Consider the following 57,671-nt stretch of genomic DNA (forward strand, 5'->3'; position numbering starts at 1 on the left):
GTGCCTTTGGATAACAACTGGCTCGAGAACCGCATCCGCCCGGTGGCCTTGGGGCGCCGCAATTGGCTATTCGCCGGAAGTCTGCGTGCCGGTCAGCGCGCGGCTGCCATCATGAGCCTGATCCAGTCGGCGAAACTCAATGGTCACGACCCCTACGTCTATTTGAAAGACGTGCTCACGCGACTTCCGACGCAACCCGCCCATCGGATTCATGAACTTCTGCCGCATCGCTGGCAGCTTGAAACCACTCCCGCTTAGTTCCTCCAAGCGCGATCCGATTCCGGATTGCGTCAACATGGGATCGCCACGCGCTTACTGCGCTCTGGCACTGGAGCCGTCATTCTGTGGAGGCTTCTCCAGATTTCTTCACCTTCCCCCTGGCAGGGGTAAGGATGGGATGGGGGGGTACGACGCTGGGTCGAGGAAGCGGGGTCGATATTGACTGCGCCCATCAAGGTTCCACCCCCTATCCATGAGACGGGGTCGACGAGCATGTTTCAACGGATACTGCAGACGCAGCTTTTCTTTATGCCCAGCGACACCCATCCTAAGCCCGTGGAGCCGTAAATCAAACGCCCTCCCTCCGGCACAAAGGTCGTTTTCGGGGGGGAAGGCTGCTTGCCGCTGGCGCGATCTCATTGGGCGTCAATTTTGCCAGCGTTGCAGCGCTTCGTTTATAGTGCGCGGCTTCAACCGTGGAAGCCCAAATGGAACGATTCACTATCTCGCTCGATGAAGCACTGGCCAATGGTTTCGACCACCTGATCCGCGCACGGGGTTACACCAGCCGGTCGGAGGCAGTGCGCGATCTCATACGCAAGGAGATCGAAGGCGACCGCCTGTCTCAGGGCGAGGCGCCACATTGCGTGGCAACCTTGTCCTATGTCTACAACCACCACGAACGTCGGCTCGCAGAGCGACTGACCACCTCGCAGCACCATGCTCATGATATGGTGGTTTCATCGACGCATGTTCACTTGGATCACGAGCAGTGCCTGGAGACACTGTTTCTGAAGGGGGCGACGCATTTGGTGCGCGCGTTCGCTGAACAAACTTGCGCAGAGCGCGGAGTTCGGCATGGGGCCTTGAACTTAATACCGGTCGAATTGAACGAAGCAGAACATCAGCATGTACATGTCAGTCCACGCACCTGACAGTCCATCCCGTCGAAATTAAGACAAAAATTCACTTCTTCATACGGTTCGGTATAATCGTTTTGCCCTTCTTAGAGGGCGCACCATAACAACAAGGGGAGCCACCAGCCAACCGAACTGAATCGGCCGGTGGGGACAATAGTTTTCCCCAACCCACGAAGAGGTTTAAAGATGCGCGGCTACAGCCCAATGGGTGCGCTGCGCGATAAGTCATCTTTAAGCCAGGGTAACTTCATGAACCGCTCGGATCTATCGGACGCACTTAGCCGCAGAACTCGTGTCTATTTTCAACTAGTTTTTCCCTTCTCCGCGTGCCTGCTGGCAGCCAACGTACTGGCGCATCCGCAGCAGACGGAGGACACCGAAGCCGCACAAACTACCACTTTGGAGACGGTCAAGGTGGAAGGGCGTGCGTCCGATCTTTTGGGAATTGCCACGTCCGCGTCCCAAGGCGAGGTAGGTCAGCCGGAATTCAAATTCCGCCCACTATCCCGCGTCGGGGAACTGGTGGAAGTAGTGCCAGGCGCCATTGCAACGCAGCACAGTGGGTCGGGGAAGGCCAACCAGTACTTTCTGCGTGGCTTCAATCTTGACCATGGCACCGATTTTTCGGTCACCTTGGATGGCGTGCCCATGAATCTCCCCACCCACGCCCATGGCCAGGGCTACCTGGATCTCAACAGTGTCATTCCTGAACTGGTGGACAAGGTCGAATACGGCAAGGGGCCGTATTACGTCGACGCCGGCGATTTCTCTTCGGCCGGCTATGCGCGCATGCACACCTTCCATTCCCTGCCTGAGGGCTTCGTTAAGTTCACCGGTGGCGAGTACGACTTCTATCGCGGCGTAGCCGCCAACTCCAACCGCATCGGGCGTGGCGACCTGCTGTATGGCGCGGAAGTGAATTTCTTCAACGGCCCCTGGGTTCAGCCGGAGCATTCGGACAAGTACAACGGCATGCTGCGCTATACGGTGGACGAGGGGAATTGGGGGGGCTCGATCAACGGCAAGATCTATCACTCGCGCTGGACCGCCACCAATCAGATTCCGGAGGCCTTGGTGGAACAGGGCCGCCTGGACCTGTACGGCACCATGGACCCTACCGACGGAGGCAACACCAACCGCTACTCCCTCGCCAGCAATCTCTGGAGCAAGGGCGACAATTATAAGAGCGAGTTGAACATCTACGCCGCCTACTACGACGTGCAGTTGTATTCTAACTTTACCTATTTCCTCGATGATCCGATCCGTGGAGACCAGATCGAGCAGAAGGAGCGGCGCGTCATCGGCGGTGGCAATGGCGAAACGACCTTCTACAACAACTGGTTTGGCTTCGACGTGGATAATACCTTTGGCTTCCAAGTGCGTCACGACAGCATCAACGGCCTTGGACTCAATCACACGCAGAACCGCCAGTTGCTTGACCGCAAGTCGCTGAGCGATGTCGAAGAAACCAGTTACTCCTTCTATTACAAGAACCAGACTCACTGGCTGGAGAAGTTCCGCACCATCGCGGGATTGCGCACCGACACCTTCGTGATGGATGTGACCGATCGGCTCAACCCGGTCAATTCCGGCAACCGCACATCGACCTTCGTGAGTCCCAAGCTGAGCCTGATCTTCGGTCCCTGGTACGATACCGAATTCTTCATCAACCTGGGCTACGGCCTGCATTCGAACGATGCGCGCGGCACCACGACGCGGGTCGCCCCGGATGGAACATTCCAGAACAGGGTCTCGCCCATGGCCAAGCAGCGTGGCGCCGAGGGTGGCATCCGTACCCAGGCAGTCGAAGGCCTCACGTCTACCCTGGCGGTTTGGTACTTGCGCTCGGCCTCGGAACTGGTATTTGCCGGCGATGCCGGCACCACAGAACCCACGGGAGAAAGCGAGCGGGTTGGCGTGGAGTGGACCAATTATTACAAGCCCACCGACTGGCTGACCCTGGACGCGGATCTCGCATTTGCTTCAGCGGAGTACCTGGGCGTGCCGCGTTACGCCAACAATGTCCCGAATTCAGTGGGGCGCGTGATCAGTGCCGGCGCGGTGATTCAGTTCCCATACAACCTTTATGGCGTCGCTAGGCTGCGTCATTTCGGCCAGATGCCCTTGTCGGAAACCAATTACGACGCTTCAGGGAACAAGGCTTGGGGCGGCAGCACGACCCTGGTCACGTTGGGTGGCGGCTATCAATACCAGAACTACAAGGTCGAATTGGATATCTTCAATCTCTTCAACTCGAAGGCCAATGACATTGCCTACGACTACACCTACAACGACCAGCCCGGCGGCACACCCGGAGTGGGCGTGGATGGGATCCTCAAGCACCCGGTCATGCCGCGCATGGTACGCGTGACCGCATCGGTGAGTTTTTGAAATGGCCGCTTCTCCCGAAACAACCGCTTTCTCCGGCGCGCGAGCACGAGAATTGTGTACTTCGGCTTGCGCCGGGCACCTGGGAAATTCAGAAACGTAAACCAAGAGGCTGATGACGGACTGGAAATCCGAAGTCACTCGCCAGCGCAGCTTAAATCTGGATCGAGTCGTCTCCAATGATTGCCTGGTCCCAAACGCGGTTGGCTCGCCTATACTTCACCCTCCAAATACATTCCTTTCGGGGAAGGATCAGGAGGCAAATTCGACGGAGTGGCTTTCAGCGCCTATCGCAATCAAAAGAGGAAAGGCCGAGAAAATTACGAGACCATCCTGAAAGTTTTCTCGACAGACTTGGTTTTGTTCCCGTCATGCGGAGAAACGTTCTTATCCATTCCATCTCAGAACTCGGTCCGTCTCGCGATTATCCCGGCTTTCCTCTGAAAATTCCCGACGGTTCGAGAGGTTTTGTTGGTGGCAGTTGTTCAACACTCAAGTGTAAGGGCTTTAAGCCTCATCGTTGTTGAACTAAGCTGGATCAGGCAACTGCCGCGAGGGTCAATTTCACCTGGCACGCGCAGGCATTCAGGGCGTCGCGGCTAGCGCAGGAACTGGCAAAACTTGTTCGCTGCTTGAGGACTTCCTCGCAAACCGCTTGCTCAAACTGTCAAGGTGCTGGCTCAAAGAACCATCCTTGCCAGCTAATTTTGCCGTCTGATAGACAACTAGCGCCTGGGTGTAGGCATCACTGCCTGCGGCGAGGAAAGTATCTTCTATCGAACTTGCCAGTTGGCGGATAGCGCTCACCACAGACTCCATGTCCCGAACCAGAGACACATCACGGGAAAACCCGTTAAGATCAAAATTGCGCGGCAAAATGCCTTCATTCTGCTTCGCAAGAACCAAGGCATGGTCGACGAAGGCGCGACTCTTGTCTCCCATTTTCGGTAAGGCGCGGCGGTCAGCAGCATTTAGAACCACCAGGAATGGCAGTTGGGCCTTGATGTCTTCAATTGCCTTCAAAATGGATTGCTCCTGTTCCGGTTTGAGTTCGCCTTGTACAAGATCAGTATTCATGACCGTCTCCAAGCTATAGGACCGGTATTGCCGGCCAGATAAACTACAATAACCCGATATGGAACTTGATAGATGAATCGTCGTCCGTATCGCGAGGAATACTGTGCCGGAGACAAATGGATATTTCAGCGAAGCTTTCACATCGAAATTGCGATATATTATTTCTGTGAAATATCTAGCAATTCAATTATCTCTATACAACAAGAAACGAACCCAGAATGTTCACGGCATAACAAGATGCTGTCATTTAGCGGATCGTTTCATTAGTGCTGCGAAAAAAGTATACGTATTGAAATTCAAGGAACTGGAAGTCAAGCGTGTGAATGACGGCCAGAAAATTCTGGGCGTTGCCGAGGAGTCGGTGGCACGAACCTTTATGAGTGCAACACGGCTCCGGCGCCGCCTTTCCGCGAAATACTTTGATATAGTTAACACATCGACGGACGCACCCCATGTTTTGCCTGCACCGTCGTTAAAACTCCACTTGCGACAAAGCATCAGGGCCTGCGGCGGCGCAGGGACCGTCGAATTTCGCTTCGCTGCCGCTACTTTCTGTGCTCCTTCAGTGATGTTGGGTGAGTTGTGATCGCCCCAGCGCTCCAGCCAGCGGCAGCGCCTGTGGTAATTCTCCAGGTTTTTGGCGGCGACTCCGTGAAGCCGATCCATACACAGATTGAGTCGACTGTCATAGGCGTTGACATTTTCGATGTGAAAAACGCTGGTGATCACACGAATGCCCGCCGAGAGTTTAATGCTGTCACCGTGCTACGCTTGGTAGGCCTAGTCTTCCTGATTGTTTCTCCATGATCTCTGCCGCGCGGCATCATTTTTCCATTGTAAGCACTATGCCGACTGGTTATCGCGGCCGCAGTCTCGTGTCGCCTTGAACGCACTGCGCCATTTTGTGGCTTGGAGTCCCGGAAAGCTGGCCAAAGACACAGCCATCGTTACGGGTGGAATGGGGCTTCGAGCCGTTTCCCAAGCGTTGGTGTTTCTCATCACGGCCCGGGTTCTCGGTGTAGAAGGGTATGGCAGTTTCGTAGCGCTGCTGACGCTGGCCAGTGTCCTTTCCTATTTTTGTGGTTTGGGGGGGCATGTGTTGTTGGTTCGCGACGTCGCCCGCGATTCTGCAAGCTTTGCTGCCGGTTGGGGCTATGCCATTTCGTCGCTCCTGGTCGGGACCACTATGGTATTCCCCATCTATTTGCTTGCAAGTAACTGGCTCGTTCCTCAGTACATCGCCCTATCTGCGATCGCTCTTTTGGGAGTCGGCGAACTGATTTTCTGGCCATTGGCCAATTTGGCGAGTTTCGCTTACCAGGGCTACGAGCGCATGGGCCGTTCGTCCCATATGATGTTGGCTCCGGTGGTTTTTCGTTTGATGGCAGCGTTAACGCTGCTAGCGCTCAGCGTATGGGAAAAGCTTAAATTTCCTTTGTTGACTTGGTGTGCATTGTACGCGGTGGCGATGCTCGTCTCGGCTTGCTATGTGCATTACAGAGTTTTTCGAGACTTGGGCGCTCCTCGCTGGGGGAAAGCCGCTCATCTTCGGGAGCGCATAGAAGAGGGTATCGTTTTTTCCTTTTGGGGTATCGCCGAAAAGGTATATGTCGATGCCGACAAGCTGATGTTGGCGCGTTTGAATTCGCTTGAGGTGGTTGGACTCTATTCGGCGGGGTATCGGGTGGTAGATATCGTATTTCTACCGCTCTATGCATTATTGAGTTCAGCCGCACCCCGTTTCTTTCGCGCCGGTCATGTCGGTGTGGCCGGCGCCTGGCGATACGCGCGGCGGGTTGCGCCTATCGCGATCGGTTATGGTTCAGCGGTGGGATTGGCGCTGTTTTTTGCCGCTCCGTTGCTGACTTCTCTGCTTGGCGAGGCCTACGCGGATGCGGTTGAAGTCGTTAGGTGGCTGTGCTGGTTGCCATTGGTTTCGTCTCCTCGGCTACTGCTGCAATATGCGCTCGCCACAAGCGGTCGCCACAAAGTAGGAATGATGGCGGTCGCCATGGGCGGAAGTACTAACATTTTGATTAATATTGGATTGATCCCAACTCTTGGCTGGCAAGGCGCAGCGGTTGCGACGTATGCCGCTGAGATCCTGATGGCTGGGGCCATGGCATGTCCTGTGCTGCATCGACCTCGATCGATACGAAAAGAAGCACCGGTGAAGAGAAGATGAATTCTGATGGTTGGCAGCCCGGCGAGCTGGAGCATTTGGGGCGCTGTCCTTTGTGCGACATCGAACGGCGGAAAAAGAAATACTCAGACGTTGACGACTGGCATAGCGGCACCCCAGGAACGTGGGATTACTACCAATGCGAAACTTGCAAAGCTCTCTACCTGGATCCGCGACCCAATCGAGCAGCAATCGGGCGACTCTATGAACACTATTTCACCCATGCCGGAACCCCAAATCGTGAACGCGGTTTTTGGGGTCGGCACGCTTTGGGAACTCGCAACGATTACCTCAACTGGAAATACGGCTATCGTAACGAACCAGTTGTTTTGGGCGGTCGCGCGTTGATGTATCTGCTGCCGCCGTGGTTTCGCTGGGAGTGGGACCATGCCGCGCGCCACCTTCCAAAACCTGAACCAGGCAGGAATCGCCTGCTTGACGTTGGGTGCGGCAACGGCGAGTTTCTGGTGGCTGCGCGCAGTGCCGGCTGGCAAGTCTGTGGTGTCGATTTCGATGCCAAGGCGGTGGCCACGGCACGAAGTCAAGGGCTGGATGCTTATTGCGGTTCGCTGGAATCACAAAGCTTTGAGGCGGCCTTGTTCGATGCCATTACCTTGTCCCATGTCATCGAGCACGTCCATCGACCTGCCGCTGTCATTGCCGAATGTGCACGCCTTTTGAAGAAGGGCGGAATCCTGTGGCTCGCAACGCCCAATGTGGAGGCGATCATCCATCGTTGGTTCGGCAAGCATTGGTTCGATTTATCACCCCATCATCTCGTCCTTTTTTCCATTGCCAATCTGCGCGCCATTCTCGAAGCGCAAGGATTTCAGGTACGCTTTGAGCACCGCGGGGCCCACGTTCAATCGCACTGGAAGGCTTCGTTTGCGCGAAAACAAGGGGCAGATGGTGCGGAAAATGTCTGTCTGCCCGCTTTCCTTGGCGCCAAGAGCGACTTTCGCTATCAGTCCTTGGAATTGCTGACAGCACTGTTTCTGAGGTGGCAAGGTGATCTCGTCGTTTCCGCTTCCAAAGCCTGATGTTGCGCTGGTACTGCCCTCACTCGAAGGAGGAGGGGCCGAGCGCGTTTTCTTGCGGCTGGCGGAGTTGTTTTGTCAGAGGGGATTGGTGGTCGATGTGGTGGTTGCACGCCGTGAAGGGGCATTGATCTCGAGCGTTTCCGAATTTGTGCGCCTCGTTGATCTCCACTCGTCGCGCCCGAGTCGAGCGATCCCCGCGCTGGTCTGCTATCTAAGGCAGGCCCGTCCCAAAGCGGTTATGTCGGCCCTGACGCATACAAACATCGCATTAGCCATCGCGCATCGCTTAGCCAATGTCTCCAGTCGCTGTGTACTCAGCGAACGTGCTGATCTTAGAGTTTGCCTACACCAGGAGAAAGCGTTTTGGGATGAAAGCTGGAACCGTATTTTGGGAAAATTGGTTTATCCGTGGGCTGACCACGTAGTTGCAGTTTCTCGCGGTGTGGCACGAAGCGTCGTGGAGGTTATGGGAGTGTCAGAGCACCACGTCCAGGTCATCTATAACCCTATCGACCCGGAAAAAGTCAACCAACACTCCAGGCAACCGGTCGAGTTTCCCTGGCGCGACGATCTTCCCATCGTCATCGCCGTGGGGAGACTGGTCGCGCAAAAGGATTATCCCTGCCTACTACGGGCATTTGCCCGATTGATACAACATACCCCTTGTCATTTGGCGATTCTGGGAGAGGGAGAAGACCGCGAGTCTTTGGATCGCCTGATCAGTCAACTTGGCATCGCCCAACAGGTCTGGATGCCGGGATTTATTTGCAATCCTCTACCCTGGGTGGCCAAAGCCAAGGTCTTGGCGCTTTCTTCCCGTTGGGAAGGGTTGCCTGGAGTATTGCTGGAAGGATTGGCTTTAGGTGTGCCTATCGTAGCGACCGATTGTCCTTCTGGGCCAGCTGAAATTTTGGAACAAGGCCGGTTTGGTACGCTGATTCCGCCCGGAGATTCTGAAAAGCTTGCACGGGCCTTATCCAAAGTGTTGGCTGGTGAAAGCCCCGTTTTTTTAAGGGAAGAGGCGCTTGATAGGTTTCAGTCAGATCGGGTCGTCGAACAATATTTTGCTGTTTTGGGAATTGGATTATGAATCTAGAAGACACGCGGTTTGCTTTTGGTGAAAACTGGCAAAGGTTTCTTGCCATTCTCACGGATGAGCAAATCTCAGCAGCAGAGGCATCGCTGAAATCCATGTTGAATTGCAATTCGCTAGAAGGATTGCGATTGCTTGATGCAGGTTCTGGAAGCGGTTTGTTCTCCCTAGCGGCTCGCAGAGCTGGTGCCATCGTACATTCTTTTGATTTTGATCCAAACAGTGTGGCCTGTACCCAGCGATTAAGGGAAAAATATTTCCCTGATGATCCACACTGGACTATAGAGCAAGGCTCGGTTCTCGATAAAGATTACCTTTCAAGGCTTGGGCTATTTGATATTGTTTATTCTTGGGGTGTGCTACACCACACCGGACATATGTGGCAAGCTCTCGATAATATTATTCCTCTAGTCGAACCTGAAGGTAAGCTATTCATTGCAATTTATAACGATGCGGGAAAATCGAGTAAATATTGGTGGTTCATAAAAAGACTATATAACCGGAATCGATTCCTACGCCCATTTTTGATTGGCTATGCGCTTTTAACCACTCGATCAGGATGGATCATTCGCGGAGTCTTCAAAGGACGCCCACTAGAAAAATGGCGTCAGTATGGAAAGAAATCCAGAGGGATGTCGGCGTGGCACGACCTGATCGATTGGGTTGGCGGGTTTCCTTATGAATACGCAAAGCCGGAGGAGGTTTTTGATTGCGTGGTGGGAAGAGGCGGCAGATTGGTAAGGCTCCGAACAATGGCAGGCGGCACCGGATGTAACGAATTTGTTTTTGCCATGGATAGAAGCGGCAAGTGATGTGTGGTTTGGTCGGTGCTTTTTCTCCGGGTCAGGCGGTTGATGTTGCCCATTTAAGACGTCTGTCGTCTTTGATTCAGCACCGCGGACCGGATGACGAGGGTATCTATCTGGACCGTGAAGTTGGATTTTGTGTGGCGCACCAGCGGCTGGCCATTCTCGACCTCTCTCCTGCCGGGCATCAGCCGATGCAGTCGCGCTCCGGGCGTTATGTCATTACTTACAATGGAGAAATTTACAACCACTTGGGATTGCGTCAAACGCTGCTGGCTCAGGATTCGAATTTATCATTTCGCGGTAGTAGCGATACAGAAACCTTGCTCGCTGCCATCGAGCATTGGGGAGTAGAAAAAGCCCTCGAGTACTGCAACGGAATGTTTGTATTTGCTCTTTGGGATAAATCGACTCGGCGATTGTGCCTAGCGCGCGACCGGATGGGAGAAAAGCCTCTGTATGTGGGATGGCTAAACGGTACGATCGTTTTTTCTTCGGAACTCAAGCCAATCCTCTCCTGCTATCCGGTTAGCCTTGATTCCGAGGCGCTTGGATTGATGTTGGGATTGGGGTATGTGCCAGCGCCCTGGTCAATCGTCAATAACGTGTTCAAACTACCAGCGGCGCATTACCTCTGGTTGAGGGAGAGCGATGCTAACCGAGCGATGGACATTGAAGGTTTTCGCGCGGCAGTCAGAGCGTATTGGTCCTTGCCGGAGATTGCTGCTAATGCTCTGAGACCAAATGATTCAGCCAAGCCGGGAATCGAGGAAGCCGAAGTTCAATTGGAGTGCTTGCTGAAAGAGTCGGTGCGCGATCGCATGCTCTCTGATGTACCTTTGGGAGCGTGCCTTTCCGGCGGTATTGACTCAACGAGCATTGTCGCTTTGATGCAAGCTGTTTCAGATCGACCGATCAAAACATTCACTATCGGTTTCGAAGAATCGGGCTTCGATGAGGCTGTCTATGCCGGTAAGGTAGCCCAACATTTGGGGACAGCTCACACAGAAGCGCGCTTAAAGGCAACGGACGCACTGGATCTGATCCCAAAGTTGCCACAGGTCTATGACGAACCTTTTGCCGATTCTTCCCAGCTTCCCACCCTGCTTCTCACTTCACTCATCAGGCAGCACGTTAAGGTCGCATTGAGTGGCGATGGGGGGGACGAGTTGTTTTTTGGGTATGGGCGTTATTCCACAGCGCTACGGCTTTGGAGGAGTTACAGCAAACTTCCTCATTGTTGCCGACGTTGGTTGGATGGTAATAGCTCACCGTTGTTCTCTTACCGGCTTTGGCGACTCTTGCGGCGCTTGGCGGCGCCAAATTTCGATGCGTTTTACTTAGCCTTTTCGTCTCCCGTGCCTGACCCGGCGATTTTCTCGGATCGATCGCGTCCTTTGTGGGATGTCATGCAGCCTTTGCCCAAAGGTGTCGAAGAGTTGCCTGCTCGTATGATGTACCGCGATCAGACTTTGTATTTGCCTGATGACATCTTGGTCAAGGTCGATCGCGCGAGCATGGCTGTCGGCCTCGAAATGCGGGTGCCGTTGCTGGATCATCGCCTGGTGGAGTGGGCGTGGGGCTTGCCTTTTTCTTTCAAGTATCGAGATGGATCAGGGAAGTGGCTCCTCCGACAGGTTTTGTGTAAGTATGTGCCATCCGTATTATTTGAGCGTCCCAAGCAGGGGTTTGGCATTCCAATCGATGATTGGCTACGCGGGCCGCTGCGTGAATGGGCAGAAGAACTGCTATCACATCGTTCTTTAGCAATTTGCCCTCAATTGAATGCGAGCGCCGTCCAAGGGATTTGGCGTCAGCACTGCCAGGGAAGAATCAACGCCGGTTATGCATTGTGGAATGTGCTTATGTTAATGGCCTGGCTACAAGAGTGGCGCTTATGCGTATCCTAGTTTTGGGGGATGTGCCGCCATTCGTCATCGGGGGCGCCGAAATGCAAGCTTGGCGCCTGGCGAGACAATGGGTGGAACTTGGACATCGGGTTGATATTGCCGGTCACCGTATCCCCAACGCGACACACGAGGGAGTAAATCTTTTCCGCCTTTCGGTATTTCGGCAGGGTGGTCGATCGCTGCGCGGTGCCAGCTACTTTTTGTCAGTGGCAGCTTTTCTGCTTCGTCGTAGGCATCAGTACGATTTGATCTATTGCCGCTTTCTGGGGGAAGCGGCCCTCAGCGTGGCGTTTCTCAAACACGTTGCCTTGGTTGGTTTGCCCTTAATCGCGGTTCCTGCCTCTGCCGGCAGTGAGGATAAGGCCGATTTTGCGCTGCTCCGTTCCCTGCCCGCCACTGATAAGCTGGTGCTTTTGCTCAATCAGCAATGTGAATGCGTCAACTATATCGCGCCAGGCATTGAACAGAATTTGCGGAAAATTGGCGTACAGCCCAAAAGAACCGCTTATATCCCCAACGGCGTCTCTCTCAGCTCGCGTCGTGCCCAAGGCCCGAAAGGGAAAGTCGGTCGCTTGGTGTTTGTGGGCCGGTTGGTCTACCCCAAAGGTCTAGAATTGCTCTTTCCTTGCCTTTGTCGTTTGAAGCAAAAGGGTTTCACTTTCAAGCTGACTTTGGTCGGTGATGGCGATATGCGCCCTCATTTGGAGCATCTGGCGAGCACGCTGAACTTAGAAAATGACGTGGAGTTTTTGGGGGAACAATCGCATGAGGCGGTGGCCAATGAATTAGAAAAGGCTGAGCTTTTCATTCTGCCATCTCGTTTCGAAGGGCTATCCAATGCCGCTCTGGAAGCGCTTTCTTATGGTCTGCCCTGTTTGCTCAGCCGTTGTGGTGGGCTTGATACATTCTTGACGAAAGGCATGGGGTGGGTCTTCGATTCTGCCAACCCGGAGGAAGTAGAAGCTGCTTTGGCAGAAGCATTGAGTATCACGCCGGATCGGTGGCGCGCCATGTCGCAAGCCTGTCGGACGCTGGTTGAAACGCAGTTTTCCTTGGAATCAGTGGCACAACAATATATTGAGCTTTTTGAGTCGCTTTAACGCGTCACAGACTCTAAATCAACGATTGGTAGATATTTCGATAGCACGTAACCATTTCGTTTTCAGCAAAGTTTGTTGCCGCCCGCTCTCTTGCCAACTTGCCCATATTGCACCAGATGGCTGGGTTTGCGGCCAGCTTCTGGCAGTTTCGAACAAAGTCTTGTAGATTATCTTGCTCAAAAAGCCAACCCGTAACACCGTGTTCGATCACCTCAGGCAGCGATGTTGTTTTTGCGGCAATAACCGGTAGCCCGCAAGCCATGGCTTCGAGAGGCGTCAACGGCAATCCCTCCAGGCGGCTGGGGAAAAGCAAAGCATCGGCTTCGTGATACGCACTTACCAGTTTCTCCACCGATAATCGCCCAATATTGATGCAATTGCCGGGCAAAGGATATTGCTTGTGTTGTCCACCACGGTCTGCGGTGTATCGCAACTCAAAATACTGCCCCAATATTTTCATCAAAGGCGCGAGCAAATCCACTCCTTTCCGTGCCGACCAATTTCCGACGTAAAGTAGACGGAATGGGTGATGTGGTGCGGTTCTGAGTATCGGAGCGAATTGCACTGTATCGACGCCATTATGAATGATTTCGATGGGTCCAAAGCCAAATGCCATCTCAGCCTTGTTTGCCGTGTAATGGCTTACGGCGATGATACGTTGGGCGCGCTTGAGATTGGCGGCTTCTCTAGGATATATATAATACCTGTGATAAAGCGCCTGTATGAAACTCTTATATGGCTTCAAGATAGGGTCGTGCACACAAAAATGAAGCGTGACTACGATTGGTAAGGCGGGTGGTATGAATTGGGATGGAAGCCAGGAGTTGATATGAACAATATTGGCCCAAGATGGTGGTTGCGGCACTGGGAAAGTCCAAGGAGCAAACTCTGTCCGGTGCGGCAGCCAAGTTATTTCTGCACGGATACCAATCTGATTTAAAGCTGCGACCAACCGTTCTGTAAAACTATCCGCGCCACTGTGGCAGCGAACCGCGGGGAACCAAACAGCGGGCTGAAGGTTGGTCACGATTTCTCGATTCTGTAAATCAACGTCGGATTTATCCAGGCGAGCCTATCCAGAACCTCGCTCGGCACAAATGCTAACAGGTTTAAAATGCCAGAGTTTGTGCCCTCGATGCTCAACATTTCCCTAATCGCTTTGGTACTTAGGAACATAAATGAGAACCCGGTCGAATCCAGTAGTTCCTGTATCTTCCGAATTGTTAAAGGGTTGCAGTCGTAACGAACACCTCGTTTCATTAGTCGGAGATAAGGCGTTCTCAAGACGTCTGGAAGCCAGCTCAAAAAGGGCAGCCTGAAATGCGGCTCGATGAGCATCCAACGGTTTGGAACTGCTAGGTATCCAATTCCGGTCTTTTTGAGCACACGGTGTATTTCGTTTAGATGTATGATTTGGGCTTTGGTGTCACCCACATGCTCGATAACGTGGTTGCTCAATACGACATCAAAACTGGATGCGCGGAACGGCAGTCGCGTGTCCTGCACTGTAACGAACTGATAGCCATCCTTCACCAATCGCTGATCCATTACATCAACAGCTGTTACCTCGCAATTTAAACTGCGATGTTGCGCAAAGTAGTGCGCGATCCCGCCAGAACCTGTCCCGATTTCAAGCATTCTGATCGGCGATGGCAAGGTGGAAAGTTGCAGCAAACGATCGATCTTTAAGGCTTTCTTGTACCGAGATGGTAGATCGAGAACGGCGTGTGACTGGCGTTCTAACTTCGCTGCCGTCATTTGGATTGGCTTTGGATTTAGGCCGGAATCTGCCACGGACTCTGATTTATGCGGTTGCAGGCGTGAGATATTCGCATGCTTGAATCAGCCTCTCTCCGAAGAGAGACCATTCCTGCGTTCTGGCGAAGTTTCGACAGCTTTCCAAATTGAAAGCTTCACGACCTGACAAGGTTTCAATGATCTTTTCAGCCAATCCTAAATAGTCTCCCGGTTCGGCCAGTCGTCCAGATACGCCATCTTGAACTGCGTCTGGTACTCCCCCGACCGCAAATGCGATGGTCGGCAAGCCGTGGGCGGCGGCTTCCGCTGCAACCATTCCAAAGCCTTCAGGATTATCCGGAATTCCCAAGACTGGAAAAACATGGACGTCCGACCCCCAATAGACATCGGCTAGTTCTGTGTCGGAAGGAGAATTCACGAGCAGAACATTCTCAGACACACCGCAACTTTGGGCAGTTGCCAACACATTTTCCTTGCTGATGTTTGCTTTATGTAATGCAAAGAGCGGCGCGTCGCCCGCAATTAGTAGCAGGCAGTTGGGATAAGACTCGACAATTCTGGGCATGCATTCGCTGATGAATTCGAGTATTCCTTTTCGCTGCGTTAGACGCCCGACAGAGAGCAGTATTAGTCGATCGCCAAGGCCATAAGTCGTCCGGAATCGGCTTCGAGCGCTTGGATCTAAGTGGGGAATTGAAACTCCTGGGTTTAAAACCGTGATGCGTTCAGCGGGAATGCCCGCGAACTCTGCGAGGCGTGCCGTGGCACGGCTGTTAGCGATGATTCGGTCCATCCGGCGTATACAAGGAAGCCAGAGCTTACGGTACAACGTGTGGGCGACGGTAATGTCCAGACCGTGCAGATAGGCAAGGGGTCTGGCGCCTGTGACCCGTGCGGCCAGCCAGACGATAGGGGCTGTTAGTCCGCTGCCAGCCAATACAATACTTGGGCGAATACTTCTTGCGACACGGAAAGTTTGCCACGTCGCCTCAAGCAGGAATATGGGGACGGGCGAGAGCCTGACTTCGATAACTTCTACGTTTCCTGGTAAACCACAGTTCGCGGCACCATGGGGCGCAACGACAGTAACCTTGCTTCGCTTGGCTAATTCGTCGGCTATATGCCAATTCAGTTTTTCCATCCCGCCCAAGCGTGGTGGGAAGTTTCGCGTAACGAGAAGAATCGATTCGAAATTAGTTTTCGGCTTCATGTCCTAGTAAACCGAGAGTTGGCTTATTGCAGACCGTCACTGGAGGTTTTCCGTGTTTCTTTTCTGTCCGAGTCGCAGTAGATCAATTCCATACTTTCGAATTTGGGCGATAAGTTCTGGAGTGTCAAGCGTATGCATGAGTGTCATATCCACTTTCCATGGGAGTAACAGATCATCAATCTTCATCTCGTAGTTGCTTAGGTCAGACAAGTTGAGTTGCGGCGACTCAAGGCAAAGGTCGATGTCGGAACCCTCCCGCGCGCGCCCTTTCACGCGAGAACCGTAGAGCCAGACATGAAGAATTCGTGCATCGCCTTGGAATACGCTTGCGATTCTTTTAACGATCTCATTTGGCAAGCCGAAGGGCATATTTAATGGATGGCCTTCATTTTTTCCAAAAACATTTGAAATAGTGAGTGATACCGGGTGACGATCTGTTCCACAATACCCTCGGCGACGGCTTGATTATAGGTGTGGGATGTTTTGTTTCGACTGGCGACCATTTCCATCCAGCCTTCGCCGTCCATGATAAGGCCGTTTGCGAAAGCCTCTCGTGTTGCGTCGCGTGATCCGGTAATGCTGGAATTGCCTTGGTAAAAAAAGTAATCCTTCATGACGTTCCAGGCGAGCTCATGCGTAAACTCGAATGCCTGGATTACGCCTTGCTTCTCTAGGTCGGAGAGCGGTCGTTGTCTGGATAATTCAACCGCTGCTGATAGCGAGGTCAGGGCTCGCGAATAGTTTGCGAGGCGATTTTGCCAGCGAAATTCTGGTTGAGCGGTATCGTGCGACATAGGGCCTGAAATTTAATCCAATTGCATGAGCGTTCGCAATAATCTTCACGCTTGGTTACTAAGAACGCGGCACATGCCGTTGCTTGTCATTTTCCGTCAGAGTCTTCAATGCCACGATAGTGCAGGGAAGAGACCTGCTCCGAGACGATCCCGATCAAGAATGTAAACAGGGCGGACATGAAGAGCAACAGGCTCATGTTGGTGAAGCGTGCCTGCGTATAGTAGTTGTACGCGTAGAGCCCGGCCCCTGAACTGAACAGGAACGCACTAATCGGCAGGAAGAAGCGCATAGGGGAGAACAACGCGCCGATTTTCATGATGATCAAGAAGAACCGAGCACCGTCTCGCAGCAGCCTTATCTTGCTTTTGCCGGAACGCTTTCCTGCTGTAATTGGAACATAGGCCACTGGATAGCCCGCACGGAAGAAGGCCATGGTGCTGGTCGTCGGATAGGAAAAGCCGTTGGGGAGCAAATAAAGAAACTTCCGGAATTCCTTGGCCCGGACAGCTCGGAAGCCCGAGGTCAAGTCCAGTATCCGGTATCCCGTCATGATGCTGGCAAGGCGATTGTAGAAACCATTGGCGATTCTTCGGCCAAAGGAGGCGTGTGAACGCCCAGTACGAGCGCCGACCACCATGTAATAGCCTTCTGCTATTTTTTCTAGAAGGCGTGGTATATCGGCGGGGTCATGCTGGCCGTCTGCGTCCATGAACACAACGATTTCTCCTTTCGCATGCCTGGCACCGGTCTTGATGGCTGCACCATTACCTAGGCGACGTGGATGTCGAATCGACATGACGCCTTCATGTATTGCGACCTCGCTGGTCTTGTCACCGGAGCCGTCATCGACGACAACAATCTCGGCATCACGAAACTGCTGCTTCAGCCTCCGTAGAAGAATCGGCAAGTTGACTGCCTCATTATGAGCGGGAAGTACGATACTGAAGGTCGAGGTCATCGTCGCGAAACTCTCAGTGGCTCAGTAAGGGCACAATGCAAAGGATCCAGTTAGCGCTTGCCACAAACTGTCTGGCATAGAAAAAGCTTTGCCGGGCACGGCTAGCATTGTGGTCGAATATTCGGGGAAGTCGAAATAACCCTAATAGTCCGATTGACGCGAAAGTGAGTCTAGCCTATTTATCCAGACACGCCGCGTTATTGGATTATTAGGTGCCAAGGAACGATAGGACTTGACAAGGCTTTCTGCTTCTTTTTGTTTATCTGACCTGATTAACAATTCCAGCAATACCATTGCGGTTTCAAGATCAGGTCTTGCAGTCATGGCCTGTTGGAGGTGCTCAACTGCGGAATCGAGTTTACCTTCCTGAAGATACAAGCGTGCGTGATCATGATGGAGATTGAAAACTTGTAGAGGGATTTGACGAAAATTCGGATTTGCTAGCAAGATGTCAATCAGGCGGTGCAGTTGTGGTTGGGACAAGCCAATGCAGCCTCCTTCAAATTGTAAATTAGCCAGCTTCTCGATCGCGGCAATGGCTGAGTAGCTGGCTGAAGCTGTTTCAAGTAACGGAGCGATATGGTAGACATTGTAAGATACATCCCGTTTTGCATCGCACGCCATTTGGATAACTTGTAGAGCCAGACCAGCATTCGATGGATTATTCTCCGAAGCGGCTTTTATGATCTGAAAGGCCTTATCGTCCATGCTGCGCATGACGTATTGCTGGGCCAAATTTTGTTGTGCCCGTTCGGAGTTGGGATGGCTTTTAGCCCATAAAACTGCCGATACCCAAGGGTTTCCCCAGGTTGAAGTAACCTCGTAAAGCACGATCGCAAGCAAAAGAACATAACCAGCCAATAAGGCGTCAGTCCATCTGCGGTAGACCGTAGGCACTATCGACACCGACGCGCTGAGCCATGCAATAGGTCCTAGGCAAGGCAGGTAGTTGCGATGCTCAAAATACAATTCCAGATTAAATATAGAGGACTCTAGAGCATGGCCCAGTATATACCAAAGTGCAGCAAAGGCGAACCAGGGAAAGCGTTTTCGTAGTTGGACAGCTAAAGCTATAATGGCAATCCATATTGCCAACGCCATTAATGTTTCTAGTCCAGCATATGGAATAGTATAGTCATCATGATAAGGGCCAAACTCACTTGCCTTAGGCAGGAGGATAAGCTTTAGGTATTGCCATAAGATTGTGCCTTGGCTTAACAGTCGCTGTAACGGTGAGAACCCTCGCTGTGTTTGTTCTAACAAGCCTGGAATATGCCAGCAGGCGAAAGTCACCAAAGACGCGGGCGCAAGCCATAGCAGTTTCCTCCAATTACTGAAGGTTACCCTCGTTTTCGGATCAGGAAGTAGTGTGTATTCCAGTATCCAGACATATACAGGAAGCAGCGCCCCAGTTTCCTTCGTGAATACGGCAAGGCCTGTTCCGAGGGCGAGGCTCACTAACATTATCGGCCAGCCCAGACGCTCGCTGCGCAGAAGGCATTGTCTGCCTGAAAGGTACCCAATCAGCCCGACAAGCATGAAGGTGGTGGACAGCGTTACCATCCGCTGCACTACCATAAGAGAAGCTGAGGCGAGAATCGGCTGCAGCATCCAAATTGCAGTGAGTGTCAGCGCAAATTTAAATGTATGTCGCTGGAGTTCGCCGCTGTTTAGGGCGATGTGTATACCAACCCAGAAAACTAGCAGCCCGTTTATCAAGTGAATGAGGACGTTGGTATAAAAAAACTCTTCTGGCGCATAAGGCCATGCCGAAAACTGCAGGGCGAAGCTGGCCAATGCAATCGGGCGACCCAGTGGTCCGGCCGTGCCGCTGAATATGTAGCTGAGAAATGTCTGAAGGTCGACAATCTTGCGCAGCGGCGACAAATTAGGCCGGTCATCAAAACTGAAGCTTGCCCCAAAGGCGGCTGAGTAAATCAGATACGTAATGGCTGAGAGGCAAAGTAGACAAGAAAGATAGGCAATACTTTGCCATACATCATGGACTGTATTGTTCGACGCCTTATCCCCGCTCACTTTCCTAGCCTTGACTTCAAATTTGATTCGTCACGCAAATCATCCTCTAAAGCTCGGCGTAGGCGAGCCACTTCCGCTTGATAGTCTAAGTGTCCCCATCTGCTAATCGACTCACTGCTATTAACGACTAATCCAGTCAATGTGTTCAGTAATTTCAACGCTTCCTCATGCAATCCGTTGCTTGCTAGCAAGGAGACCTCCAGTAAGCCCGCGCTCGGATCGGGGCGATAAGTCAGTGACTGGTGAAATTCGTCAAGGGCTTCCGACCCCATCCGCTGTCTTGCGTACAAATAGCCATTGAGGTGATGTAGCTGACGTCGGGCTCCGGAATCGACAGCTTTGGGATTTTTAAACAGGGCTGTTACCAACTCGTGTAGTTCGGCGAAGCCAATTCCTCGGCAGTGTGAATCAGGCAAGACCGTAAAGAGACTGTTGAAAAACGGGTAACTCTTGAAATCGAAGGGAACCGAGCGGAAGGGGCCTAGGGTCTGCTGGAATTCGTTTGCGGTTATTCCAGAGGTGAAACATTTTTCCACGAGATAGTGTAAGCGCAGATGCAGGTCCTCCGGGCGCTTTTGAAGGGCACGAGACAAGATGTCCAGCGCGATATCTGGGCGACCATGCTTATCGAATGCGCTGGCAGCGACCGACTGCGCTCGGCCGGAGGTTGGATTCTTTATCGCCCAATACTGCGCCAAACGTAATTCATCAGACCAGATGAGCGACAAGTGACGTGTCGCTGAGGCGAGGGCGAGCACCAAGACCAGAGCAAAGACAGATGCGAGGCGATAGCGGGCGGGACTGTCAGCAATTGCGTTAGCGATGGGCAGGAACAGAAACATTGCCGGCAGGTAATTCCGGTGTTCGAAATAGATTTCCAGCGGGATGGTGGTCGATTCGATCAGATGGCCAGCCAGAAAGAATCCGAAACCAAAAGCCCAATTTGGGTGCCGAGACGCCTGAGTGATACTCCGGATTACCAGCAATGTTAGAAATGCGATGGCCGGTAGCGTTGTTTCGGGACTTAGTACTCCTTTTGATATCGGATAATCCTCGTTGAACAGCCCCTGAGTTGACGCCCAAGGATTAAACCAGTGGTACAGGTAATCGCAAAGTACTCGACTCTCCGTCAATAATCGTTCAGTGACGGTGAATGGCCGGCTGTAGTAATGGTCTTCATGCAGTCCGATCCAGGCGAGATAACTCAATAGGCCAATAGTTGGAAACCACAGAAAAAACAGTCGCCAGATGACAGAAGGTGCTGGCGAGACAGTTTTGCGTAGTGCCGTTAGCTCCAGTACGAGTATCAGAGCGGCGAGTGCTGCGCCATTTTCTTTACTGGCGGTTGCGAGTAGGCTGCCCAGACCGACCCCCGTAGTCATTAGCAAATAGCCTAAGATTGGGCGATCCGACAACCTGGTTCGGCCAACTATATAGAGCATTATTCCAAATAAAGAGAATAACGCGGACAAAATGGCCATACGCTGCACGACATAGAGCGTTGTGGACACATTATAAGGATGCAGAAGCCATACCGCGGCGACTAAAGAGGCAATGGCCCCGGCTTGGATGACTACACGTCCTTGAGCAAGGCATATCCGGTAAGTGGCCCAAAGCAACAAGAGACCTGTCAGCAGGTGTAGGAGCAGATTGTTGCGCTTGAAGCTAGAGGGATCTGAGGGCCAAGCGTTGTCGTCAATGAGGAAGCTAAGCAGGGATATCGGGCGCCCTGTTGGTCCTGCAATACCGCTTAATAGATATATACGGAGAGAGTCAAAGTCGTCAACTCCGCCAAACTCACCGAGTGCAGGTAGATTGGCAAAGTCATCGAATAGAAATGGCCCCGACAGACCAGGCCAATAGGCCGCTAGCGTTAATGTAATAAGTGACGCTAGCGCCGAGGCTTGTAGTAATGAAAGCGGCATTAATAAAAAGAGCCCACATGAAAGTGGGCTCCTTCGTTTAGGTTTTTGTATGAACTATCGGCAAGAGGATGGCAGATACTTGTCTGCGAGTGCCCCGACTTTCTTGCACGTCCATTTAATTGAGCCGGCGGCAGTGGTCGGGCTTAACTCAATTGCCGCGCTGGCGATCGCGGCAGCTACACCGCTGGCTCTCATTGTTGCCCTAATGACGCCTGCAGAGGTTGACCCTGTTGTACCAACTCCAACAGACAAGACATATTTCCCATTAATATCAGTGGCGCTTGTCGCTATACCCGCTGATGCGTTCGTACTTGGGAACGTCCCCTTGTCAGACCAATATTCCGCTACAGCCGCCTTCTGTCCATCGGCTAAATTGAAAGCCTCTGATATTTGAGCTCGCGCCGTATAATCCTGGTAAGCAGGTAATGCAATAGCCGCCAAAATACCAATGATCGCCACTACGATCATCAGTTCGATTAATGTAAAGCCTTGTTGAATACGGGGGTTCATGATGACGCACTCCTTCGTTGTCTGGGTTGGTAGAGCCGTGGGTAGGGTCCGCTCGTAATACTAGTTCATGGGGTATCAAAAAAAAAGCGAGCGCCGTCACAGAAACTGATCAGATGTAGGGAAAATCGGTAGAATGGTCTGTGCCGTTTCGGCTAAGTATAGACGCAACATCTTCAGTACTGTGTACTCTGGGAAGTTGGTTTGACTAAGGTCACAGTCATTGGTCGGCGCTCCAATGCGGCGCTTCCAGTGCGCGCCTTTGATTTGTTTCGTAAAATCAATATCGTATTGAGTTCTCAAATGACTGACTCATCATTGGCTGCTTTATTGAAGCAAGCTACAGTCCCTCTGCAGTTCGGCACCAGCGGAAGGCGCGGCTTGTTGGCTGACCTCAGCCAACTCGAAATTTACGTCAATGCCCTGGCCGAATTGGAATACCTGCAGTCTTTGCCTGCTTCGGAAGGTGGCATTCGACGGGGGCAGGAGCTTTATGTGGCTCATGACCTGAGGCCCAGTTCGACGGGGTTCGTAGACGGTGTGCCTAGGCGCGGCGAGTTGGCGCAAGCCATTGTGAGCGCAGCGGTGGACGCCGGCATGGTCCCGGTCGATCTGGGCGCAATCCCGACACCCGCCCTCACGTCATACGCGCTAGCTCGCGGTAGGGGGAGCATTATGGTGACGGGCAGTCACATCCCTTTTGACCGCAATGGGTATAAGGTCAATACGGGCATTGGGGAGCTGCTTAAGCATCATGAGGCACCCATCAATCGGAAGGTTGCGGAAGTGCGTGCCCGTGTCTATGGACAGGCATTTAGCGACTCGCTTTTTGATGAGGACGGGATGTTCAGGGCTGGTCACCAGGATTTGCCGGAATTGAGTCAAGCCGGGGCGCAAGACTATATGCGCCGGTATGTCGAATTCTTTGGTGCGGGCGCTTTGGCAGGGATCAGGTTGTTGATGTATCAACATTCGGCAGTCGGCCGTGACCTGATCGTTGAGATCCTTCGGGGCCTGGGTGCGGAGGTGGTCGTCGCGGGGCGCAGCGAGACCTTCGTCCCAATTGATACCGAGAACATTGGCCCGGAGCAACTGGCGACCATTCAGGCTTTGGTAGACGAGGCGGTGAGTGAGTTCGGAAACCTCGACGCTGTGGTCTCCACCGATGGCGACAGTGATCGGCCCTTGATTTTGGGGGTAGAGGCGGGGCCGCATCCGCGAGCACGTTTCTTTGGCGGCGATCTGGTTGGTATGGTGACGGCCGAGTTCCTGGGAGCAGACGCGGTGGTAGTGCCCATCAGCTGCAATGACGGGATTGATCGGGGTTCACTCAAGGACTTGCTGGAGCCCAAGACGCGGATCGGCTCACCCTTTGTTATAGCGGGTATGCAAGTGGCGCGTAAACGTGGGAAAAAGGCTGTATGCGGTTGGGAAGCGAACGGGGGATTTCTGACGGGATCGGATATTGTCCTCAACGGCAGGACCCTGACTGCCTTGCCAACGCGTGATGCCGTCTTGCCTATCGTTTCAGTGCTCTGCGCCGCGCGGGAACGCAAAGTGAGCCTGATTGAATTGTTCACTCAGTTACCGAAGCGGTTCAGCCGGGCTGCGTTGCTCAAGCAGTTCCCGAGGGCCAAAGGGCTGGAGATTGTCCGGAAGTTCTCGCCCGGAGATGAAAGCATTGCCCAGGTCGATTTTCAGACGACGGGTGTTACGGTTACGGGTCGGGATGGTCAGGAACGGGTGGCTGGGGCGGATGAGGCGGAGCAGTTCCGAAGCATAAGCGCTGAGCTTTCCATATTTTTCACCGAGGCTGACGGATTTGATGACATCAGGGCGCTGAATTTCATCGACGGCGTGCGTATTCTCTTCAGCAAAGGGGATGTGGCGCATCTTAGGCCTTCCGGGAATGCGGATGAGCTTCGGATTTATGCCGTGGCGGATACGCAGCAGCGCGCTGATGCTATTGCTGACGTGGGCGTCCGTGAGCCGGACGGTATTCTGCGGGAAATCGAGCGGTCGTTGAGCGCGTGAGGGGTGTTTCCTCGTTCCCACGCTCGGCGTGGGAATGGTGGGCGTGGGTCTCCGCGCCTGGGGTGGACGCAGAGCGTCCGGTGGGGGTTCCCACGCGGAGCGTGGGAACCAGGCGAAGCCAGACGTGCTGTTCTCGTTCCCATGCTCTGCGTGGGAACGGTGGTCCTGGCGCTCCGCGCCTGAGGTGGACGCGGAGCGTCCGGTTGGGGTTCCCACGCGGAGCGTGGGAACCAGACTTAGAGCGAAGCATGGGATCCAGCGAAATCAGAACCGGCCTGAACAACGCAGGGCTTGCGAAGGTGGCATCTGTCACGGTTTTTGGTCATCATGTTGACGACAGATGCTGGCTGAGAGCAGTAATCGATGATGCCCAAGATGATCAAGAAGATATTGATCGCGAACCGCGGCGAGATCGCCGTGCGCGTGATCCGTGCGTGCGCCGAGATGGATATACGCGCCGTAGCCATTTACTCAGAAGCCGACCGCTTTTCCCTGCACGTGAAGAAGGCGGATGAGGCCTATTGCATCGGCAGCGAGGAACTCGCCGGTTACCTGAACCCTCATCGCATCGTCAATCTGGCCGTGGAAACCGGCTGCGACGCCATCCATCCCGGTTATGGCTTCCTGTCCGAGAATCCCGAGATTGCGCGCGTCTGTGCCCAACGTGGCATCCGCTTCATCGGCCCCAGCGCCGAGGTCATTCATCTGATGGGCGACAAGATCGAGGCCCGCAAGGCGATGATCGCGGCCGGCGTTCCGGTCACGCCGGGCAGCGAAGGCAATGTGGAGGACCTGCACGAGGCTTTGCGCGAGGCTCTCCGCATCGGCTACCCGGTAATGCTGAAAGCCACCTCGGGCGGTGGCGGGCGTGGCATCCGCCGCTGCAATGACGAGCATGACCTAAGACAGCAGTACGACCGGGTTATCTCCGAGGCCAGCAAGGCCTTTGGCCGGGCCGAGGTGTTCCTGGAGAAATTCGTCGAGAACCCGCGCCACATCGAGGTGCAGATCCTGGCGGACAGCCATGGGCAGGTGGCGCATCTGTTCGAACGCGACTGCTCGGTGCAGCGCCGAAATCAAAAGCTCATCGAGATTGCGCCATCGCCCCAGCTAACGTCGGAACAGCGGACTCAGGTGGGCGAACTGGCGCTGCGCGCGGCCCGGGCGGTGGGTTACGTGAACGCGGGTACCATCGAATTCCTGCTGACCCAGTCCGGCGAGTTCTATTTCATGGAGATGAACACCCGCGTCCAGGTGGAGCACACGGTCACCGAGGAAATCACGGGTATCGACATCGTAAAGGAGCAGATCCGCATCGCCGAAGGGCAACCTCTCAGCTTCAGTCAGGAGGAAGTCGCGCCACGCGGTTTTGCCATCCAGTTCCGCATCAACGTGGAAGATCCGAAGAACGATTTCCTGCCCAGCTTCGGGCGGCTGACCCGCTATTACGCGCCGGGCGGGCCGGGGGTTCGCACGGACACGGCGATCTACACCGGCTACGAGATTCCGCCGTTCTATGATTCCATGTGCGCCAAGGTAATCGTCTGGGGACGCACCTGGCCCGAGGCCGTGGCCAGGGGCCGGCGTGCGCTCAACGACATGGGTATCGGTGGGGTGCGGACCACGGTGCCGTTTTACCAAGAGATCCTGAAGCATCCCGACTTTCTGGCCGGGCGCTTCGATACCGGTTTTTTGACTTCGCATCCGGAACTGGTCAACTTTTCACGCAAGCGCGGGCGTGAGGAGACGGTGCTGGCCATTGCCGCCGCCATCGCTTCCCACGTCGGACTTTGACAGGAGCATCACGAACACATGAGCCGGGTCTACATTACCGACACCATCCTCCGCGACGCCCACCAATCGCTGATTGCCACCCGCATGCGCACCGAGGACATGCTGCCGGTGTGCGAAAAGCTGGACGAGGTCGGTTTCTGGTCCCTGGAGGTCTGGGGCGGCGCCACGTTCGACGCCTGTGTGCGCTTTCTTAAGGAAGACCCTTGGGAACGTTTGCACAAGCTGCGTCATGCCCTGCCCAACACGCGGCTGCAGATGCTGCTGCGCGGACAGAACCTCTTGGGTTATCGCCACTACTCCGATGACGTGGTGCGCGAGTTCGTTCGCCTGGCGGCGCGTGAGGGGATAGATGTCTTCCGCATCTTTGACGCGCTCAATGACGTGCGCAACCTGCGGGTGGCCATCGATGCGGTAAAGGAGCACGGCAAGCATGCTCAGGGCACCTTGTGCTACACGGTCAGCCCGGTGCATACGGTCGCCATGTATCTGGAGCAGGCGCGTGACATGGTCGACATGGGCGCCGACAGCATCGCCATCAAGGACATGGCGGGCCTATTGAGGCCAAGCGAGACGGCTCGACTGGGGAAGGTGCTGCGCGATCACCTGGATGTGCCGTTGTTCCTGCACTGCCATGCCACCGCCGGGTTGGCGGAGATGTGCCAGCTCAAGGCCGTGGAGAGCGGTTGCGCCCATATCGACACCGCTATTTCGGCGTTTGCCGGCGGCACCAGCCATCCGCCCACGGAGAGCATGGTGGTCGCCCTGCACGGGACGCCGTATGACACCGGCCTGGACCTTGGCCTGCTGCAGGAGATTTCTGCCTATTTCGCCGGTATCCGCAAGAAATACGCGCAATTCGAGAGTGAGTTCACCGGCGTCGATACCCGCGTGCAGGTGAATCAGGTTCCCGGCGGCATGATGTCGAACCTGGCCAAGCAGTTGGAAGAGCAGGGCGCATTGCACCGTATTCACGAAGTGTTCGAGGAGATTCCCAGGGTGAGGCGCGATCTGGGTTTTCCGCCCCTCGTCACCCCCACGTCCCAGATCGTGGGCACGCAGGCGGTGCTGAACGTGCTGACGGGTGAGCGCTACAAGACCATCACCAACGAGGTGAAGCGCTATCTCCAGGGTGGCTATGGCCATCCCCCGGCTCCGGTGGACGAGGCGGTGCGGCGCAAGGCCATCGGTCAGGAAGCGGTCATCGACGTGCGCCCGGCCGATCTGCTCAAGCCGGAACTGGAGAGCCTGAAGGCGGAGATCGGCGATCTCGCCGAGTGCGATACCGACGTCATGATCTATGCCATGTTTCCGGAAGTCGGCAAGGCTTTCCTCAGCGAGCGCAAGGCGGGGGTGCTGAAGCCGGAGCCTTTGATATCGCCATTGACCGTCGCCGCGCCGTCGCCGGTCGCAGAGCGTATCGCTCCCACCGAGTTCAAGGTATCGGTGCACGGGGAGACTTACGATGTGCAGATCACCGGCGCGAACCTGGACAGCCAGCGCAACCGCCGTTTCTACATCACCCTGGATGGGGTCCCGCAGGAAGTGGATCTTGAAGTGCTCAGTGGCTTCAGCCGTACGGTCGGGGCTGGTGGGCGGCCCATCGCCAGCAAGCCAGGCGATGTGGTGACCTCCATGCCAGGCAATATCGTGGACATCCTGGTCAGCGAGGGCGATCGCGTTGCGGCCGGGGATGGCGTGCTGGTCACGGAGGCTATGAAAATGGAGACGCAGATTCAAGCGCCCATTTCGGGCACGGTGGTGGCGATCCATGTGCGGAAGGGCGATCGCGTCAATCCGAACGAAACTCTGATGGAGATCGAACCTTGAAGCGGCTTTGTCGTAACGCTTAGCCGAGAGGTGCCGCAATGAGCAGCGTCATCGCGCCGGTGCAGTCTCTCTATGACGAACTTTGCCGCTTGCCCGAAGGGGTGACGGGCGAGATTCTCGCGGGAGAACTCCACGTTCGGCCGCGGCCCAGCGGGCGGCATGGGCTGGCGGAAGGCGGGCTTAATGTAAGGATTGGCGGAGCCTTTGGGTATGGTGGCAGTTCGGGCGGCTGGTGGATCATTCCGGAGCCCGAGGTGCATTTTGTCCGCGACACCGAGGTGGCCGTGCCGGATTTGGCCGGTTGGCGCCGCGAGCGGATGCCGGCGGTCCCCGATGGGCACCGGTTCGAGGTCGTGCCCGACTGGGTCTGCGAAATCCTGTCGCCCTCCACCCAGCGCAGGGACAGGGCGGTGAAGCTGCCACTCTACGGGTACGGGCGCTACGGTGTTCAATACGCCTGGCTGGTGGACCCGGATGCCCACACCCTGGAGGCTTACGAATTGCGCGAGGGGCGCTGGACCCTGATCGCCACTCTGCAGGAAGACGATCTGGTGCGGGTGCCGCCTTTCGACGCCATCGAGTTTGCCCTTTCCGATCTCTGGGGCTGAGCCCAAGCTCTCAGTCCGCAACCGTCACCCAGCGCGCTAGCAAAAACAGCAAACCCATGCCGCCGTAAGCCTGCACAAAGGCCCAGGCCGGTTCCAGCACCATCTGCGTGTCGGCGGGCGTCCAGCGATAGCTGTGTATCAGGCCGAGGCCGGCGAAGAGCGCGGCGATCCAACTCCACAGTGCAGCTTGCAGGAACCGCCGCTCGATCACCGCGACGGTGATCGCCGCCATGAGGGTACTGGTGAAAATCGCGCCCTGCTCGATAGCGAAAGCTCCATCCATCCACAGATCCGCCCGCAGAAACTGCGGCAGCAAGTCGTCACTGAACGCGGGACCTTCCGGGGTCCCATAACCCGCCGCGCGCAGTCCGCTTTTCGCCATGAAAGCGCCCCAGGCGGCGACGCCGGGCAGCAACCCGATGACCACCGCCGGGGCGTGAGACTTCGGGGTTTCCTGAAAAGCCTGCGCGGTAATCACGATGCCGATCCATAGCACGATGGCCAGGCCCGCATCCACCGGCACGGCCCAGGCGATGTAACTCAAGGTTCCGGTCAGGCAGATGAAGCTGATGAACGCGCCGTTGAGGATGGAATAGCCAGCCCGCGCGCCCAGGGCTTTCCAGCCGGGATGGCCGATATAAAGCGTGGTGGGAAAGCAGGAGCCGAAAAGAGCGGCGGCGATGCTACCAATGCCGTTGACGGCGAGTGACTGGCCAGTGGGGTAGGCGTCCCCGGCGGCTTCCGCCGATTCGATGTTCTGCAGCGATCCCAGCAGGTTGAAAAGTCCCATGGGCAGGATGACGGCAAAGTAATCCAGCAGGGCGCGACTGTTCATGCCAGCCCAAAGATCGCTAGCCGCGAGGATCGGCAATCGCCAGCCGCTGGAGGCCGGATCCGAACCAACCGGAGCCAGCCCTTGCATCCAGGCCAGGCTAGTGCCAAGAGCCACGGCCACCAAGCCGCCGGGGAGCCCGCCGCGAAACTTGACCCGCCCGAAATAGGTGAGCATCACGACGGCCAGCGTGGTCAGGCCGACCAGCGGGTGGGCGTAAGAGCGGAACAAATAGCCCAAGGCGATAAAGCCCAAGGCGATGCCCGCCAGGGTCGAGAGCAGCGCCGCGCGGGGTGTGCTGCGGCGCAGTTTTTCCGCGAAGGTCGAGCCAATGAGTTCGATCAAGCCATTACAGCCGCAGGCCAGGAGTCCCGCCTGCCAGGCTACCCGCGCCGGGTCGCTGGCGCCTGCGGCCTGCGCGGCCAGCTTGGCAGGCAGCATGATCATGAATACGAAGGCGATGAGCGAGACCGTATTGATGCCATAGGGCAGGGCGCACACATCCTGGCGTCCGGTCCGCATGGCCAGTTGGCGGGCTTGCCAGCCGTAGAAGAGGTTTCCGACCAAGAGTGAAACCGCCGCGCCGGGCAGGACCTGGCCGTAAAGCAACTCGTCCGGGAATCCCAACACCCCGCCGCACAGGGAGACGATGAGCAGCAACTGGACGAGATTGTCCAGCGCCAGGCCAAAAAATCCGTCTATGTCCCCCCGGACGAACCATGGCATGTTGGCCGACATTAATGTTTTCCTTTTAGTGGTGAGGGGCTGCTTGAAAAATCGGTGCGATGCTTCAGCGCCGGGCTTGACTCGGCTTTGCTCGTGGCATGACAGTATGGTCCGAAACTCATGGCCGCGGTTTTACATGTTGATACCACACGACGCATTGAGTCCGGACGCTCTGCAGGGACTCCTCGAGGAGTTCGCCACGCGGGACGTGACCGACTATGGCGATACCGAATTGAGCTTGTCTGCCAAACTGGAACTGGTCAAGCGGCAATTACAACGTGGCGAGGCCTTCATCGTTTTCTGCGAGCAGGATGAAAGCGTTTCGATCGTCACCAAGCAGCAACTGCGCGAACTCGGGCTGGAGTCCGAACGGTAACGGACCAGACGTTTGATTGCCACTGCCTGGCTGCCCGCGCGGTCGCTGCAGGTGTTTCACCAGCCCAGGAAAAAGGCCAAAAGGATACTTATATCAGCTGAAATTGAATTCGGCTCATCGAAATGAGCCACCTCGGTTTAAAAGCCCAATTCGCATAGGTTACAAATGTACCTGATTAGCGTCGAACTTTAGCAGTAGCTCACGTGGTAAACGACTACCGCTCGTATTCTAGGGGCTCAATACACAGTGGTGCCCCATGGCGATGAACCGAGTCCAATTTCAACGTAGTCTTTCGATGGCTGATTTCTTAAACCAGTGCGGCAGCGAAGCGCAGTGCGAAGCGGCGCTGGAGACCATGCGCTGGCCAGACGGGTTTCGGTGCCCCGAGTGCGGGGGCGCCAGGCATTGGGTGTTCCATCGCGAAGGCATTAAGTACTGGCAGTGTCGCGTCTGCCTCAGTCAAGCCTGTCTGACCGCATGGACGATCTTTCAGGCGACCAAATTGCCACTTGCGCTATGGTTTCTGGCGATGCATCTGATGACCCAAAGCAAGAACAATGTCTCGGCGCTGGAACTGATGCTGCCTCCAGGGGGGGGCCGGCGTCTCAAGCACAAGCTGATTCAGGTCATGTCAGAGCGCGAGGCGGAGCGCGTGCCGTCCGGGCGCGTGGAAATCGACGATGCCTACGCGGGAAGCGAAAAGCCGGGAACCCCAGAGCGAGGATCGGAGAACAAGGTTCCGTTTGTGATGGCTGTACAAGCCACCGAAGAAGGTCATCCACTCTTCCTTCGTTTGGATAGCCTCCGGTTCACGAAGGAGGCCATCGGCGCCTGGGCGGAGAATACGCTGGACCCAACCTGCGCGGTCCTGACCGATGACCTGGGAGGCTTTCGGTGCTTGAGTGAACACGTCGTCTGCCATCACCGCTTCATACTTGATTCATTCAGGCCGCGAGTCCGCACAGCACTCTGAGTTTCGCTGGGTAAACACCCCCCTCGGTAAACTAAGGACAGCCATTACCGGTGCCAGTTCCTAAATTCGGGGTTAATGGAGAAAGTACTGATCATTGAGCGGCTGCTCGCGCGAGGAGCCATGACCAATTGGACGGAAACGCTTAAGCCCGTCTGGGGACATCCGTTGTCCCCAGTGGGTTTGCCCTTAAGCAAGAGCGATTTCGAAAGTTGCGGTATAACTGCGACGCCCGGTAGAAATCCCAGATGGCTCGCGTTGGTTTAAGGCCTTGATCGGCTTCAGTAACTAGTGAGGCAATCGACTCGAGATGAGCCGTCTAGAGACAAAGGAAGCTTAAGAGTTGAAAATCCGGCAATATTCGCTGCTGGACAGAAGGTTACCGGATCGCCTTGGTATTCGGCGTTGAACACCGCTTTGCCAGCCTTGATGAAGGGACTAAGAAGATTACATTCATTGTACTGATGACATTCCTCATTGAGCGTCCAGTCGAAGTCGTGCACGAGATCGGCGGCCTGCTCCACGTCGTTCTTAAGGCCTATGGATAAATTGCGCGCGTGAGCCTCTGCGGCAATCCAGCGGTTATAGGTGATCTGGTCCTGATACGTGAGCGGGAACCCGGTGTTATTGGTATATCCATCGTCCAGATCCGGTTCGATGCCATCGCAACGCTTAGAGACTGCCAGATCCAGTCTTGCCCGCATGATCGGTGCTAACTCGTTAATCTGTCTTATGTCTATCCACTTCTCGCCGGCCCAGCCATTGCTCCGGCCGATGACGGACGTTGGAAACTGACTAGCATCAGGACGCCAGTTTTCCCAACCTCCGACTTCCATGTAGCAGATCACGACCTTGCCCTGCGCATGCAGGGTGTCAATTACGTTCTGCGGTGCGTCAAATAAGTCAATATCGTACATTACGGCGTTGACGCTCGTTTTGATCGTTCCGCTCAATTGCCAGTTCCAGCTAGTTTGAGGCGCCGGGTGCCAGACGTTTGCCGAACCGCTGGGCGTGGGCGTGGGCGTGGGCGTGGGTGTGGGTGTGGGTGTGGGTGTGGGTGTGGGTGTGGGTGTGGGTGTGGGTGTGGGTGTGGGTGTGGGTGTGGGTGTGGGTGTGGGTGTAGTTGTCCCGGTCACGCTGCGCGTCTTGTAATTCCACCACCTGTTGGCAGCTGATGCTGAAGCCGCGTATGTCGCAAAGAGTGCTGTTACCAGCATTGGCGTGAAGATTGTTCTAAGAGATCGGAAACTGTGCATGTTTTCCCTCGTTGTGTTGGTGATTGCGCTGGTTTGAACTTCCGGCCAATTTGGATGGGCCATGGCGCCGATGTGGCGGCTCGGTTTTGAAAATAGGAGTCCGCGCTGCCTCGTCGCTATGGCATAAGCACAGGGCATACCAATGGCGAGTTTTGATTTTATCAGTCGCTAATAAGTCTATGATAAAGAACTATTATTTATATAATGCTTGGTGTCGGGAGTGCGTATGTCGAATAAGGCAAGGACCTAGTTGGTTATCTTTCAGCAGCGCCTTGCGATCGGCGTGAAGACCCTTTGGGGCGTGGTTTTTCGGGTGGTTGAAGCAGAAGTAAAGGGCGCTGTTGTTTATGGCCTATTGGGCACAATTAGTCGTCGCTAGGCGACGCTCGATGGAGCACGGACTGCAGAAGGAAGGGCCGTGAATCGAACGCCGATTCATGGCTTTGTGTCAGATGTTGTTGTTATAGCGATATCTAGATACGGTTTGGTACCGTCTAGCTGCGATCGAGCCGATCTGTCTGTATCAAGCGACATCGGCATTGAGGGTGTCACATAATTGAGACGTCCCGTCTGCAGTGCAGATTGACCTGAAGACGAGGTCGTGAGAGGTTCCGAATTTATCTTGACTACATCGGGCCAAAAGAAATCGCCGGCCCTTAAAGAGCCGGTCGGGTCGACCCAAATGGTGGGGATACGTTTGACCGGGTGCCCAACCTAAGTGGGTCACCCGGTCACCGATCGCTCTTCCTACTCAGTCCGGTCGGAGATCCTACTTGACAACCGGGACAGTAACGGTTGTCGTGCCCAAGGGGATGGTGGCGATCGTCTGCCCGCCGTAAACCTCCTCCTGCGCGCCGGAAACCCCGCCGCTTGTTACGCCGGTCACGATGGCCTTAGCCGACCCGCTAGCTGGAGGCGTGCGAGCCTGAAGCTGGACGGTATTGGTCGTGACGTTCCACACGCCGCTGATATTGGCAGCGCGGCCATTCAGGCGCTCTTCGGTCAACTGCCCGACCTTCCAGTACGGCAGATTCTTCACGGGCAGGGTCACATAGCTCTCGTACACCGTCATGACTGCGTTGGCCCAGTCGAACAACAGCGTGCTGCCCGTACCGTCATAGTTCTTTAGATTGATCTCGTGGAAGTAATGCGGGTACTTCTGCCAGCTCAGCATATGCCTCACCGTAATATCGGCGTCGGCGGCGAGGATGGTCGCGTAGTCCCGGGTTGCGCAGAGATCTCCCAGATATTTCGAATATTGTGCGGCTATTTTCGGGTCCGGGTCGTTAAGATGAGCGTAGTCGAATTGCCCATCAGGGGTGCAATAGTCGCTCGTCGGAGGGGCCGGGATTTGAGCCAAGAACTCAGCCAACGGCCGTTCACGGAAGAGATTGGCCCACTCGTCCACCAAGGAGCCGTCCCGACAATTGGGGTCGGTACGTAGAGTGGGATTCGCAGCTTGTGTGCTGCAATCCACAAGCGCTCCCGGATACCAGGCGTTATAGAAGATGGACGACGGATACCGCGGCAGCAGCACCAGGTTGAAGTTCTCCGTAGGCGTTGCCCCCAGGTAGCGGTTGCTGGGCACGTTGTTGACGAACTGCTCCACACCCTGATTGACTTGCGAGGCGTCGCCGGCGAGGTAACGCACGGGCTGGGTCAGCGTGGTAACGGTTCTGAAGAACTCGGGATTGCCCGCATATGGAAAGGCCTTCGTGGCATCGTCCAGGAGAACGTTCAGAGACGGCTCCGGGAACGGTGCGTTCGCCTCGAATACCCAATTACTCTCCCCGTACGAATTAGCGAAATAGTAAAGGCCTGTAACCAGATTATGGAAACCGTCGTCCTTGATGCCCGAATGCTCGCCGGTCAGCAGGGTGTTGAGGTTCTCGGCGTATCCGGGTAGGGCCAGGTTCTGCCACACCAACCGGTTACAGGTGATTTCGTCTTCATAATCCGCATTGGTGTTAGTCCCTGTACCTAAGTTGCCTACCACATGTCCATTTCCTGCTAGTGCATGGCCGCTGAAATCCAGATCCAGATGGGTGTAGGTGTGGTTGATAAAGCCGAAGTTGCTTTGACTTAACTGGATTGCACCCACCGAGTCCGTGAGGTCTGCGGGATCTGGAGTCGCACTGCCGAAGGCTGCAGTAATCAGGTTAGTACACGCGGCCGATGCGCCAGACGGTAGCCCAGTGGGCCCAATTCCGACACCGTTGAAGGCGAACTCCAACTTGACCTCCTGCGCGAGCGGGTGCGCGGTTCTGAAGGCGTTCTGCGCCGCGACCACATTTGGCACTTCGGCGCTCGTCAGCCTCTGGAACGCCTCCGCCGAAGTCCAGTTGGCCACGGGATCCCACAGGTTGTCCCCGAGGAACAGATCGTCCACGTGGAGATTGAGATAGGGCTTCGATTCGCCAATGAACAACCCTTGGGTCGCGAAGTTCACGAAATCGCGTACCAGCACCTCGGAGTACATAAAGAACCACGCGTGGTTGAGGGTCGAAAAAAGGACTTCTCGGCCATCCGGATAGGTGAGCAGGGAAATCAGGGCAGGTCCCGTCTCATCGGCGGTAGTCGTAAGCAGCTTGGTGACAGTCACCGCGCCACCGGTTCGCGGATTCGCAGTGAATCCAAAGCCAGTGATAGGCAGCGGATTGGACGCTTCAGAGGATTTACCCTTCTTTAAATAGGAGAACAACTTTCTGTCGAGAGCTGGGGGTGGTGCTGTGTCATCAGCGCCGAGTACGGATCTGCTCCAATAGGCTAAAGCAGGTGTCGGGTCACCGGTAACGCTGCCAGCAGGGTCCATACCATAGTCGTAATCACAGGTAGTAGAATTCGGCAGGCATTGTTGCCACGAATACCACGAATAGTACAGATTCGAAACCACAGTCTCCCGGACCTTGAAGTCCCGTTCGTAGCTGTGGAGGGCCGCCCACTCGGCCGAACTGAGATAACTGGAACGGGTGCTTGGATTCACCACCCCCGCGTCCGTCAGGATGATTCCGTTGTAGCGGCCCTGGGAAGCGGTAACCGTCAAACCGCCCGGTGTCAACAGTGACCTAATTGGGTCACTGGGGTTACTGGCGTCCAGCACATCGTAGGGCACGCCGGCCTGCTCGAGGAACCTTTGCATATATCCCAAAACACCATCGGGGTTGGTTACGCTAGTCGGCCATTGGGGTCCATCCTTATTTAAGGGATCTGTCGAGGCAGGACTTATGCCGATGACCAGCACCTTAAGATTGACGGTGACCTCGGTGACTGTGATTGCCACCTGAACTTCCGAGTGGGCTCCGCTAGGATCCGTCGCGCTGACCGTGAGATTGACCGTGCCGGCTGTAAGAGGCGCGACGACGGTGATCGCCCCGGAGGAGCTATTGATGGCAAAGGCACTATTGCTGGTGTTGCCGGCCGTGATCGCGTAGGTTACGACGCCGCCATCCGGGTCGGTGGCCAAGACGCTGCCGACCGCCGCCCCGTTGCCGGACGTCTGCTTGACAGTGAACGAGTAGCTCGTTGGATTGAATACCGGCGGAGGATTGATGACCGTGATAGTCACCGTCGCTGGCGGCTGTGCCGCCAGCCCGTTGGGGTCGGTCGCGCTGACCGTGACCGTATACGTACCGGGTTTGAGTAGGGCCGTATTGGCAACGATGAGCGTGGGGCTAGCGACGGCGAATGCGCCGCCCGAGCTGTCCCCCGTGATCGCATAGGTAATGGCACCATTCTCCGGATCGGTAGCCGAAACCGTGCCGACCGTGGTCCCCGTGCCGGCGGACTGGTTGACGTTGAAGTTGTAGCTGGTCGGGCTAAACGCAGGCGGCTGATTGACCGCCGTGACGATGAGGTTCACGGTCGCCGGAGAGCTGTTGTTCAAACCGTCGTTGGCTTGGTAGGTGAAAGAGTCGGGGCCGTTGTAATTATTTGACGGCGTGTAGGTAAATGAGCCGTTAGAGTTCAAAGTCAGGCTTCCGTGCACGGGCTGGGTGACCGCTACAGCCGTCAAAGCGCCGCTTTCAGGATCTCTGTCGTTGCCAAGCAGGCCCGGCGCAGTGACGGTCAGCGGCGTATTCTGGCTCGTCGTGTAGGGGCCGTCGTCGGCCGCAGTGGGCGGATTGTTGATCGTCCACGCGACCTTGACATTGTCGATGTAAAGGAACCCATTGATGGTTCCCTGCCCCAGGAACCGGATCTGGGTGCCGGCCACGGCATAGGGCTTGAGATCGAAGTTCGCCGAGATGCGGCTCAAATCGGTTGTCCCGCTGAACGCGATCATCGTCCCAAGGTTGGTCCAGGTCGTGCCGTTCCAGGCTTGCACCCAGACGCCGCCGGTCCCCGTCGTGTTGACTACACGCCTATACTCGAAGCTGAGGTTGGCGGTCACGAGGTAGTTCGCGCCCAGATTGACCGGGCGCGATGCGCTGCGGTTGTTGATATCGCCGCCGATGCGCAGGCAATTGGTGGCTACACAGTTGGTTACGCCGCCGGTTGTCGTGTTCGCTACGACCCGCAAATTTCCAGCGGTCGGACTGGTGGTCTCGCCGGCTTCGATCCAGGGGGTGCTCGCCCAGGAAACGCTCCCATCGCTGCCGTTATAGGCAATGGCGGGGAACGAGTCGCTGACGTTTGAACCGGCGGACGGGGAAGGCGGGGGCGCATCGGGTTTGACGAGGTCGACCTTGACGTCATCGGCGTAGAAAAAGCCGACCGAATCCAAGGGCCGGTTGTCGGTGGCTTCTCCGATGAAGCGAATCCGCGTATTGACCGAAGCCCAACTCGTGATGTCGAAACCCTGCCCATTAGGCCCGGCCGCAGTGCGGCTTGAATCGGTGGTGGTGGTGAAGGGATATCTCGCCAGGATTGTCCATTTTTCACCGCCGTCCTTGCTGACTTCGACGCGGACCGCGCCCAAGCCCGTCGTCAAAGTTGACGGGGGGCGCACGCGCCGATAGGTAAACCTGAGCGTCGCCGAGGTGGCGCCACTTAGGTCAATTTGACGCAGCACGCCGTGGTTCTGGATTTCGACGTCGTTGCCGCCCATGCGCAGGCAATTGGTGGCGACGCAGTTGGTTATGTTAGCGGTGGTACTGTTGGCGACCACCCGCACTTGTCCGGTGCTATAAATGGGCGCGGTGAGCGATTCGCCAAATTCTTGCCAAGCGCCCGCCCAAGGCGCAGTCCCGTCGGTCCCGGTATAGGCGAGGGCGGGGAATGTATCGCTTGCCGTCGTGGTAACTGCCCAAGCTGGGGTCAAAAATGAGGCCAGGAGAAAGATTGCTACGTACACGGCTCGAGCTGCTTTGGCGCCGAATTTGAGATGAATGCCAGATAACATGGTATTTCTCCCGGTTGGTTAAGAAAGCCGACCATCCTAATTTAATGGGTCATGCGGCTTACTTTTTTGACTCGTTGTTGAAATAGGCAGATGCTGCAAGCAGAGGCTGCACATTAATTCCTGATTTCGATAGCTTCTGAGCAAGCTTGGTATAGTATTGGCCTAGTGCCTTGGCCTGTCTTTGATAGCTCTTATCGGACTTCTTTGCCCTTTCCGTCTCGGCTTTCTGAGCCTCCACAATCTGGCTCTTTGTCAATGATTTTGCGGCATTGGCTGGTGTTACAAATCCAGTCAAGCCGATCACCAAGAGACATGATATAGCCGCTAGTCTGTGTGTTTGAGATGCAGTGAAATGCGCTTTCATATCGAAGGTCTCCTGGTAGTTGACTATTTGTGATCGCTGAAAATTGAATTAAATCCGCGCAGGTAACAGTGCATCGGTGAGTTCTGGGCCAAAATAAAGATTTATTCCAGAATAGAATCTAATTCTTAAACAACTAAGTACCTGTGTTTCGCCAGACGCTTTTAGGGGCATATTTTTATCCGCATTGGCTTGCGGTGAATCCTGATGCTGTGGCGAGAGTTCCAATTATTTACTAAGAGCAGCAACTACAAAAACCTTGGATTAAAAGGTTTTAATGTATGTAGACTATTCTCTAATGTTAGTTTCTTATAAGCGTTAATATAGCGTATAGCGCTTTGCCACTTTATCCCAGGGCCGAAGGAGAAAGTTTCAATATGCGAATGCCGCTCGGTTTTTAGGAGTCGGTTTTGCCATGGTTTGTTGCGGGGTAAGGTAGAGCAGGAAAGTGCTTGCCTAAATCCGTAGGACTGCGTATGATCTGAAGTTTCTGAGCTGTCCAACACGTACCGGATTTGTGACAAGCTGTTTTCGTTGAGACGGACCTTAGTTGTCAGGTTAGATAGAGTATACAAAAATGTTAGTTTCATTAAATATGAAAAAAAACAGTGCCTTAAGGTTGACTTGAGTCTATATGTAAAACGCCGCTAACTTTAGTAAGTAATCTACGTAAACCTACTCAATCATTCCTATTCTTTCTTGTGTTTAATCTAGTGCATTGATAGGAGCCAGTTTCTATAGACTCGGGCAGCGCGTGCATTGAAAGACGGAATGCGGCAGCGGTGGTAGTGTATTAGCTGCCTTAATGTAGGCAAGCCAAAAGTCAGATTGGTTAATGTTCGTTTAGGGTAAAAGCTGTGTTGCCGGTTAAAGTCAAAGGGCTAGTGATGAGGCTTGGGCTACTGTATTTGATCGGTCTTGCACCGGCCTCGTCTGCTCCTGAAAGCGTTGCCTTCTACTACGGCGCCAATGCTCCGATCAGCCAGTTGGGTACGTATGACTGGGTGGTCGTGCAGCCGGGCAACTTTGGTTCGCCCAAGCCGTTGCGCAGCAAAGGCGTGGAAGTCTTCGCCTATGTCAGTGTCGGTGAATTGGAAGAACGCCAGCTGTCGGAAACGGGTGTGGACCCTTCATGGCTCATGGGCCATAACAGCGCGTGGCAAAGCCGGGTGGCCGATCTTTCTGCGCCTGGATGGAGGCGCCATCTCCTCGAGCGGTCCATGGCGCCCTTATGGTCTCAAGGCTACCGCGGCTTTTTTCTGGATACCTTGGACAGTTTTCAATTGACGGTGAAGGACGAAGCCGGACGCCGGGCGCAGATTCGCGGTCTGGTGGACGTGGTCAGGTCGGCACATGCCCGCTTCCCGGGTGTCAAACTGCTGTTTAACCGCGGCTTTGAAATTCTGCCCGAGGTGGCGCCTTTATGTGCCGGGGTCGCGGCCGAGTCCCTCTTCGCGGGCTGGGATGCAGCCAATCAAACCTACCGCGATGTCAGGCCTAACGACCGGGCCTGGTTGCTTACGAAACTCAACGAGGTCAAGGACCGTTACCGCCTTCCCGTGGTTGTCATCGATTACGTGCCATCCGATCGGGCGGCGCAGGCGGTGAAGGTCGCGCGCGATATCCGCGAAATGGGCTTTATTCCCTGGGTTGCCAATCCGTCCCTGGATTTTCTCGACTTCGGCACAGAACCGACCAGACACACCGCCAAGCCGTGACTCGGAGCGGGTTTGCCGGTTACAGCTAAATTGCTCCGGGCCAAGCGCCCGCAGGAGGCAGACATGTCAGCAACTCTCCCGTGTTCCCGACCAAGTCTGGTCAGCACTTCGTCGGTGGCAGGCTTTGGGGCGGCCCTGCTGATCGCACTTGGCTTGACCTTTCAAAACATGGATCAGATCCAGCGTCTGATGGCAGGACGGTCTCCCGATGGGGTTTCCATCCGCTATCTGGAACTGATGACTCGCCTAAACCCGGCAGACGAGGTACTGAGGGTGACTCTGGTGCGTCAGCTGTTGCAAGTTGGGCAGCCAGAGACGGCGGCAGCGGCCCTCGCGCCCCTGCTCGGGAAACCGTCGGGCGATCTTGAACTGACGCGGCTGGAAATCGAGATTGAGCAGAGTAGGGTCAATGCGCTCCGGGCCGACGATCCCAGGCGCCCCGACCGTATCGCCGGTTTGGTGCAACGTCTGCGCGACCAAAGCGGTCAGGTCCAGTCTTCACAGGACTTGGCCGAATTTGCGCGCGTCAGTCTCGCCCTTGGCCAGCCCGGGCTGGCCGGCGAATTCTACGTTCGGCTCAGCCAGGTGGACATCGCACAGCGTCAGCGTTGGCTGCAGGAATCAGCGCGCTGGTTCATTGCCAGCGGAGACAGTCTGCAGGCCGGCGACAGACTCGACGAGGCCGTGCAAATGGCTGCCGATCAGGGCACCGGCAGGATGCTGGCGATCCAGGCGCTCGACGCCTATGTTGGCGGCATGGCGTTTGACCGCGCCACCGCGCGCGGCGAGACATACCGTGAGCGTTTCCCTGACGATGTCGAACTATTGCGGCATCTGGTTGCCATGGCGCTGGCGGCCGGCCGTCCCGATCGAGCCCGCGACTGGGGGCGCGCACTGGCCGCCAGCCAGCCCGGCGACGCCAAGGTCTTGCAGGAGCAGATAGCGCTGGAATTGTCCGTGAGCGATTTTCGCGGGGCCTGGTCCGTGGCTAGCCAGTTGGCCCGCCTCCAACCCGGCTGCGAACGCTGTCAGGAGCAGTCGGCGGAGTTGGCGGAGCAAGCGGGGCAGCCGGGGGAAGCCTTGCGCTACTGGCTCCCGAAAGTACGCGCCGGCGATCATGGCCAGGCGCTTGGCGAGGCGCTGCGCCTGGCGCAAGGGGCTCGTAATGATGGGCTTGCAATAGAGCTTCTGGATCTGCGGGTGCAGGATCGCGCTCTGAGCAAGGGCGACTATTTCCTTGCCGAAGCTGCCTATCGGCGCAGTCGCCCGCAAGGCGCCTGGGTCGATTTTCTCAACCGCGCCATCGCCCGTAATCCCAACGACCGGCTGCTCTGGGAAGGCCTGATTTTCACCTTGGGCAAGAACAAGCAGAGCGGTTCTCTGATTGCCGCGCTCGAAGCCATGGAGTCACGCTTTGGCCACAGCCAGGATTTGACGCTGCGTATCGCCCAACTCATGAGTGGCGCAGGCAGGCGTGATCTGGCGCTGCAGAGGCTGCGTGATTCCAGTGGCCAGTTTACGAGCGCAGCCAAGGACTTCTGGACGCTCTACGGCGATCTGGCCTGGCAGTTGGAATCGCCAGCTGATGCGACTAAGGCCTATGTCGTTATGGCAGAGGCGGGATCGCGCGAGGAACTCGTCCATGAACGCTTGGCCCTGCTCGCACGCAAGGGCGGCCGGTTCGATGAGGCCATCGATTACGCCGAACGCGGCTGGCGTTTGAGCGGCCAACCGAGGATGCTGATACTGGCGCTAGACATGGCTGCTCAAGGCAAGCGCTGGGACCGCATGGGCGCGCTGCTTGGACAGTCTGCAGCCTCTGAGCCCAGCCTCGCGCGGAACGAGCAATACTGGCTGCTGAGAGCACGCTACCAGGTTCAGCGCGGTCACATTGCCGATGCGACCGCGAGTTACGAGCATCTTTTACAGATCAATCCTTTGGCGCATTCAGCGCGTGCCGGCCTGCTGTGGATGTTGATTGATCGGCGCGATAAAGCGCGCCTCGCCGACTATGTGGGGCGCTGGCAGGGGGCAGGCGCCGCTGCCGACCAGGCGCTGTCTGACGCGCTGGGTGCGGCCTATCTCGCCCTGGGGCGAAGCCGGGAGGCGCTCGACTATTACGAACGTTCGAAACAGGCCCACAAGCACGATCCGCTTTGGCTGCTGCAATATGCGGAACTATTGCACCAGTCGGGACAGATCGAAGCAGCGGCCAAGCTGCAGGACTTCGTGCTCCGTAATTTCCGCTCCTCACTCGCGTCCCTAGCCCGCTCCGACAAGCAGAGCGCAATGGCGTATTTAAGCCTGGTCAATCAGAGGGAAGGGGCGGCCGAGCGCTACAGGGCGTTGGAAGCATTGAGCCGGAGCGTGGCAAATTAAGAGCGTATTGACATGGAAAGCATTAGAATCCGTAAGGAATCAGTGACGGCAAGGGAAGGTAGGATGCCATGATGCGAGTGACCTGCGGTATCGTGATGCTTGGAGTGGCGGGATGCTCGACGCTGCCCGACTGCGCCGATGGCGGCGGGTCGGGATGCAATGCGGAAACCCGCGCGAACGCGTCTGGCGAGCAGACGCGTTCCAACCCTGATGCGGGGATCGGTCCACCGCAGTTGCGCGAACTGGGTTTGATCGGCGCGCTGGGCGCAGGCAATTTCGAGGCTGCGCGATTGTGGATGGGGGATTCCGCGAGCGAGCGACGGTCCTTGTCGCCTTGGGCCCGGTTGTCCTTGGCCATGGCGCTGGACGACCAGGCAGAAATCGCCACTATTCTGGAACATGAAGCGGCCGACCTTTCGACACTCGACCGGGTTCAGGCTTTGCGCAAGCTGGGCCGCGATGCCGAGGCAGCGAAGCTGATTCAGCAGTCCAAGGAGGCGGGCGCCACGCCGGAGCAATTGGCGGCGCTGGAGGCGCAACGCGCGGACATCCGCAAGATGTCGGGTCAGTCGTTCAATTCCAAATGGTCCGCGCGTTCGTTGGGTTCGTTGCGAATTCAAAGCGAGGAGGGCGAATATGCCGCGCCACTTTTCCAGGCGCCCTTGTTAGGCTTTTCCCGCGCCAGTCTTCGTTTTACCCACAATAACCTCAATGGTTCCATCGACGACGCCAGCGTGTCCGGCCTGAGCGACGAATACGATGTGTCCGCACGCCTCGATTCACGCATCAATGTCCAACAGGGTCTCAAACTGCTTGCAGGCACCAATGTGCGCAGCGACAGCAATCTGCCCTATGGCGACGTGCATTGGGACTACCGGCCGGTCAACTGGCTGGAGGGCTCGATCGATGTGCAGGTCAATGAGCTGACCGACTACACGGCGTTTTTGCGGACCTACGGCGCCATGGACAGGGTCGCGGCCCAGGTGGTCGTGTGGCCCACTTCGCTGGTTACCGGGCGCTTTCGAGTCGGGGCCCATCGCTTCCGCACCCGCGAGGATGAGCGCCTGGGTGAGGGCTATAGCATCGACGGCGATGTGGGTCTGCGCGTATTGAGCGGGCTGCCAACCCTGCACGTGCGTCTGCAGGGCGGCATGCAGGCGAACTCGCTGACCGGTCAGGTGCCGAACAGCCTGGTCAACAGCGGAGCGATTCCGGCCTCGGCGTCCATCGATTCCCTCATCTCCAAGCAGTTTGGACAGTTCGGCGCCGGCTTCCGTCTGGGATACCAGGAATACAGCGAGGAAATATTGGCCCTGCGGGCCTATGTCGACGGCTGGATGGGGGGCTTATGGCCTGCCGGCAGCTTTGCCTACCATTTCCGGGGCGGCGTCGGTACCAGCTTTTTCGGGGCCGACCAATTCAGCGCGGAAGCCTTCTATGCCAACACCCAGGGGGGCCAGGCAGCCCAAGCCTATGACGGCGTTCAGGTCAGTTATCAAATTCGTTTCTGAAAGCCCCAGCGCCGGCGGGCCGGCCTCGGGTTCTGCGCGAGATCGGGAGGTTGAAGTGAAATCAGACATAGGCTATTGGCTCATTCCGGCAGTTCTCAGTGTCGTCTTGCTGAGCGGGTGCTCCCGCATCGACATCCATGACGCCGCGCCGCCGCAGCCTGGGCAGAGCTGGATGCTGCTGCCGCTGCAGAATCTCTCTGACACGCCGAAGGCCGGCGAGAATGCGCGCGAATTGCTCGCCAACAGCTTGCGTGGGCCGGGCATGCCGGTCTTTCGACGCTTTGTAGAGCAGCCGGAGGATGGTGATCTACCCGAGTTGAGCGAACAGCGTCGCGAAGATCAGGCCCTGGCCTGGGGCAAGCAGCAAGGCGTCGGCTACGCGCTGGGCGGGGCGGTGAACGAATGGCGTTACAAACCGGGCACAGGGGAGCCGGTGCTTGGTATTACGCTCAAGGTGGTGGACCTGCGCAGTGGCAACGTTATCTGGTCAGCCTCGGGGTCACGTTCGGGCTGGGCAGGCAGCACGGCCTCCGGTACAGCCCAACAGTTGCTGGATCAGATGGTCTCAAAGGTAGATTTCAACTGATTTCGTGGCATGGGCCGCGGAGGCGCTCGAGTTCGCACGCGCACTTTGGACTTAAGGAGGCGGTCTAGACCGGAAACACCCGCCTCGCCATTGCCTCCACCGAGTGCTCCGCCTGTCAGCAGGCCACAAAAGCGCCAAACAGTCCGAAACGCATCGGGCGCACTTCTTCAGATCTCAGAATCAAGGTAGCTTCATAGGCGCGAAAATCGACGCCGAGCCCGATCAGCCCAGCACGGGTCTCGGCCGAGCCGAAACTGCCTGCTGTTTCGTTCAGGTGTGTAGGCGCTACGACGGTTGAAAATTCCCGCTGGGTCCGTTTCAAGTTCACCAGGCGCTTGGCCCCTGTCTCGATCAGATGCATCAAGCCGCAGCGGCACTGGATGACTGCCTGGGGAACACCTGTAGGTGTGCGCGAAATGGTGAGCCGAGAGCGGTTTCCGTTGTCGTGTCTAGCCCGCGCGGCGGGAAGCGCTCCTGCCGCAGGCAGCCGGCAGGTATTCGGAATGATCTCCAGAGCAGGGCCCCTGAACGCCTTTTGGATATTCCGGGAAAGTTCAAACACGACCTATAGGGTAGGCGCGTCACGCTCGGGAAGTAACAGGGGTACTGTCAGGTCACGTGCCCGCTTTGGCGTGCAACTTGATTTGCCAGAATACAAACCGGTGTAAGTAAGTTGCCTCATATGGCTTTCGGTTTGAACCCGTAGCCGTTGTTCCCGATCGGTAGCAGGTCGGCTGGCGCGGATCAGGCAAGAAGCCCTCGTAATCCCCGAAGTCGTCATTTCTTTACATGCGTTAAGGTTAGTTATTTAAAAGAATACAGATACTTAGAATTCTTTTCTGGTCGCTGAGCCGCGACCGGCGGGTATTGTGTATCAAACCTGATGCAGGGAACGAAGAAGGTGGAGTTAGGTAGTTTTACCTTGACTCTTCATGGATGCGAGTCGAGGACGGTGTCGAGTTTCGCTGAAGCGTCAAAATAAGATAATTACCCTGTAAAGTTGGCTTTACATTAATTTGGCGAAGGCCCATAAATTCGGAAAATGTAAGCTTCATATGGGTGGGCTGACCTAGCAAATTCCAAATGGGTTTCGCTCCGCAATGCGCGTATTTCCTGATTCGCACTAGTCGATTGGATTATTTGTAAGAGTGCCAGCCGGGCATTGGCATGGATTTTCGTATGTGTGTTTCGTGATTCTGTCGCCTTAGAGCGACGGCGCGGCAAAATAACACTACGAATGGAGATTTCTATGTCTGGTTATGCACCCTCGGCCCCTACCAGGGTCAGCGCCCCCCCGCAGGGGCTCGTGGCGCAACGCGGAAAGGCGGCATTGAAGATCACCCTCTGCGGTATCGCCTTGTTTTCTCTAGCCTCCTTGACGCATGCCACGACCGGTCCTGATCGCGATCCGGACAACAATGCCTGGAGTGCCGTCAGCGATCCGGCTCTGTGGCAGCAGGTGTGGGATCACCGCTTTCAGCAGCCTCTGCCCAGCTTGTTTGCCCCGAACTTCATCTACGCGCCGGATCCGGGTTCGACAAGTGCTTACACCATCCGGGCCGGGCAGACCGAACAGGATCTCCTGGGAATCGGGATCAAGACCAAGGTGTGGGGCTATGGGAATCATGAGACTGCGAACGTCACGTTTCCCGGAAGAACCTTCGAGGTAAAGCGTGGCGCTCCGATCCGAGTGAATTGGGAAAATGACCTGGCGGCGAATGGCGGCTCTGCGTTGCCTCATCTGCTTCCGGTCGATCCGAGCATCATGGAGGGAGTGTTCGATCTTACGGGAAGCAATGCCATCGAAGGCGTCCCGATTGCCATACATCATCATGGCGGCGATACGGCCTTTGAGTTCGATGGCGGACCGGATCAGTGGTTCGTGCCCAAGCGCCTGCAGATCGGCCCCGGCGTTTGCGAAAGCGGCAGCGCCGCGGCGTGCCGCTCAAACGCGCAGCAGGCGGCTCAACTGAACTACGAGTATGGGAACGACCAGGAAGCCTCGTTGCACTGGTATCACGACCACGCCGAAGGCCTTACCCGCATCAATGTCTATGCCGGCCTGGCTGGCCTGTACGTGGTGCGCGATGCCAACGAGAAAGCTCTGGCCGATCTCAGAGGGCCCTTTGTCAACGGCGTGGCCCGAAACAAAATTCCCTCCGGCCCCTACGAAATGGGCATGGTGATACAGGATCGGGCCTTCAAGGCAGACGGCGGCCTGGCCTATGGCGCGGACCCGGCGGCCTATCCGGCGGTACTGCCGGGAACGAACCCTGATGGTGGCGCGGCTTTGCCACTGCCTCAAGATAGTCCGACGCATTTCCCGGAGATGTTCGGTGACGTTGTTCTGGTGAACGGGGTCGCCTGGCCATACTCCGACGTGGAACCGCGCGAGTACCGTGTGCGTGTGCTGAACGGCTCCGATTCCAGGGTGTACAACCTGAGCTTCGGCGGCCTGACGTTCTGGCAGATCGGTACCGACCTGGGTTTCCTGAATAATCCGGTACCGCTGAAAAACATTACCGTCGCTCCTGGCGAGCGAGTGGACCTGGTGGTCGATTTCGACAAGGTTCCCCTGCGCCGGACCAATGGCCAGTTCACCCGCGATATCCTGGTGACCAACTCGGCGCCGACCCCCTATCCCGACGGCGATGCCGTGACCCAGGGCGGAGACACTGTCATGCGCTTCAACGTGGTCAAGCCGCTCGACCGCTCCATTCCACGCACCAAGCTGCTGGCCACCAGTGTCCTGCGTGGCCTGCCGGTGCCCCATGCCGGTCCGTCAACACCGCGGCTTCAGCCGGCGCTTGTTCCGCGCGGCACGCCCGTGCGCCGCATTCTGCTTGGTGAGGGTGCTGACCAGTATGGCCGCATCACACCGTTGCTGGGCACCTACGATCCGAGTGATGCCCACAATCCGGCTGATCCCGGTAGTCCGGCGGCGAGTAGCAACAAGGGCACGCAGTTGTTGCACGATTCGCCCACGGAAGTGATCACGCTCGCACGCGACAGGCGAGGTAATGTCATCCCGAAAACCGAAGTCTGGGAATTCTGGAATGCGTCCGAGGATTCCCATCCCATCCATATGCACCTGGTTCAGTTCCGCGTACTGAACCGGCAAGGATTTGAGCCGTCTCCGGCCGCTCCCATGGATGAGGCCAGTGGCCTGCCCATGCAGATTGCGGCAACCACCCAGAACAACGGGTGGTCCGGGGTTCGGCTGATTCCGGGCTGGAATCAACTGGTGACCGATCCGGCCGCGCCGAATGGTCTCGTCACGGCGCCTCCAGGGGAGCAGGGCTGGAAAGACACTGTCCTGGCGCCTCCGGGCTATGTCACCCGGGTGCTGGTCACCTTCAACCGGCCCGGCAAGTTCGTGTATCACTGCCATATCCTGTCGCATGAGGAGCGCGACATGATGCGTTGGTATGAAGTGAAATAAGTCTCCGAAAACCTGTGCGGCCGCCGTGGGGCGGGCCGCGCAGGTTACTTCGGATTCAGGGTTGCAAGGCGGGTCCCACGCTTTCAGGCTGGCTCGGGCCGGGCCCTCTGTAGGTCATCAGGTGCCCCAAGCGGGAAGCGACCCGTTGCCCGGGGCCCAGTGACAGTCGATAGTACGAAGCCCCGGGGGGGCGGTCGTCGACCGCCGTTTCAAGGGTCTCCATGAGATATTCCCGCGTCGGATTGCCCCGCATCGTCGCCAGGGCATCGTTGAAATAGAACACCGCAGCATACACTTCCGACTGCGTGGCTTCGTCACCCGCTTGCAGATTCATTTGTTTCAACCAGGGAATCAGCCCCAGGAGCGCCCGCCCGTGGCGCACGGAAGGCGAAGTCCGCTCCGAAATCCAGGCGGTCCGTGCCTGCCAGGCCGGCGGAAGCTCTAGCTTGTCCGGCGGGCACAGGCGTTCCGAGAGAATGATCCGGCCCGCGCCAGGCATTTGAGGAAAGGCCGTCGTCAGGGCGGCGACTTGCTCCGGTCGCAGCCAGAGCAGCAAGGTGTCCGCCGATTTGAGGTCATTGGCCAGGGCCGCGGGCGCGTCGCCGGACCACGAGTGCGAAATGACCCGCCCCGCCTGAAACTGCCGTTCCAAATTGGCGGCCACCGATGCGCCGCGTTCGCCGTCGTAAAGCTGAACGATGCGCGCAGGCTGGGCCGGCAGTTCCTTGAGATAGCGGATGAGCAGGGCGGATTCCAGGCCCAGCCCGCCGCCCAGATACATGGCGTAGTAGCCATCGTGGGCTTGCGGGATCTGATCGAGCACCGGAAACAGGCAGGGGGTAGTGGTACTCTCGCAAAAGGCCTGGATTGGCTCCCAATGCACACCTCCGGCGCCGGACAGGATGGCGTAGACGGGCCGTTCTCGATAAAACTGCTGCAACTGGCTTTCCCAGCCTGACTCGGGCCCGGACAAGCGCCAAACCTGCAGCGCGATACGCATCGACGGCGCGGCGGAAGCCCAAGTCTGCAGTGTATCGATGACGGTCTGGCTGCGAACACTGTCTGCATCGGGTGTTATAACGGTAGCCAGATGCAGGGTGCCGTTTTCCAGGCCTGGAGGCGCGGCCGTGGAAAGCTGACTCAGATAAGCGGTCAGCGCCTTCAATGACTGCTCGTCGAGAGAATACCGCGGCATCAGCGGATTCAGGGGCCGGTTCAACGGGTCGAGGCCTTCACGCAAGGCTTTGGCCAGGGTCGCCTCGTCGTAAGCAGGCCGCGCCTGATGACGTTGCGGCATGACGGGGATCGCATGGCGGCCGCGACGCGCTGCCTGGGCTGGCTCCAGCTTTGCAAAGAGCACAGGTCCGGAGACGGCCGGCACCGGAATGTTGCCTTCCCGGCTACCCATTCCGCTGCGCCGGTGGCAATGTTCGCAGGCCGCATCGACCCCCGAGATGGCAACCTCTGCCGCGCCCATGGCCTGCAGGGGTTGCCCGTCGGCGGCGATCCCTGCTCGGTACAGGCGGCGGCCCTGTTCCAGCAGATCGGCGGGCGTGGCGCCCGCGATGGCGCCTGTCAGCATGATCAGGCAGAAAAGCAGGGTTCCGACGCGCGGCGCGGGTCGCCAGTGCAGTGTGGGGCCGTACTTCATAGGTGGGTTTTCCGTGGGTACAGAGGGGGAACCATAGCCGCTGCCGACAAACGGCGCCAGCGTTTCCTGATCATGTCGTTGCGTTTGCGCGGAGCATCGGCCCTCCGACTCGCGCCAGCGGCGGCGCAGGGCTTTCGACCACCCGATCATGAAAGTTCGATGATGTTGAGGTAAGCTTTTGTGCTAGGGGCCCCCCGGGCGGGGGCCGGTAGTTAGGTCTGGTCATGTGGTATCAAGTTCTTGCGGAAATGCCGAATCGAGCGGCGTTCCTTCGCCTCATCAGGGTGACGTTGCTGGCAGCGATTGCGCTTGGGGTCGTCGCTTGCGCGAGCAAGCCTTCGCGTCCGGTTGCCAAACGTCCGCCCGCGGCCAGCCCGATCATCAATTATGCGTTGGGCCTGAGGGGGACCACTTACACCTGGGGTGGGGAGTCGCCCTACGAGGGCTTTGACTGCAGCGGCTTCGTGCAGCACGTGTTCGGCCGCTACGGCATTCGCTTGCCGCGCACCGCAAGGCAGATGGCCGAGAGCCTGCCGCCCTTGCCCGGATCGCGTCCCCAGCCCGGCGACCTGGTTTTCTTCAACACCACCGGCGCGCCTTATTCCCATGTGGGCATCTATATCGGTCAGGACGCCTTCGTCCATTCCAGCAGCGCAAAAGGGCAGGTGATCGTTTCCAGCCTTACAAGGCCCTACTGGTGGCAGCATTTTCTCGGCATCCGCCGGCCGCGGCGTCCCGGCTCTGGCTGAGCAGCGAAAGCCACCTTCATCGATGATTTGCTGCGAGCCCCCGCTCGTGGCGGCCGTGCGCGGCTTCCTGCTTTTCTCTCCAAAATATGTCTTTAGGGAACATGAACGACCCGGAACAGTGTGATGTGGTGGTGATCGGCGGCGGGCCGGGTGGGGCCAGTGCCGCCACGGTGCTGGCGCGTGCCGGCAAGCGGGTGGTCCTGCTCGAACGGGAACGTTTCCCGCGCTTCCAGATCGGCGAGTCGCTCTTGCCGGCCGGCTGGGAACTTTGGCGTCGGCTGGGTATCGCCGAGAAGATCGAAGCCGAGGGCTTCACCGTCAAGCAGGGCATCAACTTCGGCATGTTCAACCAGAAGCCGGAGGTGGTGCTGCTCACGGCCGAGTACCCGGAGTATTTCGAGAAGCCCTACACCTACCATGTGGAGCGGGCCCGCTTCGACCAGTTACTGCTCGAGCACGCCGCGGAATGCGGGGTGGACGTGCGTCAGGAATGGTCCGTGCGGGATGTCCTGTTCGAAGCCGGTCGGGCCGTCGGTGTGGTCGCGGCACCGAAGGGTGGCACCCCGCGGGAGCTGTGCGCGTCGGTGGTGGTGGACGGTTCTGGTCGGGAATGCCTCATCGCGCGCAAACTGGGCTGGCGGCGGCCCCACCCGGAGTTGAACAAGATCAGCCATTTCAGCCACTTCGCCGGCGCGTGGCGGCGCGACCCCCATGACATCGTGAGCGTGGGTGAGGTGATCGAAGGCTCGGTGACCACCGACATCCACACCATCGAGGGCGGCTGGATGTGGTACATCCCATTGCGCAATGGCATCACTAGCGTTGGCGCGGTGCTCGATGCCCGCGCCGCCAAGGGCATGGGCGCCACGCCGCAGGAACGCTTCGACACCGCCGTCGCGCGCTGCGCCAATGTCTGCGAGTGGTTGGATGGGGCGGAGCAGGTCATGGACATGCACACCATCTCCGCCATTGCCTATTTGAACGACCGCTTCCACGGCGACGGTTTCGTGCTGGTGGGGGACGCCGCCATGTTCGTGGACCCGGTGTTCTCGGCGGGGGTGACGCTGGCCATGCGCGGCGGGGTGTACGCGGCCGACGCGATCCTCGATGCCTTCGCCCATGAGGATTTCAGCGCGGGGCGGCTCGGGGCTTACGAGGCCCGCATCCGCAAGCCTATGGAGGAGATCTTCAAGATGATCTACAACTGGTACCGCATTCTGGAGCAGCGCGACGCCAACAACATCATCCTGCGCTCGCGGCAGATCCCCATGTTGCGGGAGCGCTTCGTGGTGCTGCTCTCCGGCGGCTATGACAAGGTCACCATGGAACAGATCCTGGCCGCGAGCGATGAGCCCGAGGCCAGCTATCTGATGCGCTGAAGCAGGGCTGTCGGTAGCGTCAGTCGGCCTTCAGTTCCAGCTTGCTGGGCACATTGCCTTCCAGGCTGTCGTCGGTGGGGCCGGGCTTGCCGACCTGGGCCCGCGCCTTGTCCAGGCCGTTTTTCTTCAGCAGTTCATCCAGTATCTGCTGCCCACGCTGGGCGGCAAGACCTTCCAGTTCCGAAGGTGCCAAAGGCGCTTTCTCCACCAGGGTTTTGAACAGCTTCTCGTAGAAGTCCGGGGTGGCGCTGGGTTTGCCCGCCAGGCCTTGCAGCACTCCGACCCGGTCGGGTTTCTTGCCGGTGTCCTTGAGGTATTCGGCCTGCACCGCATCGCCGCCGCCGCGCTCGGACGCGAGCTTTTCCAAAGCGCGCTCGGTGCCGGGATCGGCAAAGGCCGGCTGGTCCGGTTCCTCGCCCAGGTGCAGTTCGATGTCCTGCTTCTCCGCCAGTGCCCGCCGAACCTCCAGCGAACGCAGGGCCTCGCCGTCCAGCTTGGGGCTGTAGCGGCCGCTGAGTGTCAGTTCCAGCTTCGGCCGTTGCTTGAGGAAGTCCGCGACCTTCTTCAGTTTCTCGCTTTCGCGCGGCAGCATCACGGCACGGCCGGGTTCAAACAGGACGGCGTCGAAGCTTTCCTCGGAATTGCCGAACATGGACGCCACGGCGTTGAAAGGGGCGGTGACGGCCTTGGTGATGAGGGTGACGAAGGCGTTCCAGACCACGGTGCCGTAGGAGAATTGGGGATCGCCCACGTCGCCGGTGATTGGCACCGACGCTTGGATCTTGCCGCTGCCGTCGGTGAGCAGGGCCACCGCCAGGTCCAGGGGCAGATTCAGCGCGGTAGGGCTTTCCACCTGCTCGCCCAGGGTAAAGTTATCCAGCAGGATATTGTTCTCACTGTCGAGCTTGCCGCCGTCGATCTTGTACTTGAGTTCCAGGTTCAGCTTGCCCGATTGAATGCGTCGCCCGGCGAAAGTGGCGCTGTAGGGTGACAGGGAATCCATGGCCACGTTGCGGAAGGCCACGTCGACGTGACTGAAGGCCTTGGGATCCATGGGCCGCAGCGACCCGTTGACGCTGGCTTCGCCGTACTGGTCGATGCGGCCGTCGAACTTGAGGGTGGCTTGGCCCGTAGGGTTCAGGGTGAGTCCGGAAATGGCGCCGTCAAAGTCGGTGATATGGGTGGCGAAGGGCAGCACCAGGCTTTCGTCGGCAAAATCGATCTCGGCGTCGTCGACGCGGATGCGTCCGACGGTGACCGGGAATGGCTTGTCCGCGGCCTTGGCCTTGCCGGCCTCGGGCTTTGCCGGCGCTTTCGTCGCGGGCTCCGGTTTCTGCGGCTTGAAGATCGCCGCAATGTTGGTGCTGTGGTCCTTGAAGATGTGGATGATGGCGTCCGGGCGGAGAATGCGCACCTCCTTCACCGCCAGCTTGTCCGGCGTCAGGCTGAAGTCGATGCCGCTGACCCCCAGGTTCTTCCAGCCCAGGAAGGTCTTGCGGTCCATGACCTGGATCAGTTTCAGGCTAGCCAGGTCGGCCTTGCCGGAGACCTTGACCTTGGGCATCGGCTCGGCTTGCTTGAAATCTACGGCCAACTCGGTGGAAAAGTCGGCGCTGTCCAGTTCCAGCGCGGCGTAGCGGCTGACCACCGTGCGCAAGGGTTTCAGGTCGAAGTGGTCGATCTTGAGCTTGGCCTGCGCCGCCTCGCCCGTGGGGGCGGCCGTGCCGACCACCTGCAGCTTGCCGCCTTCGCGCACGTCAAAGCCGGCTTGATAGTCCACCGGGGTCTTGCCGTCGTTGCTGATGTGCTTGGCGCTGAGCTGGAGATTGTCCAGGTTGTAGGCCAGTTCCGGCGTAAAACTGCGGTCGGCGAAGCCAAAGGCGAAGCCCTGCAAGGCAAATTCGCCCAGGCTGACGTTCCAGGGCTTGGCCTCGGAATCTGCCGGCTTGGGCGCGTCCGGTTCGGCGGGGGCGCTGCCGGCTTTGGCCTGAAAGATATCCACCGGGCGCAGGGTGCCGTCTGCATCGCGCGTAATGGCGGTCTTGCCGCCCTGCAGCAGCGCACGCTCGAAGGCCACGGTCTGGCTTTGCAGATCAATGCGTCCGCCCTCCACGCGGAACGCGTCCCAACTGAACAAGGGCGCACCCGCGCCCGGCTGAGACAAGGCCACCTGATTGACATGCACCCCCAGGCCGTCCACTTTGGCTTGCGGCGCGCCGGCCCCTGCCTCCACCTGTACTCCCAGTTCCAGGCCGAAGTCCTGCACCGCGACTGCAAAGTCGCCCTTGCGGCTGCGGTCCAGGTAGTCCAGGCCCAGTTCAGCGATCTCGAAGCGCTCCACGCTCAGCTTCCAGGGCGGAGCCGCTTCCGCAGGTGGCGCGCTGGCCGGGGGTGTCTTGGCGTTCGCCGCTGGCGCCTCGGCTTTCACCAGGGTCTGCCAGTTCACTTGCCCGCTTTCGTCCATGACCGCGTTGATGCGTCCCTTGCGTATCCGGAACACGGGTACGTTCACCGACTGGCTGGCGAGATCCACACTGACCTTCTCGAAGCCGATCTCGGCCAGGTCGAGCAGGGGACCTCCAGGCTCTGCGAGCTTGATGCCGGCGAGCTTGAAGGCGGCCTGTTCGATGCCCAGGTCGATCTTCTCCTTGTCCTGGCGGAAACGGTAGTGTGCGCTGAGGGCGATATCGCCGGCCGGCTCGCTCAGGTTCAAGCGCTCGCGGACGAATTTCCACAGGGTCGCCAGTTTCAGGGATTCGATCGCAAGTTCTCCCTGGGAGGCCAAGGGCACGACGGACACCTCGCCTTTCCAGGTCAGCTTGCCGCCATCGGGCAGGTTGGCGGCGATCGTGTAGTTGCCTTGCTGCTCCGGCAGGGTGGTGAAATCGTGAACCTCCAGTCCCAGGTGTTCGACGCTTTCCGTCAGGGGGGTGGCCTTGGTGAGGTCACGGAAGGTGAAAGCGGTTTCCGTCAGGGCAAAGTGCCGCACCAGCACCCGCGGCGGCGGTTCGTCCGAGGTCGGAGGTGGCGGTTCCTCCGACTTGGGCAGGCTGGCGGCCAGCTTGCTCACATTCAAGTCGCCGTCGCGGCTGCGCACCAGCGTCGCGGCGGCAGCTTCGAGGCGGAGATCCGCCACGGTGATGGCGCGCTCGCTGATGAAGCCGGAGGGATCGAAATCCAGGAACAGGCGCCCGAGAGTCAGTATGGGTTGACCATCGGCCTCGCGCAGGGCCAGGTCCTTGGTCTCGAAGGTAAAGGTGTATGGGTTGAAGCGCACCTCGCCGACCGCCGCCTGGCGCTGCAGCATGTCCGCCGCGAGCTTGGGAACGAAATGGCGGACCAGCGCGGGAAGCAGCAGAAATCCGATCAGGGTGTAGAGTAGCAGGCTGCCGACGACCGCCTGGAACCAGCGGTTTCGCGCGATGCGCAGGGCAGTGGCCTTGGGGCCGCTTTCCGCCGTCAGGGCGCTGTTCTGCCCGGTTGCTTCATTCTGCCGCCTGAGTCTGTCCAAGGTCTGGTTCAGAAGCTCTCGCGCCGCGGTGATGAGCCGGTTCATGAGGGTTTTCCCTTTCAGTAGTCCGTTCTACCGGCCCAGTATCCACCAAGGCGCTGTCCAGGGAAAGCCGCAACCCTGTCCGCGGCCCGTTTTCCAGGCGTTCGCCATGGCTTCGGGACCGGTCCGCGCGGTTGTCATAGCCCCGGGCGACACGGTAACATGCTGCTTTTGCAGAGGGCGGGAAAGATCGCATGATTCAAGGTAGCATGGTCGCGTTGGTGACGCCGATGATGGAGACAGGCGCACTGGACACTGCGAGTCTGCGCAAGCTGGTGGAATTCCACCTGGAGCAGGGGACCGATGCCATCGTGGCGGTGGGAACCACGGGCGAATCCGCGACCTTGGACGAAGGTGAGCATTGCGAAGTCATCCGACTGGTGGTGGAACAGGTGCGGGGCAGGGTCCCCGTGATCGCCGGCACCGGCGCCAATGCCACCAGCGAAGCCATCAATCTCACCCGCAAGGCCAAGGAGGCCGGCGCCGACGCTTGCCTTCTGGTCACGCCCTACTACAACAAGCCCACCCAGGAAGGGCTTTACCTGCACTATAAGGCCGTAGCCGAGGCGGTGGCCATTCCGCAGATCCTCTACAACGTGCCCGGTCGCACCGCCTGTGACCTGCTGCCCGAGACCGCCGCGCGCCTGTCGGAGGTCCCCAACATCATCGGCATCAAGGAAGCCACCGGCAACCTGGACCGCCTGGCCGAGATACTCAAGCTGGCCAAGCCCGGGTTTCTCCTGTATTCGGGCGATGACGCGACGGCTTGCGAATTCTGCCTGCGCGGCGGCAAGGGCGTGATCTCCGTGACCGCCAACGTCGCGCCAAAACTCATGCATGAGATGTGTTCCGCCGCCATCGCCGGCGAGCGCTCAGCGGCCGAAGCGATCGACGCGAAGCTGCAGGGCTTGCACAAGGAGCTGTTCATCGAGTCCAACCCGATCCCGGCGAAATGGGCGGTGCAGCAGATGGGGCTGATCGCTAGGGGTATCCGCCTGCCCCTGACCTGGCTTACGCCAGGTTGCGAGGCTCGGGTGCGGGCGGCCATGCAGCAGGCGGGGGCGCTATGAGCAGTGCGTCCGTGTTACGTGGCGCATTGCCGGTCATCGCCCTGGCTGGCGCCGTGAGCCTGGGTGGCTGCAGTTTTCTCGAAAGTCTGGTGCCGGACAAGCAGAAGGAATACCGCTACGGCAGCGAACTGCCTCCCCTGGAGGTGCCGCCTGACCTGACGTCTTCCACCCTGGAAGGTGCCAAGACCGCCACGGATGTGGATGCGGCTTACGATCGCGAGCGGGCCACGGCGGAATCCGGGTCCGAGCAGGCCTCGGAAACCTCTGAGTCCGGCGCCGAACAGGCTACGGAATCGTCGGAATCAGGCTCCGGTACCCGGGATCGCGAGACGTCTTCCGGCAAGGCCGCGCCCGCCGCCACACTGGCGCAAGGCTCGGATGACGTGCCGCTGATTGAGGTGGAGGAGCCCTTCGCCGAAACCTGGAACGACGTCAGCCGTTCCTTGGGACGCATGGAGGTGGAGATCAGCGACCAGAACCGTTCCGATGGCGTGTTCTATGTCTACTACGGCGGCGACACCAAGAAATATGTGGACCGCGGCATCTGGCAGGATTTCACCTCGCTGTTTTCCGGCGATGGCTCCAAGGCGCAGGAATTTCGCATCAAACTGGAAGGGCGCGAAAACGTCACCAACGTGTTCGTGCTCGACAAGGATGGCGAGGCGGTCAGTGACGGCGTCGGCCTGGACATGCTGAAGAAGCTGCAGGACACGCTGCAGAACCTGGATAAGCCCGAACCGGCGGAAAAGCAACTGCCCGAAGGTAGCAAGGACGAGTCCTGACAGGACTTCCGTAACCGGGCTGAACCCCTTCCGCTCCGGCGCCGTCGAGTTGCAATGGCAGGGTCGCGCTTTTTGGGCCACGATTTAACTTTTCCCCTCATCTCGTCCACACAGGGAATCCCATGATCCTGAAGATGTACGGCGGTTGTGCCCTGTCCCGGTTCCGGCAGGCCCGGCTGGAAGGTGCGCTGCGCGCCATTGAGCCGTCCGTCGAGGCAGCCGCTTCGGCCTACGTCTACTTCATCGAAACAGCGCGCGAACTGACGCTGGAACAGACGAGGGTGCTGGAACGCATCCTCCTGGATGACACCGAACGTTGCGATCAGCACCTGTTTTCCGGTGAGTATTTCCTGGTGGTGCCGCGCCTGGGCACCATCTCGCCCTGGTCCAGCAAGGCGACTGAAATCGCGCGGCGCTGCGGTCTGGAGGACGTGCTGCGCATCGAGCGCGGCATAGAATACGCCTTGCTGCCGGGCGAACTGGAGCTGCCCCAGTCGAAGCGCTGGCAGATGAAGCCGCTGCTGCACGACCGCATGACCCAGACCGTGCTGGGACGCAACCAGTTCGAGCAGATATTCCGCCACCAGGCGCCGGCCCCTCTCGGATACGTGCAGTTGATCGAGGAAGGCCGCTGGGCCTTGATCAAGGCCAACGGCCGCCTCGGATTGGCCCTGTCTGACGAGGAACTGGAATACCTGGACGAGAGCTTCACCCGCCTGGGACGCAATCCCACGGATGTGGAGCTGATGATGTTTGCCCAGGCCAACTCCGAACATTGCCGCCACAAGATTTTCAACGCCA

Annotated in this window: 43 protein-coding genes and 2 pseudogenes (1 of these 45 running past the window's edge); 26 read left to right on the top strand and 19 right to left on the bottom strand. The window is 57.5% G+C overall.

Annotated features, from left to right (window positions below; translation table 11 throughout):
• From EK23_RS16165 to EK23_RS16175, 3 genes are all read left to right on the top strand, one after another.
• Positions 1–258, top strand: a 258-nt coding sequence (locus tag EK23_RS16165; protein WP_045224942.1) for a transposase domain-containing protein, incomplete at its 5' end; no start/stop codon positions are given.
• A 449-nt stretch (positions 259–707) separates the two neighbouring features.
• Positions 708–1,154: a nickel-responsive transcriptional regulator NikR gene (gene nikR / locus EK23_RS16170; protein WP_045226440.1), complete on the top strand. Its 447-nt coding sequence runs from the start codon at positions 708–710 to the stop codon at positions 1,152–1,154.
• A 171-nt stretch (positions 1,155–1,325) separates the two neighbouring features.
• Positions 1,326–3,530 (top strand): TonB-dependent receptor, encoded by a 2,205-nt coding sequence (locus EK23_RS16175; protein WP_097991012.1) that lies wholly within the window; start codon positions 1,326–1,328, stop codon positions 3,528–3,530.
• 582 nt (positions 3,531–4,112) lie between these two features.
• Here the strand turns inward: EK23_RS16175 and EK23_RS16180 are convergent.
• On the bottom strand, positions 4,113–4,604 hold the full coding sequence (locus EK23_RS16180; RefSeq protein WP_045226441.1) for a hypothetical protein: 492 nt from the start codon (positions 4,602–4,604) through the stop codon (positions 4,113–4,115).
• 103 nt (positions 4,605–4,707) lie between these two features.
• On the opposite strand from EK23_RS16180, the gene EK23_RS23375 reads away from it, so the two are divergent.
• On the top strand, positions 4,708–5,190 hold the full coding sequence (locus EK23_RS23375; protein WP_145998703.1) for a hypothetical protein: 483 nt from the start codon (positions 4,708–4,710) through the stop codon (positions 5,188–5,190).
• Positions 5,191–5,225: 35 nt separating this feature from the next.
• Here EK23_RS23375 and EK23_RS24260 read toward each other — a convergent pair.
• Positions 5,226–5,348 (bottom strand): annotated as a pseudogene (locus EK23_RS24260) (IS1595 family transposase); the annotation flags it as partial.
• 139 nt (positions 5,349–5,487) lie between these two features.
• Here EK23_RS24260 and EK23_RS16190 point away from each other — a divergent pair.
• Genes EK23_RS16190 through EK23_RS16215 form a run of 6 tightly spaced genes read left to right on the top strand, consistent with a single transcriptional unit; the run spans position 5,488 to position 12,735 of the window.
• Positions 5,488–6,789, top strand: a complete 1,302-nt coding sequence (locus EK23_RS16190) for an oligosaccharide flippase family protein (RefSeq protein WP_145998704.1) — start codon at positions 5,488–5,490, stop codon at positions 6,787–6,789.
• The gene (locus EK23_RS22650; RefSeq protein WP_158002530.1) at positions 6,786–7,826 is read left to right on the top strand and encodes a class I SAM-dependent methyltransferase; all 1,041 of its coding nucleotides are present in this window, start codon (positions 6,786–6,788) and stop codon (positions 7,824–7,826) included. Before EK23_RS16190 ends, EK23_RS22650 begins: the two co-directional genes overlap by 4 nt.
• Complete coding sequence (locus EK23_RS22655; RefSeq protein ID WP_082054263.1) at positions 7,795–8,916, top strand: glycosyltransferase; 1,122 nt, start codon at positions 7,795–7,797, stop codon at positions 8,914–8,916. The genes EK23_RS22650 and EK23_RS22655 overlap by 32 nt, the downstream gene beginning before the upstream one ends.
• A complete protein-coding gene (locus EK23_RS16205) occupies positions 8,913–9,731 on the top strand; it encodes a class I SAM-dependent methyltransferase (RefSeq protein ID WP_045226444.1) in 819 nt (272 codons plus the stop codon). The genes EK23_RS22655 and EK23_RS16205 overlap by 4 nt, the downstream gene beginning before the upstream one ends.
• On the top strand, positions 9,731–11,635 hold the full coding sequence (gene asnB, locus EK23_RS16210) for an asparagine synthase (glutamine-hydrolyzing) (protein ID WP_045226445.1): 1,905 nt from the start codon (positions 9,731–9,733) through the stop codon (positions 11,633–11,635). Before EK23_RS16205 ends, asnB begins: the two co-directional genes overlap by 1 nt.
• The gene (locus EK23_RS16215; RefSeq protein ID WP_145998705.1) at positions 11,623–12,735 is read left to right on the top strand and encodes a glycosyltransferase family 4 protein; all 1,113 of its coding nucleotides are present in this window, start codon (positions 11,623–11,625) and stop codon (positions 12,733–12,735) included. The genes asnB and EK23_RS16215 overlap by 13 nt, the downstream gene beginning before the upstream one ends.
• 13 nt (positions 12,736–12,748) lie before the next feature.
• Here the strand turns inward: EK23_RS16215 and EK23_RS22660 are convergent, their stop codons facing one another.
• The 9 genes from EK23_RS22660 to EK23_RS22670 form a co-directional block, all read right to left on the bottom strand.
• Positions 12,749–13,762: a glycosyltransferase family 4 protein gene (locus EK23_RS22660; protein ID WP_082054264.1), complete on the bottom strand. Its 1,014-nt coding sequence runs from the start codon at positions 13,760–13,762 to the stop codon at positions 12,749–12,751.
• The gene (locus EK23_RS16225) at positions 13,759–14,529 is read right to left on the bottom strand and encodes a class I SAM-dependent methyltransferase (protein ID WP_200892177.1); all 771 of its coding nucleotides are present in this window, start codon (positions 14,527–14,529) and stop codon (positions 13,759–13,761) included. Before EK23_RS16225 ends, EK23_RS22660 begins: the two co-directional genes overlap by 4 nt.
• A 10-nt stretch (positions 14,530–14,539) precedes the next feature.
• On the bottom strand, positions 14,540–15,703 hold the full coding sequence (locus EK23_RS22665) for a glycosyltransferase family 4 protein (RefSeq protein ID WP_082054265.1): 1,164 nt from the start codon (positions 15,701–15,703) through the stop codon (positions 14,540–14,542).
• A gap of 36 nt (positions 15,704–15,739) precedes the next feature.
• A complete protein-coding gene (locus EK23_RS24730) occupies positions 15,740–16,072 on the bottom strand; it encodes a nucleotidyltransferase family protein (RefSeq protein WP_045226449.1) in 333 nt (110 codons plus the stop codon).
• A 2-nt stretch (positions 16,073–16,074) separates the two neighbouring features.
• Entirely contained in the window at positions 16,075–16,497 is a 423-nt protein-coding gene (locus tag EK23_RS16240) for a nucleotidyltransferase substrate binding protein (protein ID WP_045226450.1), read from the bottom strand.
• An 86-nt stretch (positions 16,498–16,583) separates the two neighbouring features.
• Positions 16,584–17,456, bottom strand: a complete 873-nt coding sequence (locus EK23_RS16245; protein WP_045226451.1) for a glycosyltransferase family 2 protein — start codon at positions 17,454–17,456, stop codon at positions 16,584–16,586.
• A 141-nt stretch (positions 17,457–17,597) separates the two neighbouring features.
• Entirely contained in the window at positions 17,598–19,493 is a 1,896-nt protein-coding gene (locus EK23_RS16250) for a tetratricopeptide repeat protein (RefSeq protein ID WP_045226452.1), read from the bottom strand.
• Positions 19,490–21,418 (bottom strand): hypothetical protein, encoded by a 1,929-nt coding sequence (locus tag EK23_RS16255; protein WP_052808263.1) that lies wholly within the window; start codon positions 21,416–21,418, stop codon positions 19,490–19,492. Before EK23_RS16255 ends, EK23_RS16250 begins: the two co-directional genes overlap by 4 nt.
• Positions 21,419–21,472: 54 nt before the next feature.
• On the bottom strand, positions 21,473–21,928 hold the full coding sequence (locus tag EK23_RS22670) for a pilin (protein WP_045226453.1): 456 nt from the start codon (positions 21,926–21,928) through the stop codon (positions 21,473–21,475).
• A gap of 201 nt (positions 21,929–22,129) precedes the next feature.
• On the opposite strand from EK23_RS22670, the gene EK23_RS16270 reads away from it, so the two are divergent.
• The 4 genes from EK23_RS16270 (at position 22,130) to EK23_RS16285 (ending at position 28,188) form a co-directional block, all read left to right on the top strand.
• Positions 22,130–23,959 (top strand): phosphohexomutase domain-containing protein, encoded by a 1,830-nt coding sequence (locus EK23_RS16270; RefSeq protein ID WP_145998706.1) that lies wholly within the window; start codon positions 22,130–22,132, stop codon positions 23,957–23,959.
• Between the two features lie 375 nt (positions 23,960–24,334).
• Positions 24,335–25,753, top strand: coding sequence for an acetyl-CoA carboxylase biotin carboxylase subunit (locus EK23_RS16275; RefSeq protein WP_045226516.1), 1,419 nt, complete (start codon positions 24,335–24,337; stop codon positions 25,751–25,753).
• 18 nt (positions 25,754–25,771) lie between these two features.
• Positions 25,772–27,580, top strand: coding sequence for a sodium-extruding oxaloacetate decarboxylase subunit alpha (gene oadA / locus EK23_RS16280; protein WP_045226456.1), 1,809 nt, complete (start codon positions 25,772–25,774; stop codon positions 27,578–27,580).
• Between the two features lie 38 nt (positions 27,581–27,618).
• Positions 27,619–28,188: a Uma2 family endonuclease gene (locus EK23_RS16285; RefSeq protein ID WP_045226457.1), complete on the top strand. Its 570-nt coding sequence runs from the start codon at positions 27,619–27,621 to the stop codon at positions 28,186–28,188.
• 10 nt (positions 28,189–28,198) lie between these two features.
• On the opposite strand, the gene EK23_RS16290 is transcribed toward EK23_RS16285, so the two are convergent.
• Entirely contained in the window at positions 28,199–29,758 is a 1,560-nt protein-coding gene (locus tag EK23_RS16290) for an NCS2 family permease (protein ID WP_235282147.1), read from the bottom strand.
• A gap of 124 nt (positions 29,759–29,882) precedes the next feature.
• Between EK23_RS16290 and EK23_RS16295 the strand changes: the two genes are divergently transcribed.
• Complete coding sequence (locus tag EK23_RS16295; protein WP_045226458.1) at positions 29,883–30,122, top strand: YheU family protein; 240 nt, start codon at positions 29,883–29,885, stop codon at positions 30,120–30,122.
• 256 nt (positions 30,123–30,378) lie between these two features.
• Positions 30,379–31,147 (top strand): annotated as a pseudogene (locus EK23_RS16300) (IS1595 family transposase); the annotation flags it as partial.
• Positions 31,148–31,373: 226 nt separating this feature from the next.
• On the opposite strand, the gene EK23_RS23985 reads toward EK23_RS16300, so the two are convergent.
• From EK23_RS23985 to EK23_RS23385, 4 genes are all read right to left on the bottom strand, one after another.
• On the bottom strand, positions 31,374–32,045 hold the full coding sequence (locus EK23_RS23985; protein WP_200892178.1) for an endo alpha-1,4 polygalactosaminidase: 672 nt from the start codon (positions 32,043–32,045) through the stop codon (positions 31,374–31,376).
• Positions 32,046–32,058: 13 nt separating this feature from the next.
• Positions 32,059–32,250 carry a hypothetical protein gene (locus tag EK23_RS23990; protein ID WP_200892179.1) on the bottom strand — a complete coding sequence of 64 codons (192 nt, stop codon included), beginning with the start codon at positions 32,248–32,250 and terminating at the stop codon, positions 32,059–32,061.
• 867 nt (positions 32,251–33,117) lie between these two features.
• Positions 33,118–37,689: a cadherin-like domain-containing protein gene (locus EK23_RS16310; protein WP_045226459.1), complete on the bottom strand. Its 4,572-nt coding sequence runs from the start codon at positions 37,687–37,689 to the stop codon at positions 33,118–33,120.
• A 58-nt stretch (positions 37,690–37,747) separates the two neighbouring features.
• Positions 37,748–38,053, bottom strand: coding sequence for a hypothetical protein (locus EK23_RS23385; protein ID WP_145998708.1), 306 nt, complete (start codon positions 38,051–38,053; stop codon positions 37,748–37,750).
• A gap of 884 nt (positions 38,054–38,937) precedes the next feature.
• Between EK23_RS23385 and EK23_RS16320 the strand changes: the two genes are divergently transcribed.
• The 4 genes from EK23_RS16320 to EK23_RS16335 all read left to right on the top strand — a co-directional run bounded on the left by EK23_RS16320 (position 38,938) and on the right by EK23_RS16335 (position 44,244).
• Entirely contained in the window at positions 38,938–39,768 is an 831-nt protein-coding gene (locus EK23_RS16320) for an endo alpha-1,4 polygalactosaminidase (protein ID WP_082054268.1), read from the top strand.
• A gap of 63 nt (positions 39,769–39,831) precedes the next feature.
• On the top strand, positions 39,832–42,147 hold the full coding sequence (locus tag EK23_RS16325) for a tetratricopeptide repeat protein (protein ID WP_082054269.1): 2,316 nt from the start codon (positions 39,832–39,834) through the stop codon (positions 42,145–42,147).
• 68 nt (positions 42,148–42,215) lie between these two features.
• On the top strand, positions 42,216–43,658 hold the full coding sequence (locus EK23_RS16330) for a hypothetical protein (RefSeq protein WP_045226462.1): 1,443 nt from the start codon (positions 42,216–42,218) through the stop codon (positions 43,656–43,658).
• Between the two features lie 55 nt (positions 43,659–43,713).
• Positions 43,714–44,244 (top strand): hypothetical protein, encoded by a 531-nt coding sequence (locus EK23_RS16335; protein ID WP_052808266.1) that lies wholly within the window; start codon positions 43,714–43,716, stop codon positions 44,242–44,244.
• Between the two features lie 115 nt (positions 44,245–44,359).
• Here the strand turns inward: EK23_RS16335 and EK23_RS16340 are convergent, their stop codons facing one another.
• On the bottom strand, positions 44,360–44,605 hold the full coding sequence (locus EK23_RS16340) for a hypothetical protein (RefSeq protein WP_045226463.1): 246 nt from the start codon (positions 44,603–44,605) through the stop codon (positions 44,360–44,362).
• 888 nt (positions 44,606–45,493) lie between these two features.
• Between EK23_RS16340 and EK23_RS23390 the strand changes: the two genes are divergently transcribed.
• The gene (locus tag EK23_RS23390; RefSeq protein ID WP_158002531.1) at positions 45,494–47,686 is read left to right on the top strand and encodes a multicopper oxidase family protein; all 2,193 of its coding nucleotides are present in this window, start codon (positions 45,494–45,496) and stop codon (positions 47,684–47,686) included.
• Positions 47,687–47,741: 55 nt separating this feature from the next.
• Here the strand turns inward: EK23_RS23390 and EK23_RS16350 are convergent, their stop codons facing one another.
• Positions 47,742–49,337 carry a hypothetical protein gene (locus tag EK23_RS16350; RefSeq protein WP_045226465.1) on the bottom strand — a complete coding sequence of 532 codons (1,596 nt, stop codon included), beginning with the start codon at positions 49,335–49,337 and terminating at the stop codon, positions 47,742–47,744.
• Positions 49,338–49,561: 224 nt separating this feature from the next.
• On the opposite strand from EK23_RS16350, the gene EK23_RS16355 reads away from it, so the two are divergent.
• Positions 49,562–50,086, top strand: a complete 525-nt coding sequence (locus EK23_RS16355) for a C40 family peptidase (RefSeq protein ID WP_235282148.1) — start codon at positions 49,562–49,564, stop codon at positions 50,084–50,086.
• Between the two features lie 101 nt (positions 50,087–50,187).
• A complete protein-coding gene (locus EK23_RS16360) occupies positions 50,188–51,465 on the top strand; it encodes an NAD(P)/FAD-dependent oxidoreductase (RefSeq protein WP_052808267.1) in 1,278 nt (425 codons plus the stop codon).
• A 19-nt stretch (positions 51,466–51,484) separates the two neighbouring features.
• Here the strand turns inward: EK23_RS16360 and EK23_RS16365 are convergent, their stop codons facing one another.
• The gene (locus EK23_RS16365; protein WP_045226467.1) at positions 51,485–55,021 is read right to left on the bottom strand and encodes a DUF748 domain-containing protein; all 3,537 of its coding nucleotides are present in this window, start codon (positions 55,019–55,021) and stop codon (positions 51,485–51,487) included.
• 191 nt (positions 55,022–55,212) lie between these two features.
• Between EK23_RS16365 and dapA the strand changes: the two genes are divergently transcribed.
• From dapA to purL, 3 genes are all read left to right on the top strand, one after another.
• A complete protein-coding gene (gene dapA, locus EK23_RS16370; RefSeq protein ID WP_045226468.1) occupies positions 55,213–56,088 on the top strand; it encodes a 4-hydroxy-tetrahydrodipicolinate synthase in 876 nt (291 codons plus the stop codon).
• Positions 56,085–56,870 carry an NlpB/DapX family lipoprotein gene (gene bamC, locus EK23_RS16375; protein ID WP_082054272.1) on the top strand — a complete coding sequence of 262 codons (786 nt, stop codon included), beginning with the start codon at positions 56,085–56,087 and terminating at the stop codon, positions 56,868–56,870. The genes dapA and bamC overlap by 4 nt, the downstream gene beginning before the upstream one ends.
• A 122-nt stretch (positions 56,871–56,992) precedes the next feature.
• Positions 56,993–57,671 carry the beginning of a phosphoribosylformylglycinamidine synthase gene (purL, locus tag EK23_RS16380; protein ID WP_045226469.1) on the top strand. The gene runs 3,209 nt beyond the window's last position, so only the first 679 of its 3,888 coding nucleotides appear in the window; the start codon lies at positions 56,993–56,995; its stop codon lies beyond the right edge, outside the window.

The sequence above is a fragment of the Methyloterricola oryzae genome (genome assembly GCF_000934725.1).
Classification (GTDB): Bacteria; Pseudomonadota; Gammaproteobacteria; order Methylococcales; family Methylococcaceae; genus Methyloterricola; species Methyloterricola oryzae.

What these genes read in the sequence shown, in the direction of transcription:
- nikR (WP_045226440.1), top strand. Translation starts at nt 708, where the DNA reads ATGGAACGATTCACTATCTCGCTCGATGAAGCACTGGCCAATGGTTTC.
- EK23_RS16175 (WP_097991012.1), top strand. Translation starts at nt 1,326, where the DNA reads ATGCGCGGCTACAGCCCAATGGGTGCGCTGCGCGATAAGTCATCTTTA.
- EK23_RS16180 (WP_045226441.1), bottom strand. Translation starts at nt 4,604, where the DNA reads ATGAATACTGATCTTGTACAAGGCGAACTCAAACCGGAACAGGAGCAA.
- EK23_RS22650 (WP_158002530.1), top strand. Translation starts at nt 6,786, where the DNA reads ATGAATTCTGATGGTTGGCAGCCCGGCGAGCTGGAGCATTTGGGGCGC.
- EK23_RS16205 (WP_045226444.1), top strand. Translation starts at nt 8,913, where the DNA reads ATGAATCTAGAAGACACGCGGTTTGCTTTTGGTGAAAACTGGCAAAGG.
- asnB (WP_045226445.1), top strand. Translation starts at nt 9,731, where the DNA reads ATGTGTGGTTTGGTCGGTGCTTTTTCTCCGGGTCAGGCGGTTGATGTT.
- EK23_RS16215 (WP_145998705.1), top strand. Translation starts at nt 11,623, where the DNA reads ATGCGTATCCTAGTTTTGGGGGATGTGCCGCCATTCGTCATCGGGGGC.
- EK23_RS22665 (WP_082054265.1), bottom strand. Translation starts at nt 15,703, where the DNA reads ATGAAGCCGAAAACTAATTTCGAATCGATTCTTCTCGTTACGCGAAAC.
- EK23_RS24730 (WP_045226449.1), bottom strand. Translation starts at nt 16,072, where the DNA reads ATGCCCTTCGGCTTGCCAAATGAGATCGTTAAAAGAATCGCAAGCGTA.
- EK23_RS16240 (WP_045226450.1), bottom strand. Translation starts at nt 16,497, where the DNA reads ATGTCGCACGATACCGCTCAACCAGAATTTCGCTGGCAAAATCGCCTC.
- EK23_RS16245 (WP_045226451.1), bottom strand. Translation starts at nt 17,456, where the DNA reads ATGACCTCGACCTTCAGTATCGTACTTCCCGCTCATAATGAGGCAGTC.
- EK23_RS16255 (WP_052808263.1), bottom strand. Translation starts at nt 21,418, where the DNA reads ATGCCGCTTTCATTACTACAAGCCTCGGCGCTAGCGTCACTTATTACA.
- EK23_RS22670 (WP_045226453.1), bottom strand. Translation starts at nt 21,928, where the DNA reads ATGAACCCCCGTATTCAACAAGGCTTTACATTAATCGAACTGATGATC.
- EK23_RS16275 (WP_045226516.1), top strand. Translation starts at nt 24,335, where the DNA reads ATGATCAAGAAGATATTGATCGCGAACCGCGGCGAGATCGCCGTGCGC.
- oadA (WP_045226456.1), top strand. Translation starts at nt 25,772, where the DNA reads ATGAGCCGGGTCTACATTACCGACACCATCCTCCGCGACGCCCACCAA.
- EK23_RS16285 (WP_045226457.1), top strand. Translation starts at nt 27,619, where the DNA reads ATGAGCAGCGTCATCGCGCCGGTGCAGTCTCTCTATGACGAACTTTGC.
- EK23_RS16290 (WP_235282147.1), bottom strand. Translation starts at nt 29,758, where the DNA reads ATGTCGGCCAACATGCCATGGTTCGTCCGGGGGGACATAGACGGATTT.
- EK23_RS16295 (WP_045226458.1), top strand. Translation starts at nt 29,883, where the DNA reads ATGTTGATACCACACGACGCATTGAGTCCGGACGCTCTGCAGGGACTC.
- EK23_RS16310 (WP_045226459.1), bottom strand. Translation starts at nt 37,689, where the DNA reads ATGTTATCTGGCATTCATCTCAAATTCGGCGCCAAAGCAGCTCGAGCC.
- EK23_RS23385 (WP_145998708.1), bottom strand. Translation starts at nt 38,053, where the DNA reads ATGAAAGCGCATTTCACTGCATCTCAAACACACAGACTAGCGGCTATA.
- EK23_RS16320 (WP_082054268.1), top strand. Translation starts at nt 38,938, where the DNA reads ATGAGGCTTGGGCTACTGTATTTGATCGGTCTTGCACCGGCCTCGTCT.
- EK23_RS16325 (WP_082054269.1), top strand. Translation starts at nt 39,832, where the DNA reads ATGTCAGCAACTCTCCCGTGTTCCCGACCAAGTCTGGTCAGCACTTCG.
- EK23_RS16330 (WP_045226462.1), top strand. Translation starts at nt 42,216, where the DNA reads ATGATGCGAGTGACCTGCGGTATCGTGATGCTTGGAGTGGCGGGATGC.
- EK23_RS16340 (WP_045226463.1), bottom strand. Translation starts at nt 44,605, where the DNA reads ATGCATCTGATCGAGACAGGGGCCAAGCGCCTGGTGAACTTGAAACGG.
- EK23_RS23390 (WP_158002531.1), top strand. Translation starts at nt 45,494, where the DNA reads ATGTCTGGTTATGCACCCTCGGCCCCTACCAGGGTCAGCGCCCCCCCG.
- EK23_RS16350 (WP_045226465.1), bottom strand. Translation starts at nt 49,337, where the DNA reads ATGAAGTACGGCCCCACACTGCACTGGCGACCCGCGCCGCGCGTCGGA.
- EK23_RS16355 (WP_235282148.1), top strand. Translation starts at nt 49,562, where the DNA reads ATGTGGTATCAAGTTCTTGCGGAAATGCCGAATCGAGCGGCGTTCCTT.
- EK23_RS16360 (WP_052808267.1), top strand. Translation starts at nt 50,188, where the DNA reads ATGAACGACCCGGAACAGTGTGATGTGGTGGTGATCGGCGGCGGGCCG.
- EK23_RS16365 (WP_045226467.1), bottom strand. Translation starts at nt 55,021, where the DNA reads ATGAACCGGCTCATCACCGCGGCGCGAGAGCTTCTGAACCAGACCTTG.
- dapA (WP_045226468.1), top strand. Translation starts at nt 55,213, where the DNA reads ATGATTCAAGGTAGCATGGTCGCGTTGGTGACGCCGATGATGGAGACA.
- bamC (WP_082054272.1), top strand. Translation starts at nt 56,085, where the DNA reads ATGAGCAGTGCGTCCGTGTTACGTGGCGCATTGCCGGTCATCGCCCTG.